This is a genomic window from Vibrio sp. CB1-14 (genome assembly GCF_040412085.2).
GTDB lineage: Bacteria > Pseudomonadota > Gammaproteobacteria > Enterobacterales > Vibrionaceae > Vibrio > Vibrio chaetopteri.
The window spans coordinates 692,056-749,726 of record NZ_CP115920.1; the positions used below are offsets into that span (position 1 = coordinate 692,056).

The window sequence follows — 57,671 nt, forward strand, 5'->3', positions numbered from 1 at the left end:
GAAATCGTTGATTTTCACTCAAACTTGCAATGTTGGTCAAAATGGGAAGATTTTAATTTAACGTTAAATTTGGTATCCTTCGCCCCACTGTTTGGCCTCTCTGGCGCTGTTGATTCAATTAGTTGAAGACGACCAATGGCAAGGGAGAGCCAAGTTTCCAAGGATGTCCACTCCGAATTCTAATTATAAGGAGGGACCGCAATGAGAGGAAAGAAGTCGTGCTTGAAGCCTATCGTAAACACGTCGAAGAGCGTGCTGCTGAAGGAGTTGTTCCTAGACCCTTAGACGCTGAACAAGTTGCAGGACTTGTTGAATTACTAAAGAACCCGCCTCAAGGTGAAGAAGAGTTTATCCTCGATCTCCTAGAGAACCGTATCCCACCAGGTGTAGATGAAGCTGCTTACGTTAAAGCCGGCTTTCTGACGGCCATTACCAAAGGTGAAGTGGAATCACCTCTAGTTAGCCGTGAAAAAGCAGCGCAACTACTTGGTACGATGCAAGGCGGTTACAATATTGAATCTCTCGTGTCATTGCTCGATGACGCAGAGCTCGCCCCTATCGCGGTTAAAGCCCTATCACACACACTGCTGATGTTTGATGCTTTCTACGATGTTGAAGAGAAAGCAAAAGCTGGTAATGCTTATGCGAAGCAAGTGATGACCTCGTGGGCTGAAGCAGAGTGGTTCCTATCGAAACCTGAACTTCAAGAGAAGATCACGCTTACCGTATTTAAGGTAACGGGTGAGACAAACACCGATGACCTATCACCAGCACCTGATGCATGGTCACGCCCAGATATTCCTGTCCATGCTTTGGCGATGCTAAAGAACGCTCGCGATGGTATTGAACCGGATCAACAAGGCTCAATTGGTCCAATCAAACAAATCGATGCGTTAAAAGAGAAAGGTCATCAGCTCGTGTACGTGGGAGACGTTGTTGGTACGGGTTCTTCTCGTAAATCAGCAACTAACTCTGTGCTTTGGTTCATGGGTGATGATATCCCGAACGTACCAAACAAACGTGCTGGTGGTTACGTACTTGGCGGCAAGATTGCTCCTATCTTCTTTAATACAATGGAAGATGCGGGCGCGCTACCTATCGAAGTTGACGTAACTAAGCTGAATATGGGTGACGTGATTGACGTTTATCCATACGAAGGCAAAGTCTGCGACCACGCTTCAGGCGAAACACTGGCTGAGTTCGGTCTAAAAACAGATGTACTGATTGATGAAGTCCGTGCAGGAGGTCGTATTCCACTGATCATCGGTCGTGGTCTTACAGACAAAGCGCGTCAATCACTAGGTCTTGCACCTTCTGAGGTATTCCGTCTTCCTGTTGCTGCAGAAGATACTGGAAAAGGTTACACGCTTGCTCAGAAGATGGTAGGTAAAGCATGTGGTGTTGAAGGTATTCGCCCTGGCACTTACTGTGAGCCTAAGATGACAACGGTTGGCTCTCAGGATACAACGGGTCCTATGACGCGTGATGAGCTAAAAGACCTTGCGTGTCTTGGTTTCTCTGCTGACCTTGTCATGCAGTCTTTCTGTCACACATCTGCATATCCAAAACCAGTCGATGTGAACACGCACCATACGTTGCCAGACTTCATTATGAACCGTGCAGGTGTGTCGCTTCGTCCGGGTGACGGTGTTATCCACTCATGGCTAAACCGCATGCTACTACCAGACACAGTAGGTACCGGTGGCGACTCACATACTCGTTTCCCGCTAGGCATTTCTTTCCCAGCTGGGTCGGGTCTGGTTGCGTTTGCCGCTGCAACGGGCGTAATGCCATTGGATATGCCTGAGTCAATCTTGGTGCGCTTCAAAGGTGAGATGCAGCCAGGTATCACGCTACGTGACCTTGTTCATGCCATTCCTTACTACGGAATCAAACAAGGTCTGTTGACGGTTGAGAAAGCGGGCAAGATCAACGAGTTCTCGGGTCGTATCCTAGAGATTGAAGGTGTTGAGCACCTAACGGTTGAGCAAGCGTTTGAGCTGTCGGATGCATCAGCTGAACGTAGTGCAGCTGGTTGTACGGTTAAGCTGTCTCAAGACTCTATTTCTGAGTACCTAAACTCGAACATCACTATGCTTAAGTGGATGATCTCTGAAGGCTATGGCGACCGCCGTACCATCGAGCGTCGTATCACTGGCATGGAAGAGTGGCTAGCAAACCCAGACCTAATGACGGCCGACGGTGACGCTGAATACGCGCACGTGATTGAAATTGACTTGGCTGACGTTACAGAACCAATTCTATGTGCGCCAAACGACCCAGATGATGCTCGTCTACTATCTGACGTTCAAGGCACTGAAATCAATGAGGTATTCATTGGTTCATGTATGACTAACATCGGCCACTTCCGTGCGGCTGGTAAGCTTCTAGATAAGTACAACGGTCAGCTTGATACGCGTCTTTGGGTAGCGCCACCAACGAAAATGGACCGTGACCAGCTTACAGAAGAAGGTTACTACGGTATCTTCGGTCGTGCGGGAGTTCGTATCGAAACTCCGGGGTGTTCGCTATGTATGGGTAACCAAGCTCGCGTAGCGGATGAAGCGACGGTAATGTCGACATCGACACGTAACTTCCCGAACCGTTTAGGTACAGGTGCGAATGTATACCTGGCGTCTGCTGAGCTTTCTTCAGTGGGTGCGATTCTTGGTAAGATCCCAACTAAGGAAGAATACCTAGAATACATGAAGCAGATTGACCCAACAGCAGCGGATACTTACCGTTATCTAAACTTCCATCGCATGGCAGAGTATACGGAAAAAGCCGATACGGTGATTTTCCAAGAGCCAGCGTAATTTAGCTAGCAGTAGGCAGTAAAAAACCACGGTGATGACCGTGGTTTTTTTATGGCTTGAGTAACTGGCTCAGGGTTGGATTTGAGCTTCGCTAGCTGGTGAGAAGGCGCTGAAGTTTATCGCGTAAACTAATGATGTAGTCGCGCTCTGGTCCTTGCTTATGGCAGTGCTCTAGAATGTATTCCACAGAGCTTAGGACAGTGCGCCATCGTGGCGTTTTCGGCAGCGTTTCAAGGCGCAGGTACTTATCTAATGTTCGGGTTTGAAGCGTGCTGCGGTCTAAGTAGACGCGCCACAGCCCACTTTGCTCAGCGAAGGCAAACTTGCTTTGGCCTGTGACACTCTCCCAGTAGGTTAGTGATGTGGTCATGGTTTCGACGAGGATCTCGCGCATAATTTCCGGACGCGATTTTTCTTCACCTTCCGCTTTATCAGCTAAGCGAGTGAACTCACCACCGAGCTCTTTGAGTTCTTTAAGCTTGGCTTTATCACCTTCAATAGCATAAGTAGATAGGGCATCGATGGCCGTTTCGAGGTTCTTCACTCGGCTAGCATCGAGCGACATTCCTTGCTCAAAGATATAAATACTCTTCAGTCCAGAACCTTCAGGAAGCATCATGATGTCGGCATTAATGTGCTGACGAACATCATCGACGAAGGCATCAATTTCACCAAAGTAATGCTCCTGGTTTAGGTGAATGAATTTCGGCGCGATTAACTCTTCAATGCTGGCACGCTTGAGCTGCTCAACAGAGCGCTTAAACAGGCGTCCGGCACTTTGGTTAGCAAACTGAACCTTAAGATCTTCTCGGATACACAAAATGGCTTCAGGAGCATTGTCGAGTTGTTCAATCAAACGTCCTTGGGTTTCAAGTAAGCTAGCTTCGACCATGGCTCGCTGTTTGAGCTCGTATTTCAGGTTTTGGTTTTCCGCGCGGCGCTCTTCGGCTTTGCTTGCCTGCAAGTGAGCTGCAATACGAGCAGCGAGTTCCGGCTTACTAAACGGTTTCGCCAAGTAGTCATTAGCACCCAGCTCAAAGCCGCGTACTCGGTCTTCTGGTTGGTTAAGAGCGGTAAGCATGATGATAGGCAGTGCTGCGTGGTCGTAAGTTTCACGTACCGACTCACACACTTCAAAGCCGCTCATGCCTGGCATCATAATGTCGAGTAGTAGCAGTTCTGGCTTTTCTTTCTCAATCTGATCCAGCGCTTCAATACCGTCTTTGGCCAGGCGTACTTGATAGCCTTCTAGTCGCAGGAAGCTTTCGAGAATGCGCAGGTTCACCGGCTCATCGTCAGCAATGAGCAATACTGGGCCATTAGGGTTTTCAGGTAGTACTTCCTCTTCTTCCAGAGCGAGCTCTGCGGATTCAGAAATTTGAAAATGACTCACAGAGCAAGCTTGTGATTGCGCTTCAATTTCTTGTTGGGTAGCTAGAGGCAGCGTAAAGCTGAACGTTGTGCCGACATGTGGCTGACTGCTTACGTACAGCGAGCCACCCATGAGCTCGATAAGCTGACGGCTAATGGAAAGACCCAGCCCGGCACCTTGGCGGTAATGACCGGAGTCGTGGCCTGCCTGTACTAAAGGCTCAAAAATGTGTTCAAGCTGCTGAGCTGGGATACCTTGGCCGGTGTCGACTACCTGAACGCGAATATGGTCACTCATAGCAGTCGCGGAAAGGACAATTTTACCTTCGTTGGTGTACTTAATCGCGTTACCAAGTAAGTTGTAAAGCACTTGCTCAAGGCGCTGCGGGTCGGCTGAAATCAACGGCAGCGGTTCAAGGACTTGGTTGATAATGCGGATCTTTTTGTCGCCAAGTAAGTGGTTAGAGAGCTCAATCACCAGTTGAGTCGTGCTGGTTAGGCTCAGAGCTTGACGTTCGATATCAAGGCTACCGTAGCGCATTTTGTGGTAATCGAGCAGATCATCAACCAAGCTCGCAAGACGTTGGCCACTGTTGACGATGATATCCAACTGGTACTTGTGATTGGCGCCAATGGGGCCATTGGCACCAGAAATCATCGCTTCAGCAATACCAATCATGCCATGCAGTGGAGTACGCAGCTCATGCGATGTGGTTGCAAGAAATTCATCTTTGAGCTTATCGGCCAGCTGTAATTCTTCGTTTTGTTTTTTGATGATCGCAAGGCTTTGTTCTAGTTCTTGGTTTTGGCTTTTAATGAGCTCAATCTTGTCCTTAATTGAGCGGCGCATACGTTCAAAACTGAGTGCAAGACGGCCAATTTCATCGGCACGTTCCAAACTAATAATCGAAGGGTCAAGGTCGCCCCCAGAAGCGCGCTCTGCAGCCCAGGTAAGTTTCAATAGCGGTGATGTAATGAAGTTAGAAAGGTAGTGTGATGCGATGACCACGACAACAATCGCAGTCAGCATGGCGACCACAAACAAGGTCTCTAGCTGATTGACGCTGGCAAACGCAATTGCCTCAGGGGTTTCGACAACCAGTGCCCAATGGGTTGTGTTAAGCGCGATAGGCGCAAATGCGGCAAAGTATTTTTCACCTAATGCACTTTGATAGCGGCTGACATCGGTGATGCCAGATAAGGCTTCGGAGATCACGGTGTCACTATTGGCGATAGTTTCTTCGCTTAAGCCAATAATTTTCGCTGAGTGGTCGCTCCCCACTAAAAGTACGTTGATGTCTTGCGGTGTTCCATCGGTAATCAGCTTAGTGATACCGCTAATTGGCAGTCGGAACATCGCATAACTGTGCAAGTAACCTTGTTGGATGATTGGAGCACCCACCCAAGCATTCTGCTTACCTTCATATTCAGCAAAGTCTGAGACGATGACAGGTGTGTATTCTTCGTTTTCTTTGCGTTTGAGTTTCACTTCCGATGTAAGGCGCGCAAACGTCTCACCTAAGACACGAGTTGAATAGCTGCCGGTTTCGAGGTTAGTGCCGAAGTAATCGAATTTGTACACCGAGTAAGTCACGTTACCCGCTAAATCGACCAAGATGATGTCATCGAAATCTGAGCGCTTTAAGTGTTCCATAAAAGCGCGGTGGTAACGTTTGTGTAGTAAGCGATAGCGCTCACTACCAACGTAACTACTAGAGTCTGGGAGAATGGTGGTTTTCACTTGGTCGCCGGAGCCAAGAATATAACGCTCCTGAGCATGTTGACGGGCTTGCTCAATATCGTCGCCGAGGCTTTGGAATGCATTGACTAGACCGTAGAAACGGCCGCCACTGGCAAAAGCAAGCTCGGAGCGAACAAAGCCCATGACTTCGGACTCTTGAGCATTAAAATAATCGACGATCTGCTGCTTTTTAGTATCTCGCAGTGAAACAAGGTGAGAGGTGCTTTGGTCGCGAAGATCTTGGCTATGTGCATTAAGAAAGAAAAGCGCAATGATAGTGAGCGGCGTGATGCTGAGCACCAAAAACGCCATCATCAGGGTGTTTTGCAATCGTTTAAATTTCTGTTTGCGACGCAGCTTTAACATGGGGGAAAGATTCTCTCACTCAATCAACTAGACACTCTTAACCTTGCCAATTTATAGACTTATTTTTTATTGGCAAGTAAGTGACAGGTAAAGCGTGTTGGGACACACAAAATTACCGTTAGTTGGTTAGCTTTGTAAGAGATTACCGAGAATTGAGAGAATTATCGCGCTATTCAGTGCCGGTTATTGTGGTTGATAGCGCGATAAAATCTAACAGAGAAGGTTATTTTGCAGCGTGATAAATGGCAAATTTACGGTTTTTGGCCACTGTCTTACAATGACCAAACTGCTGCTCAATAATCGGCGGATATTTGAGGAAACTGTTGGCGACAATCCAAAGCTGACCCTGTTTATTTAAATGTTTAGGGGCATCAGATAATAGGGTTTCTGTCGCTGAGTAGCTGGTATCGAGCCCTGCATGAAAAGGCGGGTTGCTGACGATAAAATCAAAATCGTTGCCGATATCGGAATACACATCAGAGGCAAAAACCTCACCCGATAATCCATTGGCAGCGAGAGTCTGCTTACTTGACTCAATCGCAAACGCGTTGATATCACATAGGTTAAGCTTACTCGTTGGGTTCTTCAGACCCATATAAGCGCCAATGATGCCCGCGCCACAACCAAAGTCGAGTACTTTGCCTGTGAGCTCTGGAAGGTTATTGAGCAGAAGTTGAGTGCCGTGGTCGAACTCACCGTGGCTAAATACCCCAGGTAGGCTCTTTACAGTGATAGCAATGCCATTGAGCTCAACATGGTAAGTCTTGATTTGACTTTGTAAATCAAACGAATCAGGAGCTTGTTGGCAAATGCCCCAATAAAATGAGCAGCGTCTTGCTGAGTCGTACTTATTGATGGGACCGTAGGTGGCAAACATCTTCTCAATGCTTTTTACGCCCGAGCGATTTTCACCCACCACCACGATTTCGGTCTCATTGCCAAGTGCTGCCAGTGACATATGCAGTAGCATTTGCGCTTCTGCTTTCGCCTTTGGCCAGTAAAGTAAGACCATGTCTGCATCAATATCGGCTGGTAGCGATGCGCCAAATAGAGTGTCGATTTTTGATGAAGATTGCAGTGAACGATAGGTAATGTAGTTGCTGGTGAATACCGTTACTTTGTCGCAGTGGCGGCTCAGTTCAATCGGGAAGCTATCTTCTATTTCACCAATAACCAACACACGCTTGCCGGCAAAATACTCTAGTTGTCGTTGTGCAATTTGACTGGGTGCGATGTAGCTTGCCATGGCGATGTTTCTCTCGAAATAAAAAGGGAGGCGATTCTCTCACAAACCCCTCCCTGAAAAAAGACTCTAGCTTCTATCTTGGCCATCAAGGAATTCTTTGAATTCCTCTTCATACATGTTGAACAACACCATAGTAATCGCGAAGATCAGCGGGCCGTAGATTAGGCCGATAAGACCAAACAAGTGAATACCACCAAGTAGCGAGAAGAAGATCATTAGTGTATTCATACCCGCACTACCTTGCATTAGCAGTGGGCGCAGTACGTTATCAATTGAGCCAACCACGGCGATACTCCAAACAGCCAAGAATAGCCCCCAACCAGTGTCACCGGTGATCAGAAGATACGCCGTAGCAGGAATCCAAATCAGCGCCGTACCCACCACTGGAATGAATGAAGCGAAGCCCATCATGGTGCCCCAGAATAGTCCAGGGAATCCTGCCATCCACATACCAAAGCCGCCAGCGGCACCTTGTGCGATTGCGGTTAAAAACGAGCCCATGACTGCAGACTTGGATACTTTTTCAATTTCACTTAGTAGGCGGTCTTCTTGGCTACGAGAAAACGGCAAAATATGACGGATTGCTGCGATGAGTTTGTCGTGATCGCGCAGTAGGAAGAACAATACAAACAACATCAAGAAGAAGTTCATCAAGAAGTTAGTGGCATCGCCAAGAATTTTTGCGCTCATAGCAACTAGGTTAGAGCCAAGAGAGGTGGCAAATTCCGCCGCCTTTTGAGCGATGTCTTGCGGATTAATAGCATCGAAAGGTAGGTATTCGTTGACGAAATCAAGACCAGTGACGACCCAAGGGTGGGCGATAACTTCTTGAATGCCGCCGCCGGTCACCCATTGGTACATGTTCTGGGAGAAGACGGAGCCTTGTTGAACAATCGCGCTAAAGACCAACATGAGTGGCATGACAATAATAAAGGTCAGTACGATACAAGAGAGCAAGGCAACAATGTTCTTGTGCTTAGGAAGCTTTTGTTCAATCCATTCATGGATAGGAAACATCAATAGTGACAAGATAAATGCCATGATAATGGAGTTGATGTAAGGCTCCACTAAGAGATAGCAGGCAAACGCGGCAAAGAGTAGGGCAACAATCAGTACCCAATGGCTGGCCGTCACGTTCATTTTGTTGTTCACGAAGTTTCCTTTTTACTGGAAGTGTAGATGCGATATCGTCAATGTTCGACAAACGCTGACAGACATAAGCAGTATTGGTCATATAATGGACGTAAATCTTTGAGTGATCAATTTAAAATCTTGTCAGTTCTGAGGCGGTAGGAGAGTTCGATGGGTTGTTGTAACGGTGACAAAAACTGTGAGCAAGGCAAGAAAAAAACGCGCAAAATATCCTGGTTTTCAATCACGATTGGGCTTTTAGTGCTGCTGGTGATATTCAACTGGCAGGCATAAAAAGATGGCATTAAAAAAGGGCTGATATGCTCAGCCCTTTTCTCAACTTCTTAAGAGGTTAACTCTTGATTATGCCTCTTGAGCAAGCATCGCAAAGCAGCGGTCAGCGGCTTCAAGCGTTGCATCGATTTCTTTCGAGCCGTGAGCCAGTGAAGTAAAGCTTGCTTCAAACGCTGATGGTGCCAGGTAAACACCGTGGTCTAGCATAAGGTGGAAGAAGCGCTTGAATCGTTCTACATCGCATTTCGCGACATCTTCGTAGCAAGTGATGGTTTCTTGGTCGGTGAAGAAGAAACCGAACATACCGCCCACTTGGTTAACTACCAATGGAATGCCGTGTTTGTCTGCCAGAGATTTGAAGCCATTTGCTAGGTGCTTAGTTTTTTGAGCAAGGCGCTTTTCGTTGCCTTCTTCAGAAAGCAGTGTCAGACATGCAAAGCCAGCCGCCATCGCAATTGGGTTACCAGACAAAGTGCCCGCTTGATACACAGGACCGGTTGGTGCGATGTGCTGCATCACCTCTTTACGGCCACCGAACGCGCCAACTGGCATGCCGCCACCAATGATCTTACCAAGCGTCGTTAGGTCTGGTTTGATGTTGTAGTATGCTTGCGCGCCGCCTTGTGCAACACGGAAACCAGTCATGACTTCATCAAAGATAAGCAGTGCGCCTTCGTCATCACAGATCTGACGCAGACCTTCGTGGAAGCCTTCAACGGGTGGAATACAGTTCATGTTGCCCGCAACAGGTTCAACGATGATACAAGCGATTTCACCTTTGTTCGCTTCGAATAGCGCTTTTACAGACGCCAGGTCGTTGAAGCGTGCTGTCAATGTGTATTTAGCAAAGTCAGCAGGGACGCCCGGTGAGCTTGGCTGACCGAGTGTTAGTGCGCCAGAGCCAGCTTTTACTAGTAGGCTGTCAGCGTGACCGTGGTAGCAACCTTCGAATTTGATGATCTTGTCACGACCCGTGTAGCCACGAGCGAGGCGGATAGCACTCATGGTCGCTTCCGTACCTGAGCTCACCATGCGTAGCTGTTCCATGGAAGGTACCAGTTTGCGAACCAGCTCCGCCATGTTGATTTCCATTTCGGTTGGCGCACCAAAGCTAAGGCCACGCTGAGCTGCATCGATCACTGCATCACGGATCACTGCGTGGTTGTGACCAAGGATCATTGGACCCCATGAACCTACGTAGTCGATGTAGGCTTTACCATCAGCATCAAACATCAATGGACCATCGGCACGTTCAACGAAAATAGGTGAACCACCTACGCCGTTAAAGGCACGAACCGGAGAGTTAACACCACCAGGGATGGTCTGTTGCGCTTTTTCATACAGCTCTGCTGATTTGGTCATGGAAAGTTCCTCTTTGCTTGTTCGGACCAAGTGTGCTGCATTGTACATCTACAAATCGAATCGAGAAGTGTTTTGAGCACATTTTCTCATATTGATACGAGTTTTAGGTACATCTCTATTAATTTGGTTTTGTCTAATACTTGAACGAAGCACTCAGGTATTAGATAATCACCGACAATAACTTTACAAAATACAATGATGCTCGGCTAAGTATTGAGCGCTGTTAATTCATCGCCGCTTGTTTTGAACACTAGGGTTTGCAATGGTCTTGGTTGGTGCAAACAGGCGTTTGAGGCAGAGTAGCAAGAGAGGTTCCTGTGAGTGATGTAGCTATTCCATTAAATTTTTCTGAGGCAGCGGCGACGCGTGTTAATGCGTTGATCGCAGAAGAGGAAAACCCAGAGCTTAAGCTTCGTGTATACATCACCGGTGGTGGCTGTAGTGGTTTTCAGTACGGTTTTACCTTTGATGAGAGCGTTAACGACGGTGATACTACCATCGAAAAGTGTGGTGTGACGCTGGTTGTTGATCCAATGAGTTTGCAATACCTGATTGGTGGCACAGTTGACTATACCGAAGGTCTTGAAGGTTCACGCTTCTTCGTTGATAACCCGAACGCGACCACAACGTGTGGTTGTGGTGCATCGTTTAGCGTGTAGTTCTAAAGAATAAGTTGAAGAGAGGCGAACATCTAGTTCGCCTTTTTTTTACCTGGAATATCGGAGAGGTTAAAAAACTTCAATAATAAGCAAAATGAATGTTATCTACAAAAGGGGTTTTTGTTACACTCGAGTCAGTAGTCAGCGCACAGTATCTGACAGAAAGTTGTCGTTTAGCGATTGATTATTCGTAGTTTTTAAACCGGATGCTGCTCCGCTTCGTAGAAGGTCGGCAGTGTCGGATTACAATAATAGGGAAATTATTATGCCAACTACTCAACGTGGCAACTTTCTATCCAAACGTCCTTGGTTAATCTCTTTGGTATGCGTCGTAGCACTCTCCACTTGGCTTGGTCTTGGGGTTTTAAAGGCTGAAGAAGCGCCAAATCAGAAAAAAGAGCAAATCATTCCACTTGCCCGAGTGGTTTATCAAGAATTTAGCGCAGAAAAGATCGATAAGAAGATCGATTTATATGGTCGTACAGCACCCGATCGCACTGCTCGGTTGGGCGCTGAAATTGCCGGCAAGATTATCAAGCTCAACGTCGAGAAAGGCGATGAGGTGAAAAAAGGGCAGGCGATTGCACAAATTGACAAAGGTGACCTCAATATTCAACTGGAGCGTGCTCAGGCGATGCTCAATGTTAGGCAGCAAGAATTTAATGCCTCCAAGTCTTTGAAAAGTAGAGGACTGCAAGGTGAGGTGGCTTACTCGACTGCTGCAGCTAACCTAACCGAAGCTAAAGCGATGGTGAGTGCAGCGAAACTTGCTCTGCGCAATACTACGGTAACCGCTCCGTTTACCGGCATCGTCGACCATTTGTCGATCGAGCTGGGTGATTTTGTCGGTGTTGGCGATCCTGTAGCGACGCTCATTGATTTAGATATTCTAGTCATTGAAGCGGATGTTAGTGAACGTCATATTCAAAAACTCACGCCAAACCAAACCTCTACAATTCGTTTTGTTGGTGGTGAAGAAGTTACGGGTACGCTGCGTTACATTTCGCGCGTCTCTTCCGTTTCAACCAATACTTTCCCGATTGAAATTGCTGTGCCGAATCCAAATCAGCGCATTCCTGCGGGTGTCAGTGCAGAAGTGGAATTGGCATTGGATGAGCAACTGGCGATCAAAATCACGCCAGCAATGTTAGCACTGGATGAAATCGGCAATCTAGGTGTGAAAACGCTTAAAGATAATCATGTGGACTTTGTACCCATCCAGTTGGTTAAAGCTGAGCAAGATGGTGTCTGGCTGACCGGGCTTGGCACTAAGAGTGACATCATCGTCCTTGGACAAGGTTTCGTTCGTCATGGCGATCAGGTCGAAGCCATCAGTGTCGCTGAGGCCAATCAAATCGCTGAACAGCAGCAATAGGAGGCCGCATGTTTGCATTAATTGATGCGGCGCTGTCGCGCTCTAGAACCATGCTCAGCTTGCTGGCTCTGGTGCTCATTGCCGGTGTCGTGACTTACAACACTATTCCCAAAGAATCGAGTCCAGATATCACCATCCCAATCATCTATGTGTCTGTGGGTCACCAAGGTATTTCGCCGGATGATAGTGAGCGATTGCTCGTCAGACCGCTAGAAAAAGAGTTGCGCTCGATTGAAGGCGTGAAAGAGATGACGGCGGTGGCATCGGAAGGTCACGCCTCAGTAACACTTGAATTTAATGTCGGCGTTGATTTGACCAAGGCGATGGCAGACGTACGTGATGCTGTTGACCTTGCTAAGCCTAAGTTGCCAGAAGACAGTGATGAACCGACAGTTAACGAGGTGACCTTTGCGTCACAGCAACCTGTGCTCTCGGTTGTACTTTACGGCACCGTTCCAGAACGCACCATAGTGCAGCTTGCTCGCCAGTTGCGTGACAAGCTTGAAAGCTACCGCCAAGTATTGGAGGTAGACATTGCTGGTGACCGTGAAGACATTGTTGAGATTGTGGTCGACCCGCTACTGATGGAAAGCTATGGGCTCGACCAAGGTGATATTTACAACCTGATTGCCCTGAACAACCGCGTGGTAGCCGCTGGCTTTGTTGATACCGGTTATGGCCGTTTTTCGGTCAAAGTACCGTCAGTGTTCAACAGCCTAAAAGATGTGTTGGAGCTGCCTGTTAAGGTGGATGGCAAACAAGTGATCACTTTTGGAGACGTCGCGACAGTTCGCCGCGCTTTCCGAGACCCTGACAGTTTTGCTCGTCTTGATGGACGCTCTGCAGTGGTATTGGATGTCAAAAAGCGTGCTGGTGAGAACATCATTGAAACTGTCTCATTGGTCAAAGAAGTGCTGCGACAAGCTCAGCTTCGTGATGAATGGCCAAACAACCTTCAGGTGAAGTTCACTAAGGATGAATCGAAAGATGTGAAGATCATGCTCAATGATCTGCAAAACAATATCTTATCAGCAATCATTTTGGTGGTTATTGTTATCATCGCTATCCTTGGTGTTCGCACTGCGCTATTGGTCGGCATTTCGATTCCTGGCTCGTTCTTGACCGGCCTACTTGTGCTGTCGGTATTTGGCCTTACGGTCAATATCGTTGTACTGTTCTCACTCATTATGGCGGTGGGCATGCTGGTCGATGGCGCAATCGTTGTTACCGAATTTGCTGATCGCCGCATGCAAGAAGGGATGGAGCGTAAAGAAGCGTATCGTGATGCAGCCAAACGCATGGCTTGGCCGATCACGGCATCCACGGCAACTACCTTGGCTGCGTTTGCACCGCTGCTATTCTGGCCGGATATTACTGGTGAGTTCATGAAGTACTTGCCGATGACGCTCATTGCAACGCTGACGGCGTCGTTAGTGATGGCACTGCTGTTTGTGCCAGTGCTCGGCGGCCTGATTGGTAAGCCGCAATATGTTTCACCGACTCAGCAAAAGAAAATGGTGGCGCTGCATGAGGGCGAGTTTGATAAAGCGACCGGTATTACCAAGCTTTACTATCACACCCTAGATATTGCTCTTGGCCATCCTTTAAAAGTGCTGCTACTGGCGATTGCAATGGCAATCGGCGTTGGAGTGGCATACAACAAAGCAGGCCTTGGCGCTGAGTTTTTCCCAGAAGTTGATCCGCCTTACTTTAATGTCAAAGTGCGTTCTCACGGAGACTTGTCTATCAATGAAAAAGACGAGGTGATGCGTGTTGTTGAGAAGGTGATGCTGGGTCATGATGAGTTTGAAAGTGTTTACACCAAAACAGGCGGTAAAGATGAAATTGGTGTGATTCAAATTACCCCATTGGATTGGCAGTATCGTCGCAAGGTGCCCGCTATCATCGAAGAGCTTAAGCAAACGACGGATCAGTTTGCGGGGGTAGAGATTGAGTACAAGTTCCCTGATGCAGGCCCCCCGGTTGAGCATGATTTGGTGGTCGAACTTTCTGCTCGTATTCCTGATGGTTTAGATGCAGCTGCAAAAGAAGTGCGTCGCTGGGCGGATGGCAATGCCAAACTGACGAACGTCAGTGACACGTCAAACAAACCAGGGATAGATTGGCAAATTGATATCAGCCGAGATGATGCTGCTCGCTTTGGTGCGGACGCGACACTGGTAGGTAACACGGTTCAGTTTGTGACCAACGGCCTAAAAATTGGTGATTATCTACCTGACGATTCTACCGAAGAGGTCGATATTTTAGTGCGATTCCCAGAAGAGCATCGTGATATTGGCCGTTTTGATGAACTTCGCGTTAAGACGCCGGCAGGTCTGGTGCCTATTACCAACTTTGCTGAAATCACACCAGAGCAGAAGCAAGACACCATTAACCGTTTAGATGGCGTGCGCGTTATCAATGTCAAAGCCGACATGGCGGATGGCTACAATCTCGCGGTTGAGCTACCAGGCTTTATGGAGCAGCTCAACCAGATTGAACTGCCAAGTGGTGTTGAGTTTGTTATCAAAGGTCAAAATGAAGAGCAGAAGAATTCATCGGAGTTCCTGCAAAGTGCCTTTATGGTCGCTCTGGCCGTCATGGCGCTAATCTTGATCACTCAATTCAATAGCTTCTATCAAGCGCTATTGATCTTGAGTGCAGTGATTTTTTCAACCGTGGGAGTGTTTGCGGGTCTATTGGTGTTCCAGCGTCCATTTGGCATCATCATGTCAGGCATCGGTGTTATCGCGCTAGCGGGGATTGTGGTTAATAACAACATCGTACTGATTGATACCTATAACCAGCTGATTAAGCGCGGTTTGGATAAGCGTGAAGCGATCTTAAGAACGGGTGTACAGCGTTTGCGTCCGGTAATGCTCACCACGGTGACCACGATTTTGGGTTTGATGCCTATGGTGCTGGAGATGAACGTCGACCTCATCAATCAAAAAATTGAGTTTGGCGCACCAAGCACTCAGTGGTGGTCACAGCTTGCAACCGCGGTAGCGGGCGGCTTGGCGTTTGCTACGGTATTGACCTTAGTATTAACGCCGTGTTTGCTGATGTTAGGTAAAACAGAACAGCAAAAACAGCAGCCGTCGATGTTGCGACGCACGTTACGACGATTGAGGTCGAAACCTGTAAAAAAGCCCGTTGAAGCGGCCTAGTGAATCAAAGCCCCATTATTTAACAAAATATGGGGTTTTTTTATTAATTTCCCCTAGTGATTTCGAGTGAGCAATCAGAATTGCTGATAAGTTTTTGCCAGTTTTTGATAAATTAGGCAGTATTTAACTCTGAATTTTATTTGATACTAGGTTATTGGTTTGGTTTTGTTTCTCTGGGTAAGACAAATGTTGGCAAACCTATCATTTCGAAGGTAAGTGTGTTTTTTGCAGCCTTTGTCGGGTTAGATCTTGTGCAAAGAAAGCGTTACAGTTGTTGCGTAAACATATTGCTTGTTATGACAAGCTATGTGACATAGCTGAAAAGTGAGTAGTTTCGATTTAGGCTACGAATAAGACCTAACTATGTAATGCCAGCTCAGCAACAACCTGATTGTTGAAGTAACTGGTAAGGAGACAATATGGCAGATTCAACCCCAGAAATGCTATCTGGTGCAGAGATGATCGTTCAATCTTTGATTGACGAAGGTGTACAACAAATCTTTGGTTACCCAGGTGGTTCCGTTCTTGATATCTACGATGCGCTGCATGAAAAGCGCGAGAATATCCAACACGTCCTCGTTCGCCACGAACAAGCCGCGACACACATGGCTGATGGTTACGCACGTGCTACCGGTAAGCCGGGTGTGGTACTTGTGTGTTCAGGTCCTGGTGCGACCAACACCATTACCGGTATCGCTACCGCTTACATGGACTCGATCCCTATGGTGGTGCTCTCTGGTAACGTACCGAACAATCTGATCGGTAATGATGCGTTCCAAGAGTGTGATATGGTCGGTGTATCCCGTCCGGTGGTTAAGCACAGTTTCCTATTGCAACGTGCTGAAGATATCCCTGAAACGCTGAAAAAAGCCTTCTATATCGCGTCTACTGGCCGCCCAGGTCCGGTTGTTGTTGATATTCCGAAGGATGTCATGAATCCGCAGATCAAGTTCCCTTACGAGTACCCTGAAACCGTTAAGATGCGCTCATACAATCCGACGACATCGGGTCATAAAGGGCAAATCAAAAAAGCGCTAAAAGCGATTTTAGAAGCGAAGAAACCTGTTTTGTATGTGGGTGGTGGTGCCATCATGTCTGAGGCAGACCAACACATCATTAAGCTGGCTGAAACGTTGAACCTACCCGTCATCAGCACGTTGATGGGTTTGGGTGCGTTTCCTGGCACACATAAAAACGCATTAGGTATGCTGGGTATGCATGGTACTTACGAAGCCAACCTTGCGATGCATAATGCTGACCTTATTTTTGGTGTTGGTGTTCGTTTTGACGACCGTACCACCAACAACCTCGACAAGTACTGCCCAAATGCCAAGGTAGTACATATTGATATCGACCCTTCTTCGATCTCGAAAAACGTACGCGCTGATTTGCCGATTGTTGGCTCTGCGGATGTGATTCTAGAGACCATGTTGAAACTTCTGGTAGAGCAGGGTGGCACCAATGATGAAGCTGCGCTTAATGCTTGGTGGGATGATATTGCTTCTTGGAAAGAGCGTAACTGTCTTGGTTACGAAACCTCGGAAGAGCGTATTAAGCCACAGCAGGTCATTGAAGTGCTGCACAAGCTGACGGGCGGTGACGCGTTTGTGGCATCCGATGTGGGTCAGCACCAAATGTTTGCTGCGCTCTACTATCCGTTTAATAAGCCACGCCGCTGGATCAACTCAGGTGGTCTTGGCACCATGGGCTTTGGCTTCCCTGCAGCGATTGGGGTGAAGTTTGCTTACCCAGATGAAGAGGTGGTGTGTGTCACCGGTGATGGCAGTATTCAGATGAACATTCAAGAGCTGTCGACGGCTATGCAATACGATGTGCCGGTTAAAATAATCAACCTCAACAACCGTTTCTTAGGGATGGTAAAACAGTGGCAGGATATTATTTATCAGGGTCGTCACTCTAACTCCTACATGGATTCGGTGCCTGACTTTGCTGCTATTGCTGAAGCTTATGGCCACGTAGGTATTCGCATTTCCAACCCAAGCGAACTTGAATCTGGTCTGAAGAAAGCGCTAGAGATGAAAGATCGCCTCGTGTTCGTTGATATCAATGTAGATGAAACAGAGCACGTTTACCCGATGCAAATCAAAGGGGAAGGTATGGATAAGATGTGGCTAAGTAAGACGGAGAGAACCTAATATGAGACATATCATTTCGCTACTATTGGAAAACCAGCCGGGTGCTCTTTCTCGAGTGGTTGGCCTGTTCTCTCAGCGCGGCTACAACATCGAATCACTCAACGTATCGCCAACCGATGATGAGACGTTATCACGCCTTAACATCACCACAGAATCGGATAAAATGGAGCTTGAGCAGATCCAAAAGCACCTGCATAAGCTGATTGATGTCCTTAAGGTTCAGGAAGTGACTGAGTTTGAGCACATTGAGCGCGAGCTAATGATGGTTAAAGTCAAAGCGAGCGGTTTTGCGCGTGCAGAAGTGAAGCGTACGGCGGATATCTTTCGTGGCCAGATTGTTGATGTCACTTCGTCGCAATATACGGTTCAACTTGCAGGCACGGCTGAAAAGCTTGATGCGTTTGTGTCAGCGCTATCAGAAGTGACGGATGTGGTAGAAGTGGCTCGAAGCGGTATTGTAGGCATTGCTCGTGGTGAGCGTGCGCTAAAGCCATAAGCCAATTAAGCTATTGATTAAAAACAAGGCCAGTCAAGTGACTGGCCTTTTGCTTTGCTCGGGTTCATTGACCTAAGAAGGTTAACCTTCGATTTCCACAAAAGGAGCAGGCTCTTCGATGATTGGCTTCATCTCCTCTTCTTGTTGAGGTTGCTCTGCTGGTGGCGCTGGCTGTTCAGGCTCGGCTTCTGTGTTGAGCTTTTCTTGTTGCTCACTGAATTGGAACGCACGGATCACCTGTTTTACGCCGGATACATTTCTGGCGATTTCTGTGGCCACATCGGCGTGCTCTTTAGACACATAACCCAGTAGAAACACTTCACTGTCTTCAGTGATGACTTTGATTTTGACGCCGTTGAGTCTTTCGTCGGTCAAGAGCGCTGACTTGACCTTCGTCGTCAACCAGCTGTCATTGCTGATTTGCGTGAAGCTAAGTGGCTGCTTAACGCGGACTTGGTTGTAGACAATTTTTACGCCATTAAGACCTTTAACTTGGTTTTCAAGCTGGCTACGAAGCGCTTCCGTATTCGCCTGTCCCATCAGCACGACAGTACCACGCTGTGAGCTGGCAACGACGCGCACGTTGCTAACATAGGGCGCTTTGTTACCCATACCAGCTACTTCTGACTCAAGGGCACTGTCATTCCAAATCTCTTTTGCGCTGCGCGTATCGGTGACGAGGTTTACCGTCGTCGCAGCACCTGCTACAAATAGACCGGCACAGCCCGAAAGGAACATACTGGCCATGAGCAGTGCCATTACTTTATACATCTTCATAATGTTACTCTTCGTGAGATGGGAATAGCACTTGGTCGATGAGATCGCACAAGCAGTGGAGTGTCACCATGTGGACTTCATGAATGCGTGAGGTTCGTTGAGATGGGATACGTATTTCCACATCGTTTTCGCCCAATAAGCCGGCCATTTCGCCACCATCTTTGCCGGTAAAGGCAATGATGGTCATATCTCGAGTCACAGCCGCTTCCATCGCTTTAATGACGTTTTTGCTGTTCCCGCTGGTTGAAATTGCCAACAAGATATCGTTAGTTTGGCCGAAGGCGCGCACTTGTTTGGCAAAGATATCTTCAAAGTTGTAGTCGTTCGCCACTGCGGTCATGGTGGTGCTGTCAGCAGTCAGTGTCATTGCAGGCAGACTTGGACGTTCGGTTTCAAAACGGTTCAGTAGGCATGAGACAAATTGCTGAGCGTTGGACGCTGACCCGCCGTTACCGCAGCACAGAATTTTGTTGCCATTGAGCAGTGTTGCGACCATTGCTTGTGCAGCGTGAGTGATGGCGTCTGGCAGCGCTTCGGCGGCGGCGATTTGAATTTGGATGCTTTCAGTAAAACTTTCTTTGATGCTATCGCGCATGGTTATCCTTGAGTGATGGCGTTTTTTATCCAGTTGATGTCGTTGCCTTGTTCGTGAATGGCAACCACATCAAATCGAAATTCGGTCTCGTATGGCGATAGGCCATTTTTGAGAAGCCACAGTGTGGCGGCTTTTTCGAGCTTTTTTGCTTTGGCTCGCGTCACCATTTCTTGGGCGCTACCATAACATTGATTGCGTCGGTATTTGACCTCCACAAACACAATGCTCGATTTATCTTGCATGATCAGGTCAACTTCACCGCATTTTACCGTGAAGTTTTCTGATAGAGGAACCAAGCCCTGACGACCGAGATAGTCTTTGGCCAGTTCCTCATAACGTTTTCCAACGGCGCGTTTACTCGCTGATTGGCGTTTCCACGGCAGTAGTGTCATCGCTTGTCTCGTCCTGAGTCGCGGTTATTTCTTGTACGGTAGAAGGTTGCTCGCCGTAGACACCCCAAGCAATCTGGCGTTGAACTACGCAGTCTGGATCGATCGTTAGCATACCGGTTTGTCCATCGACAGAGTAACCTTGTACTGCTTTCAGTTGCGGTAATTCTTTAGTCAGCGTGTAGGCATCCATACCTAATGCTTGCAGGCGTTTCTCTGCATTTGAGCTCTTCGGCCAGAACTTAGTCATTTGTGCATCGAGGTCGACATTTTGCTCCACTAGCAGTGGAATATCACTGTATACCACGCCAGTGAGGTCTTCATACTGACGTTTCTCACTGTGGCTGTGGGAATCAGCAAACAGCTGTGGCTGTTTAGCGTCAGGGTTAATAGCGACTTCGATAAATGGCTTGATCAGCGTAAGGTCGGCATTATTGGCAACAATGTATACGGAATCAATGTCACGACGACTACGTGGCTGATTTTCGAGCTTCATACCCGTTAGCGCTTCCATCTGAGCGATACGTTGCTGGCTTTCTTGTAGGCCAAACACGTTGTTGATGGTTTTTTGTAGTTGTGCGCGATTCGCGTACTGCGCTACGGCGACTTTGTTGTCACTCACTTTTGCCCATTCAGCCTCAAAAGCCTTTGCCACACGGTTGCCCAGCGAGCCTTGCGGCGCAATGATCAGCGTGAAAGCATATTGGTTTTTAGACAGATGTTGAGCTGCCTGAGCAACCTCTTGCTCAGGAGATAGAGTTAAGTAACACATCATCTGTGTTGGTTCTATCTCATTAGGAATATTCAGTGCGAGCGCAGGGATTGGTGTCTCAGAGTTTTGCTGAGCTTGCTGTAGCTTCTCAACATTTTCTTTAACCAGTGGGCCGACAATAAAATCAACACCATTAGCGACGAGTTTTGTCTTGATGTCAGCAGGGGTGGCTTCGTTTGTATCAATAACGGTAAAAATAGCCTCTGGATCGCGCAATTCGTCATCCATCATCGCCATCATAAACCCATCGCGTACCAGCTGAGCTTGCTTTGCATACTTACCAGAAAGTGGCAGAAGTAGAGCGGTGCTTTGAGGCGAAGCAATCTCTAAGTTGAGAATGTCGTAAATGCTTTGCGGAGTGTAGATAGCTGCTGGGTGAGTTGGATTTTCTGCGAGCCAGTTATTTAGTGTATTTTGCAGTTGTGGCAAGCTAGCTGCCATGCCTTTCATATAGGTAGCCAGTTGTAACCAGCCATCCAGTACTTCTTCATTAGGCTGGGCAACTAAGGTTGATAGATCCTGCGCTGAGTACTGGTTCATGTACTGCCAGATTTGGGCGTTGATCGCTTCTTGCTGGTCACTGGCGCTAAAACCTGCTTGTGCAATCAGCTCACGGCTAGCATCAAAGTAATTGCCCATGGCGGCAAGGCTTTGTGCGCGCAATTGATGATAACGCTGCCATTGTTGCTGCGCGAGTGGCCATTCAGATGGGAAGCTAAGCTGCAGATACGCTGGTTCTGCTTTGCCTTGCGCAAGGTTTAGTTCCGCGCGTGCGAGTTGCCACTCGGCTTGCTGCACCGTGGTGAGATTTTGTTTGGCAAGTCGATTAGAGAGTCTCTGGGCTTGCTCGTAATTGCCCTCTTGAATTGATGCTTTGAATGCCAAGATCAACCATTCGTTTGCAAAACCGTCTTGACCGGCGTCAGCTCGCATCAGATAGGTCTCCGAAGAGGCAGTAGGTGCTAGGGTGATATCAACGCTTTCTGGGGCGCTTGGCTGAGTAGAACAAGCGGCAATGGACAAAGCCAATGCAATTGGAGTCAGTAGGCGTGTTACACTATTTCTCTTTGGGTTCATCATTGCCATGAGCTCTTTAATCACTATTCGTGTAAAATCATTATATTAATCGTTGAAGTGCTGGTAAACAAATGACAAGCAACAAAACTACTTATATTGAGCAACCAACGCTCTTTATTGTACCGACACCGATTGGAAACCTCGGTGATATCACACAAAGAGCGCTGGGTGTACTCCATAGCGTCGACATTATTGCTGCTGAAGATACGCGCCATACGGGTAAGCTTCTGTCTCACTTCAATATTCAAACTAGAACATTTGCGTTGCATGATCACAATGAACAGCAAAAAGCGCAAGTTTTAGTCGATAAACTGCTTGCGGGTGAATCCATCGCATTGGTCTCTGATGCTGGCACACCGCTTATCAGCGATCCAGGGTATCATTTGGTGACTCAATGTCGTCAGGCAGGCGTTAAAGTTGTGCCATTACCAGGGGCGTGTGCTGTGATTACTGCGCTGAGCGCATCTGGCTTGCCCTCTGATCGCTTTAGTTTTGAGGGCTTTTTGCCAGCGAAAAGCAAAGGCCGTAAAGATAAATTCATGGAGATCGCCAAAGCCGAGCGCACCTGTATCTTCTACGAATCGCCACATCGAATTACCGAGTCACTTGCCGATATGCTTGAAGTGCTGGGGCCTGAACGTGAGGTTGTATTGGCGCGCGAGCTAACCAAGACCTATGAAACCATTCAAGGTTTGCCACTTGGTGAGTTGATTGCGTGGATTGGAGAAGATGATAACCGTAAGCGTGGTGAGATGGTGTTATTGATTCACGGTCATCGTGAGCCTGTGAATGAAGAGCTGCCAGATGAAGCGACACGTACACTGGCTATTTTGGTTAAAGATTTACCACTTAAAAAAGCGGCAGCGGCGACGGCTGAAATCTATAACCTCAAAAAGAATGCCTTGTATAAATGGGGTCTAGAAAACTTATCCTAGAAAAACATTGAGTAATCACGCTCGCTTAGTTACAATCCGCGCCCTGAAGTTGACTGGATAGTCGCTGCTTCGTTGACGTCCCCTTGAGCTTGTCTTGGGGGAGACTGACGGAGGGGAGGAACGTCCGGGCTCCACAGAGCAGGGTGCCAGGTAACGCCTGGGGGGCGCGAGCCCACGACAAGTGCAGCAGAGAGAAGACCGCCGATGGCTCCATTTCTTCGGAAGGAGCACAGGTAAGGGTGAAAGGGTGCGGTAAGAGCGCACCGGGCGACTAGCAATAGTTCGTTGCAAGGTAAACTCCACCCGGAGCAAGACCAAATAGGCCTCCACATTGCGTTGCTCGCGTATGGAGGCGGGTAGGTTGCTTGAGCCAGTGAGCGATTGCTGGCCTAGACGAATGGCTATCACCGCTTCGGCGGATACAGAACCCGGCGTACAGGTCAACTTCACCTATTATAGAAAAACCCATTACAAATTGATTTTGTAATGGGTTTTTTGCTTTTTTATCACCTATCTTTACGATAGGCTGAACTTAACCAGATGACGTTACTGAAGGAAATCAGTAAACTTGTCATCTTTGCTAAGCAACTCTCGAGATCACCCATGAGCGAATCCTTTCAACACATTTCGGTACTACTTCACGAATCCATTGATGGTCTAGCGATCAAACCGGATGGAACTTACATTGATGGAACGTTCGGCCGCGGTGGTCACAGTCGTCAAATTCTTTCACAACTGGGTGAAAACGGTCGCCTATTCAGTATTGACCGCGATCCGACGGCGATTGAGGAAGCAAAAAAGATTGATGATCCACGCTTTACCATTATTCATGGCCCATTTTCTGGTATGGCAGAATACGCAGAGCGTTATGATCTTGTGGGTAAAGTGGACGGTGTGTTGCTTGATTTGGGCGTGTCTTCGCCGCAGCTTGACGATGCTGAGCGTGGCTTTAGCTTCATGAAAGATGGCCCGCTTGATATGCGTATGGATCCAACATCTGGTATGCCTGTCTCTGAGTGGTTAGCGCAAGCCGATCTTGATGACATTACGTGGGTGATCCGCGAGTTTGGTGAAGACAAGCATGCTCGCCGTATTGCTAAAGCTATTGTTGCCCATCGTGAAGATGAAGAAAAAGAGCCGCTTACACGTACTGGCCAGTTGGCAAAGCTGATCTCTGAAGCCGCACCTAAGAGCTTCAAAGAGAAAAAGCACCCAGCGACGCGAGCTTTCCAAGCGTTTCGAATCTACATCAACAGTGAGCTCGAAGAGATCGATACGGCGCTAAAAGGCGCTGCCAGCATTCTTGCTCCAGAGGGGCGTTTGTCGGTTATTAGCTTCCACTCGCTTGAAGATCGCATGGTGAAGCATTTTATGCGCAAAGAGAGCAAAGGACCCCAGGTACCCCATGGTATCCCGATGACCGAAGATCAAATTCGAGCGCTGGGTAGTGCGAATCTAAAGACCATTGGTAAGGCGCTCAAGCCTTCGGGTCATGAAGTGGAAATGAACACCCGCTCACGCAGCTCTGTACTTCGTGTGGCGGAAAAACTGTAACGGATGACGGGATGTCTAACCAACCGACTCATAATCTCGCGAAACTGATTGCCTTAGATATCATCACGGTAGGCCGTATCCCGCTTATCGTGTTTTTGATGATATTTGCAACGGCGATGGGGGTGGTGTTTGCAACGCATCACACCCGCGAAGCCATCAACGAGAAAGATATCGCGCTTCAAGAGCGTGAACGACTTGATAATGAGTGGCGCAACCTGTTGCTTGAGGAAAATGCGCTGTCGGAACATAGCCGCGTTCAGGCTATGGCTAAACAAGAGTTAGAGATGACGCGCCCAGACGCAGACAAGGAAGTAGTGGTTTCCCTGAAATGAAAGGCAAAAAAGTCGTTAAGTCTTCCAACAAAAAACAATCTCAACAAGCCGTAAGCCAACCTGCGCTGATCGCTTGGCGCTTTCGCCTCATTATGGGCGGCGTGCTGCTTATCTTTACCGCGCTAGTCGCACGCATCGGTTATATTCAAGTTATCGAGCCTGACAATCTGATTAAACAGGGCGATCTGCGCTCTGTTCGTGTAAAGGCGCTGCCTTCGGCGCGCGGCATTATCTCCGATAAAAACGGTGAACCACTTGCAGTCAGTGTACCTGTTCAGGCGGTATGGGCCGATCCAGCTACTATTTTTAAAGATGATGGACTTAAGCAGTTAGACCGTTGGCATGCACTTGCTGATGTACTTGGTCTCAATCGCGATGCACTTATTGCCAAAATCAACAAGAACAAATCACGCCGATTTATTTACCTGCAGCGTCAAGTGAGCCCTGCGATGGCGAAGTACATCAAAGAGTTGAAACTCTCTGGCGTAGGGCTAAAAGCGGAATCCAGACGTTATTATCCTGCGGGTGAGGTTAGTGCTCACTTAGTGGGTGTGACTGGTATCGATGGTCACGGTCTTGAAGGCGTTGAGCGCAGCTATGATAAATGGCTGACCGGTGAAGCGGGTAAGCGCATTATTCGTAAAGACCGCTATGGTCGCGTGGTGGAAAACATCTCTCTTGAAGACAGAGAGGAAGGTAAACCACTTGAGCTTACCGTCGATCAAAGATTGCAGGCCATCGCTTATCGCGCCATCAAACAGGCTGTGGCCGATTACCGCGCCACGTCGGGCAGTGCCGTTATCATTGATGTGAAAACCGGTGGTGTATTAGCCATGGTAAATGCGCCTTCTTATAACCCGAACAACCGCTCTTCACGCCAGTCTTTTACGATGCGAAATCGTGTTATTACCGATGCGATGGAGCCGGGTTCTACGGTTAAGCCATTTGTCGTGCTAGCGGCACTAGAGGCAGGTATTGCCGATGAAAACACCATCATCGATACCGGTAATGGCATCATGCAGATCGGTGGTAGCCGAGTGCGTGATACATCGAAGGTGGGTAAAGCGAACTTAGCTAAGATCCTGCAAAAGTCGAGCAACATCGGAGTGGCAAAGCTGGCTTTAGACATGCCACTAGAGGCGCTACTTGGGATGTACAGCTCCATTGGTTATGGTCAGCTGTCTGGTCTTAACTTGGTTGGTGAGACCACGGGTATCTTCCCTAACCGTCGCCGTTGGTCGCAGTTTGAAATCGCGACACTCGCATTTGGCTACGGTATCTCCATCACGCCTCTTCAGTTAGCACACGCTTACGCCACTCTCGGTAATGGCGGCTTGTATCAGCCAGTACATATTATTGAAAGCAATCAGCAGGACTTGTCCAAGCAGGTTATCAACCATGACTACGCGATGTCGGTTCTGCATATGTTAGAGGCGGTAACGCAGCCTGGCGGTACAGCAACACGAGCGGCGGTGCCCGGGTATCGAGTAGCCGCGAAAACTGGTACTTCAAGAAAGGCAGCGGCGGGTGGCTACAGTGATGAATATGTAGCGATTACCTCAGGTGTCGCGCCGGTAAGTGACCCGCGTATTGCCTTGGTAGTGGTGATTAATGAACCGCAAGGCGATCAGTACTATGGCGGTGCGGTGGCAGGCCCTGTCTTTTCCGAAATCATGAAGGGAGCGTTGCAGATACTCAATGTCGCTCCTGACGAAAACCAATTTCAGCAATAGGTGAGAAACAATGTTGACCTCTTTGACATTGGCAAAGCTATTAAAACCATGGCTTGATGACAGCAGTAAACTGATGGCAAACGACACGCTCGGAGCCATCAATGTGTCTAACTTGGAGCTTGATAGCCGTGCTATTAAGCAAGGTGATACGTTTGTGGCGATCATCGGCCATACGGTAGATGGGCGTCTGTTTATCGAGCGTGCGATTCAGTCTGGTGCCGACTCAGTGATTGCTCAGGCCGATGCTGAGCACAAACATGGCGAAGTGACCCTTGTCGATGGCGTGCCTGTTGTTCATATTTATCAGCTCGACACTTTGTTGTCGGTGATGGCCGCGCGTCTTTATCAGTACAAGCAGCAAGTGATTGGTGTAACAGGGACGAATGGTAAAACTACGATCACCCAACTTATCGCGCAGTGGATTGAACTTGTCGGCGATAGAGCCGCCATCATGGGCACCACGGGCAATGGCTTCTTGAACGATTTGCAACAAGCGAAAAATACCACGGGCAGCGCTATTGATGTGCAGCGCATTTTATCTCAGCTTGATGCCCTGGGCGCGCAATACACGGCGATGGAAGTCTCCTCCCATGGCCTGGTTCAAGGTCGTGTGGCCGCTGTGCCTTTCTCACTAGGTATTTTCACTAACCTCAGCCGTGACCACTTGGACTATCACGGCACGATGGAAGGTTATGAAGCGGCCAAGAAACTCCTATTTACCGGGCATCACTGCGAGCATGCGGTGTTGAATGTCGATGACGAAGTGGGTCGCCGCTGGCTTTCGGCGCGCAGCGATGCCATTGCTGTGTCTGTTGAAGGGCGCCAGCTAGGCGCAAAGGGCGTTTGGGCAACATCGGTTGAATATAGTGACGGCGGCATCTCTTTAGAATTTGATGGTTGCTTTGGCAGTGGCAAGCTCAATGCTCCGCTGATTGGTCAGTTCAATGCGAGCAATGTGTTGCTGGCGTTTTCTGCTCTGTTGGCGCTTGGTTTTGATAAACAAGCGCTAATGGATACAGCATCCAAGCTACAACCTGTACTTGGTCGTATGGAGCTGTTTCAAGCGGATGATAAACCAAAGCTGGTGGTAGATTACGCTCACACCCCAGATGCGTTAGAGAAAGCCTTGCAGGCACTTCGCGTGCATTGTGATGGCCAGCTTTGGGTTATTGTCGGCTGCGGTGGTGACCGAGACAAAGGTAAACGTCCAATGATGGCCTCTATCGCTGAGCAGTTAGCGGACAAGGTGATCTTAAGCGATGACAACCCACGCAGTGAAGATCCTAAAGCGATTGTCGAAGATATGCTGGCGGGAATGAGTGCGCCAGAGGTCGCATTTGTTGAGCATCAACGTTTTAATGCGGCTCAGCTAGCGGTGAAGCACGCGAGTGCTTCCGACATCATTCTACTTGCAGGTAAAGGGCACGAAGACTACCAAGTGATTGGCAATGACAATGTCCACTATTCAGACCGTGAAACGGCAGCACAGTTACTAGGACTGACGTTATGATTGAACTCAAATTAACGGATATCGCGACCATTGTTGACGGACAGCTAGTGGGTGAAGATATAAGTATCACAGATGTCACCACAGACACGCGAGCCATCGAACCGGGTGCGCTGTTTATTGCTTTGGTTGGTGAACGTTTTGATGCCCATGATTTTGCTGAGCAAGCGGCAGAGAAAGGCGCAGCAGCGCTAATTGTTGAGCGAGAGTTGGATGTCGCCATTGCTCAAGTCGTGGTTGCCGATAGTAAACAAGCCTTGGGTAAACTGGGGGCGGAAGTTCATAAGCGCTGCCAAACCCAAACGATTGCCATTACAGGCAGCTGCGGTAAAACGACAGTTAAAGAGATGATTGCCAGCATTTTGTCTAGCAAAGGGCAGGTGCTGTATACCGCGGGTAACTTTAATAATGATATCGGCGTGCCATTAACTTTGCTTCGCTCAACACCCCAAGACGACTTTGCAGTGATTGAACTGGGTGCTAACCATATCGGTGAAATTGCCTACACAACAGCGTTAGCTCAGCCGGAAGTCGCGCTGGTTAACAATGTGGCCGAGGCGCATCTAGAAGGTTTTGGCTCTCTTGACGGTGTTAAACAGGCTAAGGGGGAAATCTATCAAGGACTGCCTGCGGGTGGTATTGCACTCGTGAACCTTGATAGTGAAGGTGGTGACTATTGGCAATCGGTACTGAGTGACAAACAGGTAGTGCGCATCGCCAAACAAAACGTTCACGCAGACTTTTACGCCTCTGACATAACCTTGTCATCTCTTGGTAGCCCGTTGTTTACACTCCACACCCCAGTAGGCAACATTTCGATTGAGTTGACCATTATCGGTGAGCACAATGTGGCAAATGCAGTGGCTGCAGCCGCTTTGGCAACGCAAGTTGGTGCAACTCTCGAGCAAGTTCAACACGGTTTACAATCATTAAGTAAAGTGAAGCGCCGTGTTGATGTTGAGAAGCTTACCGAAACGCTCACTCTGATTGATGATAGCTATAACGCCAGTGTTCCCGCAATGAAGGCGGCGGTCGATCTGTTGGGGCAGTTTACTCAAACCCAGCGCTGGTTGATTTTGGGTAACATGGCAGAATTGGGGCATGAAAGCCTTGCACTTCACAAAGAAGTCGGACAACATGCTGCACCTTTCGCATTTGAACATGTTTTAACCTATGGTGAGGATGCGAAAGTAATCAGTGACCTTTGCGGTGGACAGCATTTTAAAAGTCACGACGATATGTTTGCGCATATCGAGCACACATTAACACAGTTAAACCAGACCTCTCATACCTTGTTGGTTAAAGGGGCGCTAAGTGCTGGCATGTTTACTATCGCCAATGCACTGAAGGAGAAATACACATGATCATTTGGCTTGCAGAATTACTACAGCCATACTTTTCTTTTTTTCGTCTGTTTGAATATTTGTCATTCAGAGCCATTGTCAGTGTATTAACTGCGTTAGGTATTTCTTTGTGGATGGGGCTAAAAATGATTGCCCGTCTACAAATGCTGCAAATTGGCCAAGTCGTTCGAAATGAAGGTCCGGAGTCGCACTTTAGCAAGCGTGGTACACCGACGATGGGTGGTATAATGATCCTATCGGCGATTTCTATTACCGTTTTGCTTTGGGCAGACTTGAGTAACCCTTATATTTGGGCTGTACTTGCGGTGCTACTTGGCTATGGTGCCGTTGGTTTTGTGGATGACTATCGCAAGGTAGTGCGCAAAAACACCGATGGCCTGATCGCTCGTTGGAAGTATTTTTGGCAGTCGCTGATTGCCTTGGTGGTGGCATTTGCTCTGTATGCTCACGGCCAAGACACGGCAGCCACACAGCTTGTAGTACCATTCTTTAAAGATGTAATGCCGCAAATGGGACTGTTCTACATTGTCTTCACATACTTTGTGATTGTTGGCACCAGTAATGCGGTGAATCTGACCGATGGCCTTGACGGTCTGGCTATTATGCCAACGGTATTGGTTGCAGCCGGCTTTGCGGTGATTGCTTGGGCAACAGGCAACGTTAACTTCGCAGCTTATTTGCACATTCCTTATATTCCATACACCTCTGAGCTTGTGGTGTTCTGTACTGCAATGGTTGGTGCTGGACTTGGTTTCCTTTGGTTTAACACTTACCCTGCGCAAGTCTTTATGGGTGATGTAGGCTCGTTAGCACTTGGCGGCGCATTGGGTGTCATTGCCGTGTTGGTACGTCAAGAGTTCGTACTGGTGATCATGGGCGGTGTATTTGTAATGGAGACGCTATCGGTAATCCTTCAGGTTGGCTCTTACAAGTTGCGTGGTCAGCGCATTTTCCGTATGGCACCTATCCATCATCACTATGAACTAAAAGGCTGGCCAGAACCGCGTGTTATCGTTCGCTTCTGGATCATTTCAATCGTATTGGTACTTATTGGCCTAGCGACGCTTAAAGTACGTTAATCAACAGGCTAGGGATCCTTGTTCATGGAACGTTGGCAAGACATTCAGCAAGTGGTCGTCGTAGGGCTCGGTATTACCGGGCTCTCCGTCGTTAATCACCTTCGTAAATATCATCCTACATTGACCATTCAAGTAATGGACAGTCGAGACAATCCGCCGGGGGCTGAGCAGTTGCCGCAAGGCGTTGCCCTACATACCGGCAGTTTTGAAGCCGATTGGTTGATGCAGGCTGACTTAGTGGTGTGTAACCCAGGTATCGCTCTAGCGACGCCGGAAATTCACGCAGCCATGGCAAACGGCGTCTCTGTCATTGGCGATATCGAACTGTTTGCTAGGGCAAATGACAAGCCAGTGATTGCCATTACTGGTTCAAACGGAAAAAGTACCGTGACTGATCTCACGGGTGAGATGGCCAAGGCTGCGGGACTTAGTGTCGGAGTGGGTGGCAACATTGGTTTTCCTGCGCTCGATTTACTTGAGCTTGATGCCGATCTCTATGTGCTTGAGCTATCCAGTTTCCAACTGGAAACGACGTCGTCGCTGAAAACGCAAGTCTCAACGTTTCTAAATCTTTCAGAAGACCATATGGATCGCTACGAGGGTATGGCGGATTATGCCGAGGCCAAGCGCAGGATCTTCTTACATGCTGAGCATGTGTTAGTAAATCGCGATGAGCCAGAGACTTATCCAACAGAGACGTCTCTAGCACTCTCGACATTTGGTTTTGATGCTAAGCAGTTCGGTATGCAGGTATTTGATGGACGCACTTGGTTGATGGATGGCGATGCTAAAATCCTCGCGGCGGATAAGCTGAGCATCGTGGGTAAGCACAATTGGTCAAATGCTTTGGTCGCTTGTGCGCTGCTCAAGCTAGCAAATATCGATTATCGTTCGGCATTGGAATGCTTGAAATCTTATCGAGGCTTAAGCCATCGCTGCCAAGTGGTGGCCGAACAAGCTAACGTGAAATGGGTTAATGATTCGAAAGCCACTAATGTAGCAAGTACGCTTGCCGCTCTGTCAGGCTTAGCACTCCAAGGAACGCTGTACTTGCTTGTCGGCGGGGTGGGGAAAGGCGCAGATTTTTCTGAGCTTGCTACGCCGCTTTCTCGACTCAATGTTCAGCTGTGCTGTTTTGGTCTCGATGGAGAAGCGTTTCTACCGCTTCACGATAGTGCGCGCTACTTTGCTTCAATGGACGATATATTGGCTGAGATCACGCCAAAATTGAAGCAAGGTGATATGGTCATGTTGTCGCCTGCGTGCGCCAGCTTTGATCAGTTTGCCAATTTCATGGCTCGCGGTGATCACTTTACCGATTTGGCAGAGCGTTATTCAGCGCAAGTTAGTTAACACGGATTCGTCACTATGTTTCATCAAATTCGACAACGCACCATGGGATGGATGACCCACAGTGCCCCAGATACGCTTTATGACCGACAACTGGTTTGGTTGGCGTTTGGGTTGATGGTGACGGGACTAGTGATGGTAACTTCAGCCTCGTTTCCGATCAGTTCTCGACTGACGGATCAGCCATTCCACTTTATGTTTCGCCACGCTATCTTTCTGGTATTAGCGCTTGGTACGTCGGCTGTGGTTCTGCAAATCCCTATCGCTAAATGGTTCAAATACAGTACTTATTTGCTAGCGATATCTATTTTCTTGCTGATTGTTGTACTCGTCGTCGGCAAGTCCGTTAACGGCGCGTCTCGTTGGATACCGCTTGGGCTGTTTAACCTTCAGCCTGCAGAGGTAGCCAAACTGTCGCTGTTCATCTTCATGTCCGGCTACTTGGTGAGAAAGCAAGACGAGGTCAGGCAGTCGTTTTTTGGCGGCTTTATCAAACCTATTATGGTGTTCACCACGTTTGCCATTCTATTGTTGGGACAGCCTGACTTAGGTACCGTGGTGGTGATGCTGGTGACTTTGTTTGGCATGTTGTTTATTGCTGGTGCCAAATTATCACAGTTTATTGCTCTATTTGTTGCGGGCGTCAGCGCGGTTATAGCGCTGATTTTGGTCGAGCCATACCGAGTAAGACGTGTTACTTCGTTTCTAGACCCTTGGGAAGACCCATTTGGCAGCGGCTATCAGCTTACGCAATCACTCATGGCATTTGGCCGTGGTAACTGGATGGGACAAGGGCTTGGTAACTCAGTGCAAAAATTGGAGTACTTACCAGAAGCGCATACCGACTTTGTATTTGCGGTGCTGGCTGAAGAGCTCGGGTTTGTTGGTGTCGTCTTAGTATTGATGTTGGTATTTGCACTGGTGATTAAAGCCCTGTATATCGGTAGGCGTGCGTTTGAAAAACAGCAGTTTTTTGGCGGCTATTTGTGTTTTGCCATCGGTATTTGGTTTGCGTTTCAAACCTTGGTAAACGTAGGTGCCGCAGCGGGCATGGTGCCAACCAAAGGTCTAACATTGCCACTGATAAGCTATGGTGGCTCCAGTTTGATTATCATGTCGGTGGCGGTATCGATACTGCTACGAGTAGACCATGAATGTCGACTGCTTCCGGACATTGAACCTGAGCCTGCACCGAGCAGCGAGCCTGAAACAGATAAGAAAAAGAAACAAGATGAAGAAAAATAAACGCTTAATGGTGATGGCTGGTGGAACTGGCGGTCACGTATTTCCGGGATTGGCTGTTGCGAAGCGCTTGCAAGAGCAAGGCTGGGAGATCCGTTGGCTTGGCACTGCAGACAGAATGGAAGCAGACTTAGTACCAAAGCACGGGATTGAAATTGATTTTATTAAAGTGAAAGGGTTGCGCGGTCAAGGCATTGCTAAACTGATTAAAGCACCGTTTCAGATCATCAGTGCGATTTTTCAAGCGCGCCAACATTTAAAGCGCTGGCAACCTGATGCTGTGCTCGGCATGGGGGGCTATGTCAGTGGGCCTGGTGGCATTGCGGCTTGGACTATGGGTATCCCTGTCGTCCTCCACGAACAAAATGGCGTCGCGGGACTGACCAACCAGTGGCTTTCCAAAATTGCCAAAAAGGTGTTCCAGGCATTTCCGGGCGCTTTTACTGACGCAGAAGTGGTAGGGAATCCAGTGCGCCAAGACTTATTAGACATTGAAGCGCCAGAAACACGACTTAACGGCCGTGATGGTGATATTCGAATTTTAGTGATGGGGGGCAGTCAAGGTGCTCGCATCCTCAATCACACGCTGCCACCAGTCATGGCTGCGCTGGGTGAAGGCTACACGATTCGCCATCAAGCAGGAAAAGGTAGCAAGCAAGAAGTCGCTGAGCTTTACCAGCAAAACCAAGTTAGTAAGGCTGAGGTGACGGAGTTTATTGATGATGTTAGCGAAGCGTATCAATGGGCAGACCTTGTGGTTTGTCGCTCCGGTGCACTGACAGTATCCGAGCTTGCTGCAGCCGGCGTTGGCGCTATCTTTATTCCATTTATGCATAAAGATCGTCAGCAGGCGCTTAATGGCGACCACTTGGTCGACTGCCAGGCTGCGTATATGATTGAGCAGCCCCAATTGAGCGTGGAAAAACTGACTGAACAGATACGTAGCTTAGACCGAACGCAGTTAAAAACGCTGGCCATTAATGCCCGACAAGCGGCTAAGCTCGATGCGGATACACGCGTCGCGAAAGAAATTATCGAATTAACAAAATAGATTAACGAGACAGACTCATGACACAGCAACAAACACCAGACTTAGCGCAGATCCGTGCCTTGATACCTGAAATGAGACGCGTGAAGTGTATTCACTTTGTCGGTATCGGCGGCGCGGGTATGAGTGGTATCGCAGAGGTGCTACTGAACGAGGGGTATCAAATTACCGGCTCTGATATTGCTGAGAATGCTGTGACAGCGCGCCTGACGCAAAAGGGGGCGACTGTCTTTATTGGCCATGCTGCTAGTAATATTGATCTTGCGAGTGTGGTAGTAGTGTCTACTGCGATTGATCCTGAAAACCCTGAGTTAGTTGCGGCGAAAGAATTGCGAATCCCAGTGGTTCGCCGTGCTGAAATGCTTGCTGAGCTGATGCGTTTTAGACATGGTATTGCCGTTGCGGGGACGCACGGAAAAACCACGACCACAGCGCTGGTTACGCAAATCTATTCAGAAGCGGGCATGGATCCAACCTTCGTTAACGGTGGCTTGGTGAAAAGTGCCGGCACGAATGCCCGCTTGGGCTCAAGCCGTATCCTGATTGCCGAAGCTGATGAAAGTGATGCGTCGTTCCTACACCTTCAACCAATGGTCAGCATCGTCACCAATATTGAAGCTGACCACATGGATACCTATGGTGGTGATTTCGATACGCTCAAACAGACCTTTATCGACTTTTTACATAACCTGCCGTTTTACGGACAGGCCGTAATGTGTGTTGACGACCCAGTGGTTCGTGAGCTGATTCCAAGTGTTAGTCGTCAAGTGATTACTTACGGTTTTTCAGAGGATGCGGACGTACGTATTGAGAATTATCGCCAAGAAGGGCAGCAAGGTAAGTTTACCGTTGTCAGAAAAGGCCGAGATAATCTTGAGATTACCCTGAATATTCCGGGAGAACACAATGCGTTGAATGCGTCTGCTGCTATTGCTGTCGCGACCGAAGATAATATTAGTGATGAGGCCATCGTTAAGGCGATGCTTGGTACTGAAGGTACAGGACGTCGTTTCGAGCATTTAGGCGAATTTGAAACGGGTAATGGCCGTGTCATGTTGGTCGACGATTATGGTCACCATCCAACAGAAGTGGACGTCACCATCAAAGCGGCGCGTAATGGTTGGGCGGATAAACGACTGGTGATGGTGTTCCAACCGCACCGTTATAGCCGTACTCGTGACCTTTACGATGATTTTGCCAATGTACTGGAGCAGGTAGATGTACTGGTGATGCTGGATGTGTATTCGGCTGGAGAAGCTCCAATTGTTGGCGCTGATGGCCGCTCACTGTGCCGTACTATTCGTACTCGCGGCAAGCTTGATCCAGTTTTTGTTCCAGAAATGAATGGTTTACCATCAGTTTTATCCAATCTTTTGCAAGATGGCGACTTAGTCTTGACGCAAGGTGCTGGTGATATTGGTAAAGTGGCTAAGCAGCTTGAGAAGATGAAGTTAGATATCCAAGTGATGCAAAATAGCTAGTTTCTCGATTTTCGAGTGTATTGAATAATTTATGAGTTCGAATGAGCGATACAGTGAATTGATCGCCCATCCGAACTTTTTTGTTGTTTCAGTGCGCAAAAGCCTAGTTTTCTTGGGTTGAGTGTTTGATAGTTTGATATTGATTAGTATAATCGTTAGGTTAAGACCATTAGATTAGACTCTTATTCCACTATCTTAAGGAAAGGCGAAGAGAAGTTAATAAGGGACCAAAGAGTTTGACTGAAACTTCAGACAGCAGTGTAGAGCAAACGCGTCGAGCTTCCATGTTTTCACAACACGGGATCGGGGCGATTTTTTTATTTGCAGTGATCGCAGTCATCGGTTCAACGCTTTATTCCACCATTAGCTGGATGTGGGACGACCAGCGCCTTCCATTATCTAAGATAGTGCTACAAGGGGATCTAACTCATGTAGGTGCTAAAGATGTGCAGCATGCCTTTGCCAATTTGGAACATATTGGGACCTTCATGTCTCAAGATATCGATGTTCTTCAGCAAAGTGTTGAGCAAATTCCGTGGGTCTCGCAAGCATCGGTACGTAAACAGTGGCCAGATACAGTTAAGGTGTTTTTGACCGAGTACCAGGCTAGCGCAATTTGGAATGGCATCGATATGCTTGATATTCATGGTGTCGTGTTCAGCGGTGATGTTTCTGTGATTGAAGAACAGAAAGTGAAACTGTATGGCCCGATGGGTACTGAACGCTTTGTGTTGGATACTTATCGTGATAGCAATGCCAAGTTAGCGAGTTTAGGGCTAGCCATATCTTCGTTAGTGTTGAATGAGCGCCGGGCATGGCAAGTGATCCTAGATAACGGGATCCGTCTAGAGCTAGGCAAAGATGCACTTGATGAGCGCTTGCAGCGTTTTATCTCTTTGTATCGCGAACTGGGTGACAAGGTATCTCAAATCAGTTACATCGATTTGCGATATGACACAGGTGCAGCCGTCGGTTGGTTTCCTGCTGAAATGACAGCAGAAGGTAATCTTACGGAGTCGGCAGGGTAACTGGTTTTATGTATCGATAGGCATTAGCGTATCGATACTTAAGTTCAGTTAGGAATTGGGCAACCAAAGCGAGTTGTTCTCTGGGATTTGAGATAGCAAAACATAAGAGAGTACAGATGACGAAGACCACGGATGACAATATTATTGTCGGTCTTGATATTGGCACTGCGACCGTATCTGCGCTAGTCGGCGAAGTTTTGCCGGACGGGCAGGTAAATATCATTGGTGCAGGTTCTAGTCCTTCTCGCGGAATGGACAAAGGTGGCGTTAACGACCTTGAGTCAGTGGTTAAATCCGTGCAACGTGCTGTCGATCAGGCTGAGCTGATGGCGGAATGCCAGATCAGCAGCGTGTTTATCTCACTTTCTGGTAAGCATATTGCGAGTCGAATTGAAAAGGGCATGGGAACCATTTCTGAGGAAGAAGTGTCACAAGATGATATGGACAGGGCGATTCATACCGCTAAATCCATAAAAATTGGTGATGAACAGCGCATTCTTCATGTGATTCCTCAGGAATTTACCATAGACTATCAAGAGGGTATTAAAAACCCGCTTGGACTGTCTGGGGTTCGAATGGAAGTGAGTGTTCATTTGATCTCTTGTCATAACGACATGGCAAGAAACATCATTAAAGCGGTAGAACGCTGTGGACTCAAAGTCGAACAACTGGTTTTCTCTGGTCTGGCATCAAGTAATGCTGTGATCACCGAAGACGAGCGCGAGCTTGGTGTTTGCGTGGTTGACATTGGCGCTGGCACTATGGATATCTCCATCTGGACTGGCGGAGCACTGAGACACACTGAAGTGTTCTCTTATGCTGGCAATGCGGTGACCAGTGATATCGCTTTTGCTTTCGGTACACCTTTGAGTGATGCTGAAGAAATCAAAGTGAAGTATGGCTGTGCACTGAGTGAACTGGTGAGTAAAGACGATACAGTGAACGTTCCAAGCGTTGGCGGTCGTCCATCACGCAGTTTACAACGTCAAACATTGGCAGAAGTGATAGAACCGCGCTATACAGAATTAATGGGACTTGTTAATCAAACCATTGATAATGTTCAAGCTAAACTTAGAGAGAACGGTGTGAAGCACCATCTCGCAGCAGGTGTCGTCTTAACCGGCGGTGCAGCACAAATTGAAGGGGTTGTGGAGTGCGCTGAACGTGTATTCCGTAACCAGGTTCGTGTAGGCAAGCCTCTAGAGGTGAGTGGCCTTACGGACTATGTAAAAGAGCCGTATCATTCTACGGCCGTTGGATTACTTCATTACGCAAGAGACAGTCAGATTAATGACGACAATGATTATAACGAACCAAAGCGTCAATCGGTGTCGACAATCTTTGGTAAGTTGCGTAACTGGATACAAAAAGAGTTTTAACCTGAGTTGCAGGAAAACGGAGATAACAAATGTTTGAACCGATGATGGAAATGTCTGACGAAGCTGTCATTAAAGTAGTGGGTGTAGGCGGTGGCGGTGGTAACGCTGTAGAACACATGGTACGTGAGTCAATCGAAGGGGTTGATTTCATTAGTGTTAATACCGATGCTCAAGCACTACGCAAAACGAGCATCAACCACGTTATTCAAATTGGCGGCGATATCACAAAAGGCTTGGGCGCGGGTGCAAACCCTCAAGTTGGACGTGATGCAGCTCTTGAAGACAAAGAAAGAATTAAAGAAAGCATTACTGGTGCCGATATGGTATTTATCGCAGCTGGTATGGGCGGTGGTACCGGAACCGGTGCAGCTCCAGTAATTGCTGAAGTCGCGAAAGAGTTAGGCATTCTTACCGTCGCAGTGGTCACGAAACCATTTAGCTTCGAAGGTAAAAAGCGTCTTTTATTCGCAGAGCAAGGTATTGAAGAGTTATCAAAGCACGTTGACTCTTTGATCACGATTCCAAACGAAAAGCTTCTGAAAGTACTAGGCCGTGGCGTTACGCTACTGGAAGCGTTTGCAAGTGCAAACGACGTACTGAAGAATGCGGTTCAAGGTATCGCAGAATTGATTACTCGCCCAGGCATGATTAACGTCGACTTTGCGGACGTACGTACCGTGATGTCAGAGATGGGTCATGCAATGATGGGTAGCGGTGTTGCTAAAGGTGAAGATCGTGCAGAAGAAGCGGCAGAGATGGCAATTTCTAGCCCACTTCTAGAAGACATCGATCTAGCAGGTGCACGTGGTGTGCTTGTGAACATCACTGCTGGTCTTGATATGCGTCTAGACGAATTCGAGACGGTTGGTAACACAGTGAAAGCCTTTGCGTCTGACAATGCAACGGTTGTTATCGGTACTTCTCTAGACCCAGACATGAGCGACGAAATTCGCGTGACTGTGGTTGCGACGGGTATTGGCAACGAACGTAAGCCAGATATTACGCTAGTCGCAGGCGGTAAAACGCCAGTGACGGCAAGTCAGCCCCAACAGTCAACTCAAGCACCAGCTGCAAAAGTAGAGGACAAGGTGGCACAATCTTTGCCTGTAAATAATCAGGAGAAGGTTGAGGTGAACACGCCGAATACTGCAAGCTCTGCACCTGTGTCGAGCGGCAATACCAGCGCAGCACCTAAGCCTGAGAAGGAAAGTGGCTACTTAGACATTCCAGCATTTTTGCGTCGTCAGGCAGATTGATAATCTGCGTGAATTTGACATAGCTCAAATTTCTGGTAGGATTCGCGGTTGGTTACATAATCAACCGTGATATGTAGCGTAGATTAAGAGGTTTGTAGATGATCAGACAACGTACGCTTAAAGAAATAGTGACTACTGTAGGAGTGGGTCTCCACTCTGGCCGTAAAGTAACACTAACTTTGCGTCCTGCGGCTGCGAATACTGGTGTTGTATACCGTCGTACTGACGTGAATCCGCCTGTGGATTTCCCTGCGGATCCTCTTTCTGTACGTGACACTATGTTATGTACTGCGCTTGTTAACGATGAAGGCATCCGTATTTCTACGGTTGAGCACCTAAATGCGGCTCTGGCTGGCATGGGTATCGATAACATTATCGTTGAAGTTGATGCACCTGAGATCCCAATTATGGATGGTAGCGCAAGCCCATTCGTATACCTGCTACAACAAGCGGGCATTGAGACTCAAAATGCACCAAAACGATTCATTCGTATCAAGAAAACTGTACGTTTTGAAGATGGTGACAAGTGGGCTGAGTTCCGTCCATTTAACGGCTTCCGCATGGATTTCGAGATTGATTTCAACCATCCTGCAATTGATGCAGATGAGCAGCACTTACTGTTCGATTTTTCTTCACAAGGCTTTGTGAAAGAGATTTCTCGTGCAAGAACGTTTGGCTTCATGCGTGACATCGAATATCTGCAATCTAAGAACCTTGCGCTTGGCGGAAGTTTTGATAATGCAATCGTACTTGATGACTACCGTATTCTTAATGAAGATGGCCTTCGTTTTGATAATGAGTTTGTGACTCATAAAGTTTTAGATGCGATTGGTGACCTTTATATGGCAGGTCATGCCATCATTGGTGAGTTTGCTGCTTACAAATCTGGCCACGGCTTGAACAACCAACTGCTTCGTGCGGTACTGGCGGATCAAGAAGCGTGGGAGTGGACGACCTTTGAAGAAAAAGAAGGTTCTCCAGTTGCGTTTGCAGATCCGAGCATGGTTTTGGCGTAATCCAATCCTCCTCATTGAGAAAAATCAGGCCTAGCGCCTGATTTTTTTGTATCTGTGATTTGGCTTTTTAGTTTGAATCGCTTTCGCAAATTGAGAGTCAATTAGGTGGCAAAAGCTTGCCAAGTACTTTCAGGATCGCGACGATCTCTTGCCGATCGTAGGGATCTTTCCTCGATATTTACCTCAACCACTTCGGCGAAATACTAAAGTAGGCGGCGTTTACGCAGTTTAAGTTTGCAAATTTGAGCGGCGCTATCTTTATCAAATGCCGTTCTTTTCAGCGACAATATCCACCTTATAGCGGGTTTATTCTTCAAAACTTCCAAACACATCAAACTAATTACGGTTAGTTTCGATAGATGCTTGGTTGTTGGGTCAAAAATTCCTTAAACTATGTGCCATTAATTGGTATGTCTGCCTTGAATTCTAGCCGCTTGAACTCAATATCAGTTGGTATAGATTTTATCTCAGTTAGGTCGCTTGGCCTTAGTAGAGACAGAAGGCAATTTTAATAGGTCGAAATGATCTAATGGTAGAGAGAACAAAAACACAATGATTAGTAACCTACTGACAAAGGTCATTGGTAGTCGCAACGACAGAACACTGCGTCGACTAAGAAAAATCGTAAAACAGATCAATAACTACGAGCCGCAGTTCGAAGCGTTGTCTGACGAAGAACTAAAAGCGAAAACGGTTGAGTTTCGTGAGCGTTTGGACAAAGGTGAAAACCTAGACCAAATCCTGCCAGAAGCATTTGCAACTGTTCGTGAAGCATCTAAGCGTGTATTCGGCATGCGTCACTTCGATGTTCAGCTTATCGGTGGCATGGTTCTTAACTCTGGCCAAATCGCAGAGATGCGTACTGGTGAAGGTAAAACGCTAACGGCGACACTACCTGCGTACCTAAACGCTCTACCAAGTAAAGGCGTTCACATTGTTACCGTGAACGACTACCTTGCGAAACGTGATGCGGAAACCAACCGTGCATTGTTTGAATTCTTAGGTATGACCGTTGGCATTAACGTGCCAAACATGCACCCTCAAGAGAAGAAAGACGCATACCAAGCAGATATTCTATACGGAACAAACAACGAGTTTGGTTTCGACTATCTACGTGACAACATGGCTTTCCGCGTTGAAGATCGTGTTCAACGTGAACGTTTCTTTGCTGTTGTCGATGAAGTGGACTCGATCTTAATCGATGAAGCGCGTACACCGCTAATTATCTCTGGTCCAGCCGAAGATAGCTCTGATCTTTACACTCGCATCAACACCTTGATTCCTCACCTTGAGCAACAAGATCAAGAAGATTCGGAAGAGTATCGTGGTGACGGCCACTACACAGTGGACGAGAAGTCTAAGCAAGTGCACCTAACAGAAACCGGTCAGGAATTTGTTGAAGAACTGCTTATCAAGAATGGCATGATGGAAGAGGGCGACACTCTCTACTCGCCAACTAACATCAGTTTGCTACACCACGTGAATGCGGCGCTTCGTGCTCACGTACTGTTTGAAAAGAACGTTGACTATATCGTGAACGAGCAAGGTGAAGTGGTTATCGTTGATGAACACACCGGCCGTACTATGCCGGGTCGCCGCTGGTCTGAAGGCCTTCACCAAGCCGTTGAAGCAAAAGAAGGCGTTAAGATCCAAAACGAGAACCAAACGCTGGCATCGATTACCTTCCAGAACTTCTTCCGTTTATATGACAAACTGTCAGGCATGACAGGTACGGCTGATACTGAAGCATTCGAATTTCAATCTATCTACGGCCTAGAGACAGTGGTTATCCCAACCAACAAGCCTATGGTTCGTAATGATATGCCGGATGTGGTTTATCGTACAGAAGTGGAAAAATTCAACGCCATCATTGAAGACATCAAAGAGCGCACGGCAAACGGTCAGCCAAGCCTAGTGGGTACGGTATCGATTGAGAAATCAGAGCTATTGTCTAACGCCCTTAAGCAAGCGAAGATCAAACACAACGTACTGAATGCGAAATTCCACGAAAGAGAAGCGGAAATCGTAGCTGAAGCGGGTACGCCAGGCGCGGTAACTATCGCGACTAACATGGCAGGCCGTGGTACCGATATCGTGTTAGGTGGTAGCTGGCAAGCGAAGGTTGAGCAGCTAGACAACCCATCACAAGAGCAGATTGACGCGATTAAAGCGGAATGGAAAGTGATTCATGACCAAGTGCTAGAAGCCGGTGGTCTACACATCATCGGTACTGAGCGTCACGAATCTCGTCGTATCGATAACCAGCTTCGTGGTCGTTCTGGTCGTCAGGGTGATGCGGGCTCTTCACGCTTCTACCTATCGATGGAAGATCAACTGTTGCGTATCTTTACCTCTGATCGTATGGCAAGCCTAATCCAAAGCGGTATGGATGAAGGTGAAGCGATTGAAAGTAAGATGCTGTCTCGCTCAATAGAAAAAGCACAGCGTAAAGTGGAAGGTCGTAACTTCGACATCCGTAAACAGCTTCTTGAATACGATGATGTGGCGAACGACCAACGTAAAGTAGTGTACGAGCTGCGCGACGAGCTAATGACTGCTGATGACATCAGCGAGATGCTAGAGCAGAACCGCAGTGATGTGTTCACGTCTGTTATTGATGAATACATTGCTCCGCAATCGCTAGAAGATATGTGGGATACAGAAGGCCTTCAAGAGCGTCTTAAGAATGACTTTGACCTTGATCTGCCGATCAAGTCTTGGTTGGAAGAAGACGACAAGCTCTACGAAGAAGCGCTTCGTGAGAAGATCTTGGATACTGCAGTAACGGTTTACCAGCAGAAAGAAGAGACGGTTGGCGCGCAAGTACTGCGCAACTTCGAGAAATCTGTGATGCTACAAACGCTAGACACGCTTTGGAAAGAGCACCTAGCGGCGATGGATCACCTACGTCAAGGTATCCACCTACGTGGTTATGCTCAGAAGAACCCGAAACAAGAGTACAAGCGTGAGTCGTTTGAGTTGTTCGAGCAACTGCTAGATTCTCTGAAATTTGACGTGATCACGATTCTTTCTAAAGTACGTGTACAGCAGCAAGAAGAAGTGGAGCGTATGGAAGCTCAGCGCCAAGCTCAAGCCGAAGCGGCAGCGGCAAAAGCGCAAGCGCAGCATGCCAATGCTGAAAATCAGCTAGCCGATAATTCAGAGCAAGCGGAGGATGGTTCACAACAACCTATGGTGCGTGAAGAGCGTAAGGTAGGCCGCAACGAACCATGCCCATGTGGAAGCGGTAAGAAGTATAAGCAATGTCATGGTAAGATCAACTAAGACACGATGCTGAAGAAAAGAGTCGCGCTATGCGGCTCTTTTTTTATGCGTAACTTCTTTTTTATGCATAGCTTCTGCGCGAGTAACAAAAACAATAATGAGGAAAGTAGAGTGAAACGCATTCATATCGTTGCCGCAATCATTTTCAATCAAGATAAATCTCAAATCTACATTACGAAAAGACCGGACAATCTGCATAAAGGCGGTTTTTGGGAGTTCCCTGGTGGTAAAGTTGAAACCGGAGAAACCATTAGCGAGGCTATCATTCGTGAGCTTTACGAAGAGATTGATATCACAGTGACCGAGCAAACCGTGTTTGAGCATCTGCTGCACGACTACCCAGAGAAGTCACTGGAGTTTGACTTTATTTCGGTCACTGCCTTCGAAGGTACTCCGTTTGGAAAAGAAGGACAGGAAGGTCGATGGGTAATGATCAGTGAGTTGGCTGACTATGCCTTCCCAGAAGCCAACGTGCCAGTGTTGAATAAAGTGATAGAAAAATTCAGCTAAATCCCCTTAGGTGCTAGCAGCCCCAAAGGCTTTACGTTACATTGGTAGCAACAAAAAACGGTAGCAACACAAAACAACGGAGAATAGCGCAATGGTAAGAATTGCGATTGCAGGAGCAGCGGGCCGAATGGGTCGCAACCTAGTAAAAGCAACATTTCACAACAAACAAGCGACCGTGGGAGCGGGCTCAGAGCGTCCTGAGTCTTCACTCGTTGGTGTTGATGTTGGCGAACTATGTGGTGAGGGGCGTTTTGATGTCGCGCTTGTAGACGATTTAACAAAGTCGATTGAAGACTTCGATGTGATTATCGACTTTACCGCACCAAAAAGTACCCTTGCGAACCTCGAGCTGTGTAAACAACACGGCAAAAAAATGGTGATTGGTACCACTGGCTTTAGCGATGAAGAGAAACAACTTATCGATGAAGCGGCCAAAGTGGTTCCAGTGGTTATGGCTCCAAACTACAGCGTCGGTGTTAACCTCGTTTTCAAATTGCTAGAGAAAGCAGCGAAAGTGATGGGTGATTACTGCGACATTGAAATTGTTGAAGCACATCACCGCCATAAGGTTGATGCTCCATCTGGCACTGCGATTGGCATGGGTGAAGCGATTGCTGGCGCCATGGGTAATGAGCTAAACGATGTGGCAGTCTATGCTCGCGAAGGTATTACGGGTGAGCGAACTCGTGATGAAATCGGCTTTGCGACTATTCGGGCCGGTGACATTATCGGTGAGCACACCGCGATGTTTGCAGATATCGGCGAGCGTGTTGAGATTACTCACAAAGCGACCGATCGTATGACCTTTGCAAACGGTGCAGTGAAAGCCGCAGTGTGGCTCAACGACAAGCCTGCTGGTTTTTACACCATGACCGAAGTGCTCGGCTTAGATAGCATTTAAAAAAAGCGCCAGTATGGCGCTTTTTATACCCAAAATTGGGGTAGTGATTAGAAACAACAAATACATAAATATTCTAGAAACGATGGTCGGAACTACTATAAACACTTTGCGCCCCAACTTTCACAAATGGATGCAAACTGTACAGTAATTGTGGTTTTTGCTTATTTTTATGGGGATTATTTGTCGTTTTTTAACTTAAACCTCTATTTTTATATGTTTTGTCTGTTTGGCGATCGTTTGCGCAAATAGTTGTTGCAAATAACGGAGTGGGCTGACGGGTTTCTGCATCGAAAAACTATGCTTGCCGTTAACTGATTGAATTTGTCTTTGTAAATGTACATTTTTGGCGGTTTAAAACGAAAAATTCGCCAGCGACTATAAAAATTAGATTTATTTTTCCATGCTTGTTGACACAAAACGTCGGCATCATTAGAATACCGCCAATTTGTCTGAACTACCTAAAACCGCTTACTTATAGCGAAGAGGAAGGCAAATCTGCAATTTAATTTAAAATTTATGCATTTTTATTCTGGAGGTTGTCTTGAGTAAATCAGCACTGTTAGTCCTAGAAGATGGGACAGTGTTCCGCGGTGTTTCCATTGGAGCAGATGGTTTATCCGTTGGTGAAGTTGTTTTTAATACCTCGATGACGGGGTACCAAGAAATCCTCACTGATCCTTCCTATTCTCAACAGATTGTTACCCTTACTTACCCTCATATTGGTAATACTGGTACTAATAAAGAAGACGAAGAGTCTTCAGCAATCCACGCACAAGGCCTTGTGATCCGCGATCTTCCTCTTATCGCTTCTAACTTCCGTACTGAACAGTCACTTTCAGACTACCTTAAGTCTCAAAACATCGTTGGTATTGCAGATATCGATACGCGTAAGCTGACTCGTCTTCTACGTGAGAAAGGTGCTCAAAACGGTTGTATCGTTGCAGGTGATAACCTAGATGAAGCGCTAGCACTCGCTAAAGCGAAAGAATTCCCTGGCTTGAAAGGTATGGATCTTGCGAAAGAAGTTACAACAAAAGAGACGTATCAATGGAAACAGGGTTCGTGGACGCTCGAGGGTGGTCTTCCTGAAGCGAAAGACGACAGCGAGCTGCCATATCATGTTGTTGCCTACGACTTCGGTGCAAAACGCAACATCCTACGCATGCTTGTTGACCGCGGTTGCCGCCTAACAGTGGTTCCAGCGCAAACTTCTGCTGAAGACGTGCTTGCACTTAACCCAGATGGCGTATTCCTATCAAACGGTCCTGGTGACCCAGCGCCATGTACTTACGCTATCGAAGCAACAAAAGTATTCCTAGACAAAGGCCTACCACTCTTTGGTATCTGCCTTGGTCACCAAATCTTGGCTCTAGCGTCTGGTGCGCAAACAGTGAAGATGAAGTTTGGTCACCACGGTGCAAACCACCCAGTTAAAGACCTAGACCGTGACGTAGTAATGATTACCTCACAGAATCACGGCTTTGCTGCGGATGAAGAGACGCTTCCAGAGAACCTACGTGCAACGCACAAATCTCTGTTTGACGGCACACTTCAAGGTATCCACCGTACAGATAAGCCAGCGTTCAGCTTCCAGGGTCACCCTGAAGCGAGCCCAGGTCCACACGATGCAGCGCCATTGTTTGACCACTTTATCGACCTAATCAACCTATTTGTCTCAGACAAGAAAAGCAAAGCGTAATTCGGAGTAGTTGAGAATGCCAAAACGTACTGACTTAAAAAGTATTCTAATTCTTGGTGCTGGCCCAATCGTTATTGGTCAGGCTTGTGAGTTTGACTACTCAGGCGCTCAAGCGTGTAAAGCACTGCGCGAAGAAGGTTACCGAGTTATTCTTGTGAACTCGAACCCTGCAACTATCATGACTGACCCAGACATGGCAGATGCAACTTACATCGAGCCTATCCAGTGGGAAGTGGTTCGTAAGATTATCGAGAAAGAGCGTCCAGATGCAGTACTCCCTACGATGGGTGGTCAGACTGCACTTAACTGTGCTCTAGACTTAGAAAAACACGGCGTACTTGCTGAGTTTGGCGTAGAGATGATCGGTGCAACGGCTGACGCTATCGATAAAGCAGAAGACCGTTCTCGCTTCGATAAAGCAATGAAGTCAATTGGCCTAGAGTGTCCACGTGCTGACACGGCTAAGACTATGGAAGAAGCTTATGGCGTTCTTGATATGGTTGGCTTCCCTTGTATCATTCGCCCTTCTTTCACTATGGGTGGTACCGGTGGTGGTATCGCGTATAACAAAGAGGAGTTCGAAGAGATTTGTCGCCGCGGTCTAGACCTTTCTCCAACCAACGAGCTTCTTATCGATGAGTCGCTAATCGGCTGGAAAGAGTACGAGATGGAAGTGGTTCGTGACAAAGCGGACAACTGTATCATCGTTTGTGCGATTGAAAACTTTGACCCAATGGGCATCCACACTGGTGACTCAATCACTGTGGCGCCAGCGCAAACGCTGACGGACAAAGAATACCAGTTGATGCGTAACGCTTCTCTAGCGGTACTGCGTGAAATCGGTGTAGAAACAGGTGGTTCAAACGTTCAGTTTGGTATCAACCCGAAAGATGGCCGTATGGTTATCATCGAGATGAACCCACGTGTATCTCGCTCTTCTGCGCTAGCGTCTAAAGCAACAGGTTTCCCAATCGCGAAGATTGCTGCGAAGCTAGCAGTTGGCTTTACTCTAGACGAGCTAATGAACGACATCACGGGCGGCGCAACACCAGCATCATTCGAACCAACTATCGACTACGTTGTGACTAAGATCCCTCGCTTCAACTTCGAGAAGTTCGCGGGCGCTAACGACCGTCTAACAACTCAGATGAAGTCAGTTGGTGAGGTAATGGCGATTGGTCGTAACCAACAAGAATCTCTACAAAAAGCACTTCGTGGCCTAGAAGTTGGCGCGAACGGCTTTGACGAGATGGTTGACCTAGACTCTCCAGACGCACTATCTAAAATCCGTCACGAGCTGAAAGAAGCGGGTGCGGAGCGTATCTGGTACATCGCAGACGCATTCCGTGCCGGTTTGTCTGTGGACGGTGTATTCAACCTAACGCAAATTGACCGTTGGTTCCTAGTTCAAATCGAAGAGATTGTGAAACTAGAGAACGAAGTTAAAGCAGGTGGTTTTGCAGGTCTTACTGAAGACGTACTTCGCAAGATGAAGCGCAAAGGCTTCGCGGATGCTCGCCTATCGACTCTACTAGGTGTATCTGAAAGCGAAATCCGCCGTCTACGTGACCAGTACGAGATTCACCCTGTTTACAAGCGCGTCGATACGTGTGCGGCAGAATTCTCATCAGACACGGCTTACATGTACTCATCTTACGATGAAGAGTGTGAAGCACAGCCAACCGACAAAGACAAGATCATGGTTCTGGGCGGTGGTCCTAACCGTATCGGTCAAGGTATCGAATTTGACTACTGTTGTGTACACGCGTCTCTTGCACTGCGTGAAGATGGTTACGAAACCATCATGGTTAACTGTAACCCAGAGACAGTATCAACGGACTACGACACGTCAGACCGTCTGTACTTCGAACCTGTAACGCTTGAAGATGTACTGTCAATCGTACGCGTTGAAAAGCCAAAGGGTGTTATCGTTCAGTACGGTGGTCAAACGCCACTGAAACTAGCACGCGCTCTAGAAGCCGCTGGTGTGCCAATTATTGGTACTAGCCCAGACGCTATCGACCGTGCAGAAGACCGTGAACGCTTCCAAGTTGCTGTAGACCGTCTAGGCCTACTTCAGCCAGAAAACGCGACAGTAACAACGCTTGAGCAAGCGGTTGATAAGTCACGTGAAATCGGCTTTCCACTGGTAGTACGTCCTTCATACGTACTAGGTGGTCGTGCGATGGAAATTGTATACGACGAGCAAGATCTACGTCGTTACTTCAACGAAGCAGTGAGCGTGTCTAACGAATCACCAGTACTTCTAGATAGCTTCCTTGATGATGCAGTTGAAGTCGACGTTGATGCAATCTGTGACGGTGAGCGAGTGGTTATCGGCGGCATCATGGAGCACATCGAGCAAGCAGGCGTTCACTCAGGTGACTCAGCATGTTCGCTACCGGCTTACACGCTAAGCGCGGAAATCCAAGATGTGATGCGTGAGCAAGTTGAAAAGCTAGCGTTCGAGTTGGGTGTACGCGGTCTAATGAACACTCAGTTTGCGGTTAAGAACAACAAAGTTTACCTAATCGAAGTAAACCCACGTGCAGCTCGTACAGTGCCGTTTGTTTCTAAAGCAACAGGTGCACCACTTGCGAAAATTGCGGCGCGTGTTATGGCGGGTCAATCTCTAGAGTCTCAAGGCTTTACGAAAGAGATCATCCCACCATACTACTCTGTTAAAGAAGTAGTGCTGCCGTTCAACAAGTTCCCAGGTGTTGACCCACTACTAGGCCCAGAAATGCGCTCTACTGGTGAGGTTATGGGTGTTGGCGCAACGTTCGCAGAAGCTTACTCGAAAGCAGAACTAGGTTGTGGCAATGTTTACCCAGAAGGCGGCCGCGCACTACTGTCTGTTCGCGAAGGCGACAAGCAGCGTGTCGTTGACTTAGCCTCTAAGCTAACTAAGCTTGGTTACCAGCTAGACGCGACACACGGCACAGCGGTAATCCTAGGTGAAGCGGGCATCAACCCTCGTCTTGTGAACAAGGTACACGAAGGTCGTCCACACATCCTAGACCGCATCAAGAACAACGAGTACACCTACATCGTGAACACGACAGCAGGTCGTCAATCGATTGAAGACTCAAAAGTTCTACGTCGCGGTGCTCTTGCTGAGAAAGTGAACTACACAACAACGCTAAATGCAGCGTTTGCAACGTGTATGGCTCACACTGCTGATGCGAAAGTAGCAGTAACGTCAGTACAAGAACTGCACGAGCAGATCAAAAACGCATAATCGCGTAGCACAACAAGAATAGAGAGGTGAGCTATCACCTCCTAGACAACCTCATTGCCCGCTCATTTGAGCGGGCTTTTTTGTGCTCTATTGAGCCAATCAATGAAGGTCTAGATAAGAAATACGTCTTTGAAACCGATCTGTCGGTACTCTTTGCTCTGTCCAGTTTGCCTCGTTAGCGATTACTTTTCGAAAACCAGAGAGATCATTTTGGACGATGTACTGTTGTAGAAACTTACGAGTTCTTCCTGTGTAGTCGCCCCTGAACTTGAGGTCTATAACGACCGCTTTGATCCGTGGATCAAGTTTATCCCAATTGCCATCACCATATTTTTTGGTGACGTCCGGCTTTGAGCAGAGACGTTTCGCTTCTGCTTCTTCTTCGAGATAGCTGATTAGAAAAAGCTTTACTTGCTGATCTTGAGATATTTCAAAGTGTGCGAGTGAATTACTAGAGATGAAATTCTTGGCTTGCGAACCATACAAACCTGCTGCTTTAGAAAGTAAGAAGGCTTCCGATACCTTTAGTCCAGCGTTTACGAGATCTTTTTGTACCTTGATAGCTTTCTTAGTCTTTAAATCATAGCCACGACCTATGGTCAAACCGGAGTATTGGCTAGGGACATGTAATTTTCGACTATGATATCGACCTTGCTCAGTGCCCTCTGAGTCAAAGGTTAATGTTCCTACTTTGGGTCTTTTAACACTCATTTAATCGCCCTCCCTATACGTTACTTTGTAGCCATTCGAGATAATGTAATCGCTCATTGATTTTTAGTTCGAAGCAAGCATGCAAAAGAGAGGTATAAGCACTGCCATCCCAAGAATCGATCGTTTCCAGCTCACAATCTATGCGATATGAATGCTTCCATTGTGTATGTGCAGATTGGAGAAGGTGCAGGTATTTAGTGTCTTGAGCCTCTTCTGAGAGCATTTCAGACATAACAAGAGCTAGCTTTTTTAGCGCTGCTAAATACTGAACTTCTGAGCACTCATTCATTTCTTGCTGGGTATGCATTGAGCTGCAATGATTTTGACTGTATTGAAGGTGCACGTTTGGATAGTCTTTATTGGACTCATCAGAGAGAGCTAGACACGGAAAGAGGAGTAAGCAATAGAGATAGATATTTTTCATTGTTTTGTCTGTATTAGTTAGTTTTGAACGGTGCCTTGTAACCAATACACACATTTTTCGCTGGTCTCTCAACTAGAAGACTATGCATTGAGAGGCATGGAGTGGTTTTCTGAAAAACACGAAAAAGTCAGTTACAAGATGAATTATTCCAAATGGGAATAGTTATATTGCGGGCGTTTCGCTAGTGGTTATGTAGCAAGCAGATACAATTTAGAAAATTTCTTTCTGAGCTCATAGCATGGACGTAACTTACGACATTCTTGTTTTATTGTTTTTTGTAGCTGGTTTAGCCGGTTTTATTGATGCCATGGCGGGTGGAGGTGGGCTGTTGACGTTGCCAGCATTGCTCTCTGCGGGGGTGCCACCCACTCAGGCACTGGCGACCAATAAGCTGCAGAGCTCGTTTGGCAGTTTTTCGGCTACTTGGTATTTTGTTCGTAACGGCATTGTTGATCTCAAAGATATGCGCTTGGCGATTGCCTGTACCTTTGTTGGCTCGGCTGTGGGTGCTGAGCTTGTACAGCATATAGATGCGGGTGTTCTGACCAGTCTTATTCCGGTTTTGCTATTGGGTATCTCACTCTATTTCTTATTAGCACCACAGGCAGGCGAAGGTGGTGGCAAACCTAAGATGTCGGAAACCCTGTTTGCTTTTTCTGTTGGTACCGGTGTGGGCTTTTATGATGGCTTCTTTGGTCCAGGCACTGGCTCTATTTTTACTATCTGTTTTGTTGCTATTGCTCAGCTCTCGATTGTCCATGCGACCGCGCGTACTAAGGTACTTAACTTTACCTCGAACCTAGCCGCGTTGATTTTCTTTATCATTGCAGGTCTACCAGTATGGGAAATTGGTTTAGTGATGGCGGCGGGTGGTTTCCTAGGTGCGCGCATGGGAGCTAAAGTTGTCGTGTCTAAGGGAAAGAAGTTTATTCGTCCGCTGGTGGTTGTTATGTCAATGGTGATGGCATTAAAGCTACTTTGGGAACAGCATCCTCAATGGTTTCAATCACTGTTTTAAGGCGCGATTGCTTGAGTGCACTTGGCCGGTATATCACATGAACTGGGCGCGTTAAGGTGGTCAAAAAATCAAAGTCAAAACACAGTGACTCACTTATGTGTAAGGTTTTGATGATGGATAGCGGCACGAGTGCAGGTGCCACTCCTCGGATAGCGAGCTGAGCAGCCGCAGTGTACGAGTCCATCTGCATGCTTGGTGCGATTCCAGCTTGCTGTAATAAACCGGCTTGGTATGTATTCGCAGGATTGTTGAGATCATTGGTGATAAGACTCGTTGGTGGTTCGGTTAAGGGCTGCTGACTCACTACCTTGAATGGCTCATCAAAAAGGTGCGTCGTCACTAATCCAAGCCGCGAGTTTAAATGGCCGGCACACAGACCTACCGCCGCCTCACCAGATTTGACATGCTCGATGATACGGGGCGTGTGGTTGGTGGTGACGGTGAGATAGCTGTCTTTGGCAAGTAGCTGCGGCATTACGTCACTCAAGTAGCCTGCAACTAAGGTTTCTGAGCAATCGAGTCTTAATATTGAGTGTGTTTCAACTTGCTGTTCTTCGGCAATTAAACCGCGCAACTCATTCAAACTTGGGCCAACACGGGCAATGAGCGCCTCTGCCTCTGGCGTCAAACGTATTTGCCTTCCTTCCGGCTCAATTAAGGTCTTACCGAGTTTCTTTTCTAGATTGGCAATGCGCTTGCTGACCGCAGATTGGCTGATATAGAGACGACTACCGGTACGTCCCATGGTTTTCTCTTGAGCAAGCACCAGCAGTGTTTCAATACCTTCTAAAAGCATGACGATTATGATGAAAAAATGGAATTAATAGCCTTAGGTTAGCATAAAATTCTCTGCGCTAACTGTCGCGTTGTGCCATTTTTAGTAAAGTAGACGATGGCTATTTTTCCTGACACGAGATTTCCTTTTGATTGGTGTTGCTAGCAGGCGTTTGGCTTTTTAGCTCCGGTGTGGTGATGACTACGCGGTAGCCCTTCTCATTACCTGCTTCAACAAAATCCACAAAATAGTGAATACTGTCTAGCTCATCTTCGACATAATGCGAGACGTACAGCAACTGGCTTAGGTTTTCCTTAGCGATAAGCTCTAATGCATTCATAACCAATTTGCGCCCTAAGAAATCAAGGCCTTGATAAGGTTCATCCAAAATCAGTATCGTCGGCTGTTTGATAATGGCACGTGCGATAAGTAGCAGACGCTGCTGACTGTATTCTAAAGACTTGAATGCGCAATCTTTCAGGTGCGACATGTGCAGCAGAGTTAACCATTCATCAGCGGCGTTGATTTGCTTTTTGCTTGGTTTGTCATAAAGTCCGATGGAATCAAAGAATCCAGACAGTAAAACGTCACGGGCATTGCAGTTAACTCGGTATTGCAGGTGCAAAGATGAAGACACCATTCCAGTGTGCTGCTTGATGTCCCAAACTGTCTCGCCGCTGCCGCGTTTGATGCCATAAATCTCGATATCGTTGCTATAACATTGTGGGTGGTCACCAAAAATCATCCCGAGCAAAGTACTTTTGCCGCAGCCATTGGGACCGCGAACTTGCCAGTGTTCGCCATTGTTGATTTGCCAATTGACCCCGGAGAAGATCTTTTGCTCAACGTACTCCACCTTACCGTCAGTGATGTTGACCAAGGGATCCGCGAACTTAGCGGTATGCTGATGTTTACGGATAAGTTCGAGCCACTGTTCACTTTGCTGTGAAGATTGCGCTAAGAGCTGTGAAATAATTGGGTGCTCGCGCCATTCGGTATGGCTGAGCTGTTCCTTGAGCGCCCCTTTTTCAAACATCGCAACGTGCGACATCCAGCTTGGGACTTCATCTTCTCGCGAGGTAATGATGATCAGTTGAACGTGTAGGGATAGGTCTTTCAGATAGTCAGCTAGCATTTTACGGTGCAAAGTATCTAGACCAACAAAAGGCTCATCGAGTACCAATACTTTTGGCGCGCTGGCGAGTGCTCGCGCTAGCATCACGCGGCGGGTTTCACCGGTTGAGAGTTGTTTAAAACCGCGTTCTCTAAGATGAAGTAAATCTAGCTCTTGGATGAGCTGCTCGATCACATCAGGGTTATCAGAAAACTCCGAGACCAATTGTTCTACAGTGCGTCCAAAATCAATTCGATCTAAAAACTCACTGTCGTCATTAGCTTGTTCTAGTTCTAATAGTCGCTGCTGTTCGGCAAGCGAGACTTGGGCAATGCTAGAGTGAGGCTGTTGGAGTTGCCCTTCATCGGCTTTCAGTTCACCACACAGTAAATCGCCAAGTAGGCTGCCAACGTTGCCATGGGTTTCAAATACCGCCCAGTGCTCACCTGAACGAATAATCCATTCTGGTACAGACAGTGACAGTGGGTGGTTTAGCGAGACATTATTGAAGCAGATATCCATAGACGTTTCCCTGTCTGAATACAAAAGTGAGTGGCTTTTAACCAACATACTAAAGCGGCAGAGAAAAATGAAGAGGCTGACAGGAGAATTCGTTGTCTCCTGTCAGTTATTTGAGGCTATTTATCGAGTGCGAAGGTTGGCAAAGAGAGGTGCCAACGAATTGCGCCAAGGCGGATCACCAGAGTGGCCACTACGCAGCATAGAAAGGCGCTGCCAGTTGACGCGCCCATCATCAGAGCGCCTACATGGAAGGCACCACCAATAATACAGGCGGTAGCATACACCTCGCGCCTCAATACCATAGGAACTTCACGGGCAAGAACGTCACGAATAATACCACCACCGCAGCCGGTTAATACCCCCATGATCACTGCAATCAAGTACGAATCTTGAAAGATCAGTGCTTTTTCAACGCCGATGCCGACAAATACCGCAAGGCCAATCGCATCGCTGACAGGCAATACATACCAAGGCAGTCGTCTTGGGTGCCTGACCAGCATCATAGTGGCAATACAGGTCACTATGATTACCCAGATATAGGTTGTATCCGTTATCCAAAAAACAGGTGTTGCACCAAGCGCCATATCACGAATAGTACCACCACCGATAGCGGTTACACTGCCTAGCACCATAACACCAAAAGGATCCATCCTAAGTCTTCCTGCAAGTATCACTCCCGATATTGCAAACACTGCCGTACCAAAAAGGTCGACCAAATAGAGCATGGAATCCACAGCTATATTCTCACTGAAGAAAAGTAATAGGAAAGTACGCCAATTTTACGGGATTTAACGTTTGCGGATAGCGAATCTTACCTGAATGTGATCGATGTCTCATTTCTTCTGTGCTCGTACCCAGTGTAGGTGCTCACACACTTGAGTGACAGCCAGCAAGGTTCTTGGGGTTGGGCGATTGAGCCAATCTGAGGTTAAAGCCCACACATGGTCGTTTTGTACCGCGGGCAGTTCTTGCTGCCATTTTTGCCACATATTGCCGTTAGCGATGGCATGCTCAGAAGTGAATATAGCCTCAGGTTGGCGAACGATAACTTGCTCTGGGCTTACTTGAGGATAGGGCGCTTTGCTACTTGCGAAGATGTTTTCTCCACCACAAAACTCAAACACTTCACTTGGCCAGTTACCATCGGACAGGGTAATGATAGGCTTTTCACTCAGCTGGTAGAAATAACGCACCTTATCCTCGGTGTCGTACTTCTGTTTTAACTCAGCAAGCTTGGCACGAAACTGCTTTGCAGCATTGATGCCGATATCAGGATCGTCAGCATATTGACTTAGCGCTTCAAGGTTGTTGGCAATGCCTTCTAGAGATTTGGCTTTGGAGTAATAGAGGTTGAAGCCGAGGTGCTCTAGTTTTTCAAGCTCTCGGGCAGGGTTTCCGGTTGGCCATGCCAAGATTAGATCAGGCTCTATAGCAACAATTCGCTCTAACTTAATGCCCTGATAGTTAGCAACGCGTTCAAGCTTTTCTGCTTGCTCTGGGTAGTCGCTGTATTCACTGACAGCAATCAGCTTGTCGCCAAGACCAGCGGCATAAGCCAGCTCTGTCGTGTGTGGGGCGAGGCTGATAATACGCTGGGTATCGGCAATGGCTACGCCACTGGCTAGCAGAGCTAAAACGCCTAACAGGGTTTTCTTCATTGATTACAATCCTTGGTAGATGATGAACATCACAGCGCTTTGTAGCATTAACCACACATAGATCCGCCATGCGATGTGTTTTTGAATTTGAGCGATATGAATGGCCGCGGGTGCGATTTTCCCACCTACTCGAGCACGCTGTAGTTTGTCAGTACCATAAATAGCAGGGCCACCTAACGCCAGTTCAAAGCGGTTGGCATAGCCGCAGATGAGCCAGTTAGTCGCTGCATTTGGCCAAGCTTTCGCTTGTGATAGGGTTTGTTTGATAGCGTGTGTAGGCAGGCCGAGTAAAACCATCATTGAAAACAGTTTTTGCGGCACAAAGTCAATCATCATAAATAGCCAAGCCGCGGGTTTACCAAAGGTCGCATAACCTAGCTTGTTTGGACTCCAGCTGCGAGCGAGCTCTGCACAAAGACGATACATTAGTGCGCCTATGCCGCCCGCTAGACCATACCAAAACAAAACGCCGATGACGTTTCTCGCATAGCCCACAATAACGCTTTCCGCGCCAGCCTTTCCAAGTCCAAGTAACGACAGCGCGTCCGTTTCTCGATTGACTTTGGATGCAAGCAAATGGCGAGCGCTCGACTTATCTTCTTTTGCCAAGGCGTCTATGAAGCGTCGTGTGAATAGCTCATTGCCTCGCCACTCAACCGCGAGCAGTAGTAGGGCGAGCTCATAGAATTCTGCTTTCCAAACCAAGGTCTGAAGTGCGACTAGCACGGCCAAGGTTGGAACGAGTAGTAGCATTAACGCCAGTATTCCCGATAGCTGCTGTTGTTGAGGTAATGCGCTTGGCGAGTTAACCTTGCTCGCTATATGACTTAGCAATAATTGCCAGAACCTGACTGGATGTGCCGAGGGTGGAATGGGGATAAGTAGATGAAACAAAAGTGCACCCCAGAGCGTTAGGAGTGCACCATTGGCATATAAACTCTCAATAAAAGAGCTCATTTACGTCGTCCTTGTACGTGATGTTGTTTACAACAAGGCGCGCTTACTTAAGCAGCTCAACCATTTTTACTACCATCTCCGACGAGCTTTGCGCTGCTAGGGGTAGGAACTCTTCAAAGCTCATTGGTGATTCTTTATCGGCTACATCAGAAATAGCACGAACCACTACGAATGGCGTGTTGAACTGATGACAGGTTTGCGCAATCGCAGACGCTTCCATCTCAACGGCAATAACGCCAGGGAAGTTAGCACGGATAACCGCTTGACGCTCTGGGCGACATACGAATTCGTCACCTGTACAGATAAGGCCGCGTACTGCGTGCTTGTCTTCCATTTGAGCCAGCGCTTGCTCAGCGACGTCCATCAGTTTTTGATCCGCGGCGAACGCTGCTGGTTGACCTGCCATTTGACCAATCTCGTAGCCAAATGCTGTTACGTCAGCGTCGTGGTGACGAACTTCGGTCGAGATAACCACATCACCTAGGTTTAGAGAAGACTCAAAGCCACCTGCAGAGCCCGTGTTAATCACAACGTCTGGCTGGTAATCGCTAAGAAGGATCGTGGTACCCACTGCTGCCGCGACTTTACCGATACCTGATTGAAGCAACACGATGTCTGCACCGTCAAGTTGACCAGTAAAGAAGGTACAACCGCCTTTCTTGGTTTCTTCAAGGTTCGTCAGTGCTGCTTTTAGGATGGACACTTCTTGTTCCATTGCGCCAATTACGCCGATTTTCATAGAGAGTCTCTCAAGTTGGA

At 47.6% G+C, this 57,671-nt stretch carries 43 protein-coding genes and 1 other RNA gene; 28 read left to right on the top strand and 16 right to left on the bottom strand.

Annotation, left to right across the window (positions count from 1 at the left end; translation table 11 throughout):
* Positions 1-218: 218 nt before the first annotated feature.
* Positions 219-2,816 (top strand): bifunctional aconitate hydratase 2/2-methylisocitrate dehydratase, encoded by a 2,598-nt coding sequence (gene acnB / locus PG915_RS03175; protein ID WP_353497834.1) that lies wholly within the window; start codon positions 219-221, stop codon positions 2,814-2,816.
* 91 nt (positions 2,817-2,907) lie between these two features.
* On the opposite strand, the gene PG915_RS03180 is transcribed toward acnB, so the two are convergent.
* The 4 genes from PG915_RS03180 to hemL form a co-directional block, all read right to left on the bottom strand.
* The gene (locus PG915_RS03180) at positions 2,908-6,294 is read right to left on the bottom strand and encodes a response regulator (protein WP_353497835.1); all 3,387 of its coding nucleotides are present in this window, start codon (positions 6,292-6,294) and stop codon (positions 2,908-2,910) included.
* Positions 6,295-6,517: 223 nt separating this feature from the next.
* Positions 6,518-7,540 carry a 16S rRNA (guanine(1207)-N(2))-methyltransferase RsmC gene (gene rsmC / locus PG915_RS03185; protein ID WP_353497836.1) on the bottom strand — a complete coding sequence of 341 codons (1,023 nt, stop codon included), beginning with the start codon at positions 7,538-7,540 and terminating at the stop codon, positions 6,518-6,520.
* Positions 7,541-7,606: 66 nt separating this feature from the next.
* Positions 7,607-8,680: an AI-2E family transporter gene (locus PG915_RS03190; protein ID WP_418642297.1), complete on the bottom strand. Its 1,074-nt coding sequence runs from the start codon at positions 8,678-8,680 to the stop codon at positions 7,607-7,609.
* A gap of 354 nt (positions 8,681-9,034) precedes the next feature.
* Positions 9,035-10,327, bottom strand: a complete 1,293-nt coding sequence (hemL, locus tag PG915_RS03195; protein ID WP_353497838.1) for a glutamate-1-semialdehyde 2,1-aminomutase — start codon at positions 10,325-10,327, stop codon at positions 9,035-9,037.
* Positions 10,328-10,644: 317 nt separating this feature from the next.
* On the opposite strand from hemL, the gene erpA reads away from it, so the two are divergent.
* The 5 genes from erpA (at position 10,645) to ilvN (ending at position 18,183) form a co-directional block, all read left to right on the top strand.
* Entirely contained in the window at positions 10,645-10,986 is a 342-nt protein-coding gene (gene erpA, locus PG915_RS03200) for an iron-sulfur cluster insertion protein ErpA (RefSeq protein WP_353497839.1), read from the top strand.
* A 265-nt stretch (positions 10,987-11,251) separates the two neighbouring features.
* Complete coding sequence (locus PG915_RS03205) at positions 11,252-12,361, top strand: efflux RND transporter periplasmic adaptor subunit (protein ID WP_353497840.1); 1,110 nt, start codon at positions 11,252-11,254, stop codon at positions 12,359-12,361.
* A gap of 8 nt (positions 12,362-12,369) precedes the next feature.
* Positions 12,370-15,531: an efflux RND transporter permease subunit gene (locus PG915_RS03210; protein ID WP_353497841.1), complete on the top strand. Its 3,162-nt coding sequence runs from the start codon at positions 12,370-12,372 to the stop codon at positions 15,529-15,531.
* 419 nt (positions 15,532-15,950) lie between these two features.
* On the top strand, positions 15,951-17,687 hold the full coding sequence (locus PG915_RS03215; protein ID WP_353497842.1) for an acetolactate synthase 3 large subunit: 1,737 nt from the start codon (positions 15,951-15,953) through the stop codon (positions 17,685-17,687).
* Position 17,688: 1 nt separating this feature from the next.
* The gene (gene ilvN, locus PG915_RS03220; protein WP_353497843.1) at positions 17,689-18,183 is read left to right on the top strand and encodes an acetolactate synthase small subunit; all 495 of its coding nucleotides are present in this window, start codon (positions 17,689-17,691) and stop codon (positions 18,181-18,183) included.
* Positions 18,184-18,264: 81 nt separating this feature from the next.
* Here the strand turns inward: ilvN and PG915_RS03225 are convergent, their stop codons facing one another.
* The 4 genes from PG915_RS03225 to PG915_RS03240 are packed head-to-tail and all read right to left on the bottom strand — an operon-like array spanning position 18,265 to position 21,802.
* Positions 18,265-18,954 (bottom strand): BON domain-containing protein, encoded by a 690-nt coding sequence (locus PG915_RS03225; RefSeq protein ID WP_353498656.1) that lies wholly within the window; start codon positions 18,952-18,954, stop codon positions 18,265-18,267.
* A gap of 10 nt (positions 18,955-18,964) precedes the next feature.
* Positions 18,965-19,555: a phosphoheptose isomerase gene (locus PG915_RS03230; RefSeq protein ID WP_353497844.1), complete on the bottom strand. Its 591-nt coding sequence runs from the start codon at positions 19,553-19,555 to the stop codon at positions 18,965-18,967.
* Positions 19,556-19,557: 2 nt separating this feature from the next.
* Positions 19,558-19,947 (bottom strand): YraN family protein, encoded by a 390-nt coding sequence (locus PG915_RS03235; RefSeq protein WP_112459864.1) that lies wholly within the window; start codon positions 19,945-19,947, stop codon positions 19,558-19,560.
* On the bottom strand, positions 19,910-21,802 hold the full coding sequence (locus tag PG915_RS03240) for a penicillin-binding protein activator (protein ID WP_353497845.1): 1,893 nt from the start codon (positions 21,800-21,802) through the stop codon (positions 19,910-19,912). The genes PG915_RS03235 and PG915_RS03240 overlap by 38 nt, the downstream gene beginning before the upstream one ends.
* A 62-nt stretch (positions 21,803-21,864) precedes the next feature.
* Here PG915_RS03240 and rsmI point away from each other — a divergent pair, with 62 nt between their 5' ends.
* From rsmI to carB, 21 genes are all read left to right on the top strand, one after another.
* Complete coding sequence (rsmI, locus tag PG915_RS03245) at positions 21,865-22,728, top strand: 16S rRNA (cytidine(1402)-2'-O)-methyltransferase (protein WP_353497846.1); 864 nt, start codon at positions 21,865-21,867, stop codon at positions 22,726-22,728.
* Between the two features lie 45 nt (positions 22,729-22,773).
* Positions 22,774-23,180, top strand: an RNA gene (gene rnpB / locus PG915_RS03250) — RNase P RNA component class A.
* A gap of 151 nt (positions 23,181-23,331) precedes the next feature.
* Positions 23,332-24,282 carry a 16S rRNA (cytosine(1402)-N(4))-methyltransferase RsmH gene (gene rsmH / locus PG915_RS03255; RefSeq protein WP_353497847.1) on the top strand — a complete coding sequence of 317 codons (951 nt, stop codon included), beginning with the start codon at positions 23,332-23,334 and terminating at the stop codon, positions 24,280-24,282.
* Positions 24,283-24,293: 11 nt separating this feature from the next.
* Positions 24,294-24,614, top strand: a complete 321-nt coding sequence (ftsL, locus tag PG915_RS03260; protein ID WP_042501227.1) for a cell division protein FtsL — start codon at positions 24,294-24,296, stop codon at positions 24,612-24,614.
* The gene (locus PG915_RS03265) at positions 24,611-26,347 is read left to right on the top strand and encodes a penicillin-binding transpeptidase domain-containing protein (protein ID WP_353497848.1); all 1,737 of its coding nucleotides are present in this window, start codon (positions 24,611-24,613) and stop codon (positions 26,345-26,347) included. The genes ftsL and PG915_RS03265 overlap by 4 nt, the downstream gene beginning before the upstream one ends.
* 10 nt (positions 26,348-26,357) lie before the next feature.
* Positions 26,358-27,857 (top strand): UDP-N-acetylmuramoyl-L-alanyl-D-glutamate--2,6-diaminopimelate ligase, encoded by a 1,500-nt coding sequence (gene murE / locus PG915_RS03270; protein WP_353497849.1) that lies wholly within the window; start codon positions 26,358-26,360, stop codon positions 27,855-27,857.
* Entirely contained in the window at positions 27,854-29,218 is a 1,365-nt protein-coding gene (locus PG915_RS03275; RefSeq protein WP_353497850.1) for a UDP-N-acetylmuramoyl-tripeptide--D-alanyl-D-alanine ligase, read from the top strand. The genes murE and PG915_RS03275 overlap by 4 nt, the downstream gene beginning before the upstream one ends.
* A complete protein-coding gene (gene mraY, locus PG915_RS03280) occupies positions 29,215-30,297 on the top strand; it encodes a phospho-N-acetylmuramoyl-pentapeptide-transferase (RefSeq protein WP_353497851.1) in 1,083 nt (360 codons plus the stop codon). The genes PG915_RS03275 and mraY overlap by 4 nt, the downstream gene beginning before the upstream one ends.
* Before the next feature lie 24 nt (positions 30,298-30,321).
* The gene (murD, locus tag PG915_RS03285) at positions 30,322-31,650 is read left to right on the top strand and encodes a UDP-N-acetylmuramoyl-L-alanine--D-glutamate ligase (protein ID WP_353497852.1); all 1,329 of its coding nucleotides are present in this window, start codon (positions 30,322-30,324) and stop codon (positions 31,648-31,650) included.
* A 15-nt stretch (positions 31,651-31,665) separates the two neighbouring features.
* Positions 31,666-32,892, top strand: coding sequence for a cell division protein FtsW (gene ftsW, locus PG915_RS03290; protein ID WP_353497853.1), 1,227 nt, complete (start codon positions 31,666-31,668; stop codon positions 32,890-32,892).
* Entirely contained in the window at positions 32,879-33,940 is a 1,062-nt protein-coding gene (gene murG, locus PG915_RS03295) for an undecaprenyldiphospho-muramoylpentapeptide beta-N-acetylglucosaminyltransferase (RefSeq protein ID WP_353497854.1), read from the top strand. The genes ftsW and murG overlap by 14 nt, the downstream gene beginning before the upstream one ends.
* Positions 33,941-33,957: 17 nt before the next feature.
* Positions 33,958-35,418, top strand: coding sequence for a UDP-N-acetylmuramate--L-alanine ligase (gene murC / locus PG915_RS03300; protein WP_353497855.1), 1,461 nt, complete (start codon positions 33,958-33,960; stop codon positions 35,416-35,418).
* Positions 35,419-35,702: 284 nt separating this feature from the next.
* The gene (locus PG915_RS03305) at positions 35,703-36,446 is read left to right on the top strand and encodes a cell division protein FtsQ/DivIB (RefSeq protein ID WP_353497856.1); all 744 of its coding nucleotides are present in this window, start codon (positions 35,703-35,705) and stop codon (positions 36,444-36,446) included.
* A gap of 116 nt (positions 36,447-36,562) precedes the next feature.
* Positions 36,563-37,825 carry a cell division protein FtsA gene (gene ftsA, locus PG915_RS03310; RefSeq protein ID WP_353497857.1) on the top strand — a complete coding sequence of 421 codons (1,263 nt, stop codon included), beginning with the start codon at positions 36,563-36,565 and terminating at the stop codon, positions 37,823-37,825.
* 29 nt (positions 37,826-37,854) lie between these two features.
* The gene (gene ftsZ / locus PG915_RS03315; protein ID WP_353497858.1) at positions 37,855-39,081 is read left to right on the top strand and encodes a cell division protein FtsZ; all 1,227 of its coding nucleotides are present in this window, start codon (positions 37,855-37,857) and stop codon (positions 39,079-39,081) included.
* A gap of 98 nt (positions 39,082-39,179) precedes the next feature.
* On the top strand, positions 39,180-40,097 hold the full coding sequence (gene lpxC, locus PG915_RS03320) for a UDP-3-O-acyl-N-acetylglucosamine deacetylase (protein ID WP_353497859.1): 918 nt from the start codon (positions 39,180-39,182) through the stop codon (positions 40,095-40,097).
* A gap of 552 nt (positions 40,098-40,649) precedes the next feature.
* A complete protein-coding gene (gene secA, locus PG915_RS03325; protein ID WP_353497860.1) occupies positions 40,650-43,382 on the top strand; it encodes a preprotein translocase subunit SecA in 2,733 nt (910 codons plus the stop codon).
* A gap of 111 nt (positions 43,383-43,493) precedes the next feature.
* Positions 43,494-43,892 carry an 8-oxo-dGTP diphosphatase MutT gene (gene mutT, locus PG915_RS03330; RefSeq protein ID WP_353497861.1) on the top strand — a complete coding sequence of 133 codons (399 nt, stop codon included), beginning with the start codon at positions 43,494-43,496 and terminating at the stop codon, positions 43,890-43,892.
* A 91-nt stretch (positions 43,893-43,983) separates the two neighbouring features.
* On the top strand, positions 43,984-44,793 hold the full coding sequence (gene dapB / locus PG915_RS03335) for a 4-hydroxy-tetrahydrodipicolinate reductase (protein ID WP_112459857.1): 810 nt from the start codon (positions 43,984-43,986) through the stop codon (positions 44,791-44,793).
* A gap of 541 nt (positions 44,794-45,334) precedes the next feature.
* A complete protein-coding gene (gene carA / locus PG915_RS03340; protein ID WP_353497862.1) occupies positions 45,335-46,492 on the top strand; it encodes a glutamine-hydrolyzing carbamoyl-phosphate synthase small subunit in 1,158 nt (385 codons plus the stop codon).
* A gap of 16 nt (positions 46,493-46,508) precedes the next feature.
* Entirely contained in the window at positions 46,509-49,733 is a 3,225-nt protein-coding gene (carB, locus tag PG915_RS03345) for a carbamoyl-phosphate synthase large subunit (protein WP_353497863.1), read from the top strand.
* Between the two features lie 99 nt (positions 49,734-49,832).
* On the opposite strand, the gene PG915_RS03350 is transcribed toward carB, so the two are convergent.
* Both PG915_RS03350 and PG915_RS03355 read right to left on the bottom strand, forming a co-directional pair.
* Positions 49,833-50,444, bottom strand: coding sequence for a hypothetical protein (locus PG915_RS03350; protein ID WP_353497864.1), 612 nt, complete (start codon positions 50,442-50,444; stop codon positions 49,833-49,835).
* A 13-nt stretch (positions 50,445-50,457) separates the two neighbouring features.
* Positions 50,458-50,868 carry a lysozyme inhibitor LprI family protein gene (locus PG915_RS03355; protein WP_353497865.1) on the bottom strand — a complete coding sequence of 137 codons (411 nt, stop codon included), beginning with the start codon at positions 50,866-50,868 and terminating at the stop codon, positions 50,458-50,460.
* Between the two features lie 238 nt (positions 50,869-51,106).
* Here PG915_RS03355 and PG915_RS03360 point away from each other — a divergent pair, with 238 nt between their 5' ends.
* Positions 51,107-51,886, top strand: a complete 780-nt coding sequence (locus tag PG915_RS03360) for a TSUP family transporter (RefSeq protein ID WP_338163544.1) — start codon at positions 51,107-51,109, stop codon at positions 51,884-51,886.
* Here PG915_RS03360 and PG915_RS03365 read toward each other — a convergent pair.
* From PG915_RS03365 to mtnN, 6 genes are all read right to left on the bottom strand, one after another.
* A complete protein-coding gene (locus PG915_RS03365) occupies positions 51,816-52,682 on the bottom strand; it encodes a LysR family transcriptional regulator (RefSeq protein WP_353497866.1) in 867 nt (288 codons plus the stop codon). The two genes, PG915_RS03360 and PG915_RS03365, sit on opposite strands and share 71 nt — an antisense overlap.
* 100 nt (positions 52,683-52,782) lie before the next feature.
* The gene (locus PG915_RS03370) at positions 52,783-54,297 is read right to left on the bottom strand and encodes an ATP-binding cassette domain-containing protein (protein ID WP_353497867.1); all 1,515 of its coding nucleotides are present in this window, start codon (positions 54,295-54,297) and stop codon (positions 52,783-52,785) included.
* Between the two features lie 116 nt (positions 54,298-54,413).
* Complete coding sequence (locus tag PG915_RS03375; RefSeq protein ID WP_353497868.1) at positions 54,414-55,031, bottom strand: TRIC cation channel family protein; 618 nt, start codon at positions 55,029-55,031, stop codon at positions 54,414-54,416.
* 99 nt (positions 55,032-55,130) lie between these two features.
* A complete protein-coding gene (btuF, locus tag PG915_RS03380; protein ID WP_353497869.1) occupies positions 55,131-55,955 on the bottom strand; it encodes a vitamin B12 ABC transporter substrate-binding protein BtuF in 825 nt (274 codons plus the stop codon).
* Between the two features lie 3 nt (positions 55,956-55,958).
* Positions 55,959-56,912 carry a cobalamin biosynthesis family protein gene (locus PG915_RS03385; RefSeq protein ID WP_353497870.1) on the bottom strand — a complete coding sequence of 318 codons (954 nt, stop codon included), beginning with the start codon at positions 56,910-56,912 and terminating at the stop codon, positions 55,959-55,961.
* Between the two features lie 43 nt (positions 56,913-56,955).
* The gene (gene mtnN / locus PG915_RS03390) at positions 56,956-57,651 is read right to left on the bottom strand and encodes a 5'-methylthioadenosine/S-adenosylhomocysteine nucleosidase (protein ID WP_353497871.1); all 696 of its coding nucleotides are present in this window, start codon (positions 57,649-57,651) and stop codon (positions 56,956-56,958) included.
* Between the last annotated feature and the right edge of the window lie 20 nt (positions 57,652-57,671).

Bases quoted from the DNA above. Each gene is read 5' to 3' on its own strand.
- PG915_RS03180 (WP_353497835.1), bottom strand. From the start codon at position 6,294: ATGTTAAAGCTGCGTCGCAAACAGAAATTTAAACGATTGCAAAACACC.
- rsmC (WP_353497836.1), bottom strand. From the start codon at position 7,540: ATGGCAAGCTACATCGCACCCAGTCAAATTGCACAACGACAACTAGAG.
- PG915_RS03190 (WP_418642297.1), bottom strand. From the start codon at position 8,680: ATGAACGTGACGGCCAGCCATTGGGTACTGATTGTTGCCCTACTCTTT.
- hemL (WP_353497838.1), bottom strand. From the start codon at position 10,327: ATGACCAAATCAGCAGAGCTGTATGAAAAAGCGCAACAGACCATCCCT.
- PG915_RS03205 (WP_353497840.1), top strand. From the start codon at position 11,252: ATGCCAACTACTCAACGTGGCAACTTTCTATCCAAACGTCCTTGGTTA.
- PG915_RS03210 (WP_353497841.1), top strand. From the start codon at position 12,370: ATGTTTGCATTAATTGATGCGGCGCTGTCGCGCTCTAGAACCATGCTC.
- PG915_RS03215 (WP_353497842.1), top strand. From the start codon at position 15,951: ATGGCAGATTCAACCCCAGAAATGCTATCTGGTGCAGAGATGATCGTT.
- ilvN (WP_353497843.1), top strand. From the start codon at position 17,689: ATGAGACATATCATTTCGCTACTATTGGAAAACCAGCCGGGTGCTCTT.
- PG915_RS03225 (WP_353498656.1), bottom strand. From the start codon at position 18,954: ATGTATAAAGTAATGGCACTGCTCATGGCCAGTATGTTCCTTTCGGGC.
- PG915_RS03230 (WP_353497844.1), bottom strand. From the start codon at position 19,555: ATGCGCGATAGCATCAAAGAAAGTTTTACTGAAAGCATCCAAATTCAA.
- PG915_RS03235 (WP_112459864.1), bottom strand. From the start codon at position 19,947: ATGACACTACTGCCGTGGAAACGCCAATCAGCGAGTAAACGCGCCGTT.
- PG915_RS03240 (WP_353497845.1), bottom strand. From the start codon at position 21,802: ATGGCAATGATGAACCCAAAGAGAAATAGTGTAACACGCCTACTGACT.
- rsmI (WP_353497846.1), top strand. From the start codon at position 21,865: ATGACAAGCAACAAAACTACTTATATTGAGCAACCAACGCTCTTTATT.
- rsmH (WP_353497847.1), top strand. From the start codon at position 23,332: ATGAGCGAATCCTTTCAACACATTTCGGTACTACTTCACGAATCCATT.
- ftsL (WP_042501227.1), top strand. From the start codon at position 24,294: ATGTCTAACCAACCGACTCATAATCTCGCGAAACTGATTGCCTTAGAT.
- PG915_RS03265 (WP_353497848.1), top strand. From the start codon at position 24,611: ATGAAAGGCAAAAAAGTCGTTAAGTCTTCCAACAAAAAACAATCTCAA.
- murE (WP_353497849.1), top strand. From the start codon at position 26,358: ATGTTGACCTCTTTGACATTGGCAAAGCTATTAAAACCATGGCTTGAT.
- PG915_RS03275 (WP_353497850.1), top strand. From the start codon at position 27,854: ATGATTGAACTCAAATTAACGGATATCGCGACCATTGTTGACGGACAG.
- mraY (WP_353497851.1), top strand. From the start codon at position 29,215: ATGATCATTTGGCTTGCAGAATTACTACAGCCATACTTTTCTTTTTTT.
- murD (WP_353497852.1), top strand. From the start codon at position 30,322: ATGGAACGTTGGCAAGACATTCAGCAAGTGGTCGTCGTAGGGCTCGGT.
- ftsW (WP_353497853.1), top strand. From the start codon at position 31,666: ATGTTTCATCAAATTCGACAACGCACCATGGGATGGATGACCCACAGT.
- murG (WP_353497854.1), top strand. From the start codon at position 32,879: ATGAAGAAAAATAAACGCTTAATGGTGATGGCTGGTGGAACTGGCGGT.
- murC (WP_353497855.1), top strand. From the start codon at position 33,958: ATGACACAGCAACAAACACCAGACTTAGCGCAGATCCGTGCCTTGATA.
- PG915_RS03305 (WP_353497856.1), top strand. From the start codon at position 35,703: ATGTTTTCACAACACGGGATCGGGGCGATTTTTTTATTTGCAGTGATC.
- ftsA (WP_353497857.1), top strand. From the start codon at position 36,563: ATGACGAAGACCACGGATGACAATATTATTGTCGGTCTTGATATTGGC.
- ftsZ (WP_353497858.1), top strand. From the start codon at position 37,855: ATGTTTGAACCGATGATGGAAATGTCTGACGAAGCTGTCATTAAAGTA.
- lpxC (WP_353497859.1), top strand. From the start codon at position 39,180: ATGATCAGACAACGTACGCTTAAAGAAATAGTGACTACTGTAGGAGTG.
- secA (WP_353497860.1), top strand. From the start codon at position 40,650: ATGATTAGTAACCTACTGACAAAGGTCATTGGTAGTCGCAACGACAGA.
- dapB (WP_112459857.1), top strand. From the start codon at position 43,984: ATGGTAAGAATTGCGATTGCAGGAGCAGCGGGCCGAATGGGTCGCAAC.
- carB (WP_353497863.1), top strand. From the start codon at position 46,509: ATGCCAAAACGTACTGACTTAAAAAGTATTCTAATTCTTGGTGCTGGC.
- PG915_RS03350 (WP_353497864.1), bottom strand. From the start codon at position 50,444: ATGAGTGTTAAAAGACCCAAAGTAGGAACATTAACCTTTGACTCAGAG.
- PG915_RS03355 (WP_353497865.1), bottom strand. From the start codon at position 50,868: ATGAAAAATATCTATCTCTATTGCTTACTCCTCTTTCCGTGTCTAGCT.
- PG915_RS03360 (WP_338163544.1), top strand. From the start codon at position 51,107: ATGGACGTAACTTACGACATTCTTGTTTTATTGTTTTTTGTAGCTGGT.
- PG915_RS03365 (WP_353497866.1), bottom strand. From the start codon at position 52,682: ATGCTTTTAGAAGGTATTGAAACACTGCTGGTGCTTGCTCAAGAGAAA.
- PG915_RS03370 (WP_353497867.1), bottom strand. From the start codon at position 54,297: ATGGATATCTGCTTCAATAATGTCTCGCTAAACCACCCACTGTCACTG.
- btuF (WP_353497869.1), bottom strand. From the start codon at position 55,955: ATGAAGAAAACCCTGTTAGGCGTTTTAGCTCTGCTAGCCAGTGGCGTA.
- PG915_RS03385 (WP_353497870.1), bottom strand. From the start codon at position 56,912: ATGAGCTCTTTTATTGAGAGTTTATATGCCAATGGTGCACTCCTAACG.
- mtnN (WP_353497871.1), bottom strand. From the start codon at position 57,651: ATGAAAATCGGCGTAATTGGCGCAATGGAACAAGAAGTGTCCATCCTA.